Origin of the sequence: Bacteroides sp. ET336 (assembly GCF_024733815.1) — a bacterium.
Taxonomy (GTDB): Bacteria; Bacteroidota; Bacteroidia; order Bacteroidales; family Bacteroidaceae; genus Phocaeicola; species Phocaeicola cellulolyticus.
In genome coordinates this window covers 115,343-165,278 of record NZ_JANRHK010000006.1, presented here as the reverse complement: position 1 = coordinate 165,278, position 49,936 = coordinate 115,343, and the positions used below count along the sequence as shown (strand labels likewise).

40 protein-coding genes, 1 tRNA gene and 1 pseudogene (1 of these 42 only partly in view) are annotated in these 49,936 nt (G+C 40.9%); 26 read left to right on the top strand and 16 right to left on the bottom strand.

Annotated elements, in window-relative coordinates; translation table 11 throughout:
- Positions 1-703: 703 nt before the first annotated feature.
- Entirely contained in the window at positions 704-1,369 is a 666-nt protein-coding gene (locus NW213_RS08245; RefSeq protein ID WP_235329282.1) for a hypothetical protein, read from the bottom strand.
- 389 nt (positions 1,370-1,758) lie between these two features.
- Between NW213_RS08245 and NW213_RS08240 the strand changes: the two genes are divergently transcribed.
- From NW213_RS08240 to NW213_RS08230, 3 genes are read left to right on the top strand one after another with little or no spacing between them, the layout of a single operon-like run.
- On the top strand, positions 1,759-3,033 hold the full coding sequence (locus tag NW213_RS08240) for a DNA adenine methylase (protein WP_235329280.1): 1,275 nt from the start codon (positions 1,759-1,761) through the stop codon (positions 3,031-3,033).
- A gap of 1 nt (position 3,034) precedes the next feature.
- On the top strand, positions 3,035-5,317 hold the full coding sequence (locus tag NW213_RS08235; RefSeq protein WP_235329278.1) for an ATP-binding protein: 2,283 nt from the start codon (positions 3,035-3,037) through the stop codon (positions 5,315-5,317).
- The gene (locus NW213_RS08230) at positions 5,307-6,572 is read left to right on the top strand and encodes a hypothetical protein (protein WP_235329276.1); all 1,266 of its coding nucleotides are present in this window, start codon (positions 5,307-5,309) and stop codon (positions 6,570-6,572) included. Before NW213_RS08235 ends, NW213_RS08230 begins: the two co-directional genes overlap by 11 nt.
- A gap of 228 nt (positions 6,573-6,800) precedes the next feature.
- On the opposite strand, the gene NW213_RS08225 is transcribed toward NW213_RS08230, so the two are convergent.
- The 6 genes from NW213_RS08225 to NW213_RS08200 all read right to left on the bottom strand — a co-directional run bounded on the left by NW213_RS08225 (position 6,801) and on the right by NW213_RS08200 (position 15,043).
- Positions 6,801-10,787, bottom strand: a complete 3,987-nt coding sequence (locus NW213_RS08225; RefSeq protein WP_258322446.1) for an Eco57I restriction-modification methylase domain-containing protein — start codon at positions 10,785-10,787, stop codon at positions 6,801-6,803.
- A complete protein-coding gene (locus NW213_RS08220; RefSeq protein WP_258322445.1) occupies positions 10,784-11,818 on the bottom strand; it encodes a restriction endonuclease subunit M in 1,035 nt (344 codons plus the stop codon). The genes NW213_RS08225 and NW213_RS08220 overlap by 4 nt, the downstream gene beginning before the upstream one ends.
- Positions 11,819-12,073: 255 nt before the next feature.
- Positions 12,074-13,276 (bottom strand): site-specific integrase, encoded by a 1,203-nt coding sequence (locus NW213_RS08215; RefSeq protein ID WP_235328969.1) that lies wholly within the window; start codon positions 13,274-13,276, stop codon positions 12,074-12,076.
- 1 nt (position 13,277) lies between these two features.
- Entirely contained in the window at positions 13,278-13,757 is a 480-nt protein-coding gene (locus NW213_RS08210; protein ID WP_258322444.1) for a hypothetical protein, read from the bottom strand.
- A gap of 3 nt (positions 13,758-13,760) precedes the next feature.
- Positions 13,761-14,681, bottom strand: coding sequence for a relaxase/mobilization nuclease domain-containing protein (locus NW213_RS08205; protein WP_258322453.1), 921 nt, complete (start codon positions 14,679-14,681; stop codon positions 13,761-13,763).
- Positions 14,678-15,043, bottom strand: a complete 366-nt coding sequence (locus NW213_RS08200) for a MobC family plasmid mobilization relaxosome protein (protein WP_009319097.1) — start codon at positions 15,041-15,043, stop codon at positions 14,678-14,680. The genes NW213_RS08205 and NW213_RS08200 overlap by 4 nt, the downstream gene beginning before the upstream one ends.
- A gap of 45 nt (positions 15,044-15,088) precedes the next feature.
- On the opposite strand from NW213_RS08200, the gene NW213_RS08195 reads away from it, so the two are divergent.
- The 3 genes from NW213_RS08195 (at position 15,089) to NW213_RS08185 (ending at position 16,549) form a co-directional block, all read left to right on the top strand.
- Complete coding sequence (locus tag NW213_RS08195) at positions 15,089-15,460, top strand: hypothetical protein (protein WP_258322443.1); 372 nt, start codon at positions 15,089-15,091, stop codon at positions 15,458-15,460.
- Between the two features lie 441 nt (positions 15,461-15,901).
- Positions 15,902-16,213: a helix-turn-helix domain-containing protein gene (locus NW213_RS08190; RefSeq protein ID WP_235328972.1), complete on the top strand. Its 312-nt coding sequence runs from the start codon at positions 15,902-15,904 to the stop codon at positions 16,211-16,213.
- Between the two features lie 33 nt (positions 16,214-16,246).
- Positions 16,247-16,549 (top strand): helix-turn-helix domain-containing protein, encoded by a 303-nt coding sequence (locus NW213_RS08185; RefSeq protein WP_258322442.1) that lies wholly within the window; start codon positions 16,247-16,249, stop codon positions 16,547-16,549.
- A 68-nt stretch (positions 16,550-16,617) separates the two neighbouring features.
- On the opposite strand, the gene NW213_RS08180 is transcribed toward NW213_RS08185, so the two are convergent.
- The 4 genes from NW213_RS08180 to NW213_RS08165 form a co-directional block, all read right to left on the bottom strand.
- Positions 16,618-17,742, bottom strand: coding sequence for a Fic family protein (locus NW213_RS08180; RefSeq protein WP_258322441.1), 1,125 nt, complete (start codon positions 17,740-17,742; stop codon positions 16,618-16,620).
- Between the two features lie 96 nt (positions 17,743-17,838).
- Positions 17,839-18,213, bottom strand: a complete 375-nt coding sequence (locus NW213_RS08175; protein ID WP_258322440.1) for a hypothetical protein — start codon at positions 18,211-18,213, stop codon at positions 17,839-17,841.
- A gap of 3 nt (positions 18,214-18,216) precedes the next feature.
- On the bottom strand, positions 18,217-19,449 hold the full coding sequence (locus NW213_RS08170) for a site-specific integrase (RefSeq protein ID WP_258322439.1): 1,233 nt from the start codon (positions 19,447-19,449) through the stop codon (positions 18,217-18,219).
- 244 nt (positions 19,450-19,693) lie between these two features.
- Positions 19,694-19,766 (bottom strand) — tRNA-Phe (locus NW213_RS08165).
- 315 nt (positions 19,767-20,081) lie between these two features.
- Here NW213_RS08165 and rimP point away from each other — a divergent pair.
- The 8 genes from rimP to NW213_RS08125 all read left to right on the top strand — a co-directional run bounded on the left by rimP (position 20,082) and on the right by NW213_RS08125 (position 30,447).
- Positions 20,082-20,549, top strand: a complete 468-nt coding sequence (gene rimP / locus NW213_RS08160) for a ribosome assembly cofactor RimP (protein WP_258322438.1) — start codon at positions 20,082-20,084, stop codon at positions 20,547-20,549.
- A gap of 4 nt (positions 20,550-20,553) precedes the next feature.
- Positions 20,554-21,807 carry a transcription termination factor NusA gene (nusA, locus tag NW213_RS08155; RefSeq protein WP_154045126.1) on the top strand — a complete coding sequence of 418 codons (1,254 nt, stop codon included), beginning with the start codon at positions 20,554-20,556 and terminating at the stop codon, positions 21,805-21,807.
- Between the two features lie 107 nt (positions 21,808-21,914).
- Positions 21,915-24,836 (top strand): translation initiation factor IF-2, encoded by a 2,922-nt coding sequence (gene infB, locus NW213_RS08150; RefSeq protein ID WP_204393233.1) that lies wholly within the window; start codon positions 21,915-21,917, stop codon positions 24,834-24,836.
- Positions 24,837-24,958: 122 nt separating this feature from the next.
- Positions 24,959-25,498 (top strand): CvpA family protein, encoded by a 540-nt coding sequence (locus NW213_RS08145; protein WP_258322452.1) that lies wholly within the window; start codon positions 24,959-24,961, stop codon positions 25,496-25,498.
- A gap of 6 nt (positions 25,499-25,504) precedes the next feature.
- The gene (sufB, locus tag NW213_RS08140; protein WP_258322437.1) at positions 25,505-26,956 is read left to right on the top strand and encodes a Fe-S cluster assembly protein SufB; all 1,452 of its coding nucleotides are present in this window, start codon (positions 25,505-25,507) and stop codon (positions 26,954-26,956) included.
- A 52-nt stretch (positions 26,957-27,008) separates the two neighbouring features.
- Positions 27,009-27,761 carry a Fe-S cluster assembly ATPase SufC gene (sufC, locus tag NW213_RS08135; RefSeq protein ID WP_154045122.1) on the top strand — a complete coding sequence of 251 codons (753 nt, stop codon included), beginning with the start codon at positions 27,009-27,011 and terminating at the stop codon, positions 27,759-27,761.
- 15 nt (positions 27,762-27,776) lie between these two features.
- A complete protein-coding gene (gene sufD / locus NW213_RS08130) occupies positions 27,777-29,132 on the top strand; it encodes a Fe-S cluster assembly protein SufD (protein WP_258322436.1) in 1,356 nt (451 codons plus the stop codon).
- A gap of 97 nt (positions 29,133-29,229) precedes the next feature.
- Positions 29,230-30,447: an aminotransferase class V-fold PLP-dependent enzyme gene (locus NW213_RS08125; RefSeq protein ID WP_258322435.1), complete on the top strand. Its 1,218-nt coding sequence runs from the start codon at positions 29,230-29,232 to the stop codon at positions 30,445-30,447.
- Positions 30,448-30,531: 84 nt separating this feature from the next.
- Here the strand turns inward: NW213_RS08125 and NW213_RS08120 are convergent, their stop codons facing one another.
- On the bottom strand, positions 30,532-31,029 hold the full coding sequence (locus NW213_RS08120; protein ID WP_258322434.1) for an NUDIX domain-containing protein: 498 nt from the start codon (positions 31,027-31,029) through the stop codon (positions 30,532-30,534).
- A 44-nt stretch (positions 31,030-31,073) separates the two neighbouring features.
- Positions 31,074-32,291 (bottom strand): S-adenosylmethionine:tRNA ribosyltransferase-isomerase, encoded by a 1,218-nt coding sequence (locus NW213_RS08115; RefSeq protein WP_258322433.1) that lies wholly within the window; start codon positions 32,289-32,291, stop codon positions 31,074-31,076.
- Positions 32,292-32,388: 97 nt separating this feature from the next.
- Between NW213_RS08115 and NW213_RS08110 the strand changes: the two genes are divergently transcribed.
- Genes NW213_RS08110 through NW213_RS08100 form a run of 3 tightly spaced genes read left to right on the top strand, consistent with a single transcriptional unit; the run spans position 32,389 to position 35,268 of the window.
- Positions 32,389-33,450, top strand: coding sequence for a DUF2027 domain-containing protein (locus tag NW213_RS08110; protein WP_154045117.1), 1,062 nt, complete (start codon positions 32,389-32,391; stop codon positions 33,448-33,450).
- A 52-nt stretch (positions 33,451-33,502) separates the two neighbouring features.
- Entirely contained in the window at positions 33,503-33,913 is a 411-nt protein-coding gene (locus NW213_RS08105) for a PaaI family thioesterase (RefSeq protein ID WP_258322432.1), read from the top strand.
- Positions 33,913-35,268, top strand: coding sequence for an MATE family efflux transporter (locus NW213_RS08100; RefSeq protein WP_258322431.1), 1,356 nt, complete (start codon positions 33,913-33,915; stop codon positions 35,266-35,268). Before NW213_RS08105 ends, NW213_RS08100 begins: the two co-directional genes overlap by 1 nt.
- Before the next feature lie 77 nt (positions 35,269-35,345).
- On the opposite strand, the gene NW213_RS08095 is transcribed toward NW213_RS08100, so the two are convergent.
- Together NW213_RS08095 and NW213_RS08090 are read right to left on the bottom strand one after the other, a co-directional pair.
- Complete coding sequence (locus tag NW213_RS08095; RefSeq protein WP_258322430.1) at positions 35,346-36,341, bottom strand: DUF4435 domain-containing protein; 996 nt, start codon at positions 36,339-36,341, stop codon at positions 35,346-35,348.
- Between the two features lie 13 nt (positions 36,342-36,354).
- Positions 36,355-37,179 (bottom strand): ATP-binding protein, encoded by an 825-nt coding sequence (locus NW213_RS08090; protein ID WP_258322429.1) that lies wholly within the window; start codon positions 37,177-37,179, stop codon positions 36,355-36,357.
- Between the two features lie 128 nt (positions 37,180-37,307).
- Here NW213_RS08090 and NW213_RS08085 point away from each other — a divergent pair, with 128 nt between their 5' ends.
- The 3 genes from NW213_RS08085 (at position 37,308) to NW213_RS08075 (ending at position 41,868) form a co-directional block, all read left to right on the top strand.
- Positions 37,308-38,228, top strand: a complete 921-nt coding sequence (locus NW213_RS08085) for a DMT family transporter (RefSeq protein ID WP_235340797.1) — start codon at positions 37,308-37,310, stop codon at positions 38,226-38,228.
- Between the two features lie 13 nt (positions 38,229-38,241).
- Positions 38,242-40,128 carry an AAA domain-containing protein gene (locus NW213_RS08080; protein ID WP_258322428.1) on the top strand — a complete coding sequence of 629 codons (1,887 nt, stop codon included), beginning with the start codon at positions 38,242-38,244 and terminating at the stop codon, positions 40,126-40,128.
- A 141-nt stretch (positions 40,129-40,269) separates the two neighbouring features.
- Complete coding sequence (locus tag NW213_RS08075; protein ID WP_154044150.1) at positions 40,270-41,868, top strand: aspartate:alanine exchanger family transporter; 1,599 nt, start codon at positions 40,270-40,272, stop codon at positions 41,866-41,868.
- A gap of 66 nt (positions 41,869-41,934) precedes the next feature.
- On the opposite strand, the gene NW213_RS08070 is transcribed toward NW213_RS08075, so the two are convergent.
- Positions 41,935-43,119 (bottom strand): mechanosensitive ion channel family protein, encoded by a 1,185-nt coding sequence (locus NW213_RS08070; RefSeq protein ID WP_258322427.1) that lies wholly within the window; start codon positions 43,117-43,119, stop codon positions 41,935-41,937.
- Between the two features lie 357 nt (positions 43,120-43,476).
- On the opposite strand from NW213_RS08070, the gene NW213_RS08065 reads away from it, so the two are divergent.
- From NW213_RS08065 to NW213_RS08040, 6 genes and pseudogenes are all read left to right on the top strand, one after another.
- Positions 43,477-44,463, top strand: coding sequence for a GntR family transcriptional regulator (locus tag NW213_RS08065; RefSeq protein ID WP_258322451.1), 987 nt, complete (start codon positions 43,477-43,479; stop codon positions 44,461-44,463).
- Between the two features lie 129 nt (positions 44,464-44,592).
- Entirely contained in the window at positions 44,593-46,365 is a 1,773-nt protein-coding gene (gene fucI / locus NW213_RS08060) for an L-fucose isomerase (RefSeq protein WP_204393208.1), read from the top strand.
- 107 nt (positions 46,366-46,472) lie between these two features.
- A pseudogene (fucO, locus tag NW213_RS08055) lies at positions 46,473-47,627 on the top strand (lactaldehyde reductase).
- Complete coding sequence (locus NW213_RS08050) at positions 47,624-48,262, top strand: class II aldolase/adducin family protein (protein ID WP_258322426.1); 639 nt, start codon at positions 47,624-47,626, stop codon at positions 48,260-48,262. The pseudogene fucO and the gene NW213_RS08050 overlap by 4 nt, the downstream one beginning before the upstream one ends.
- Positions 48,259-49,608, top strand: a complete 1,350-nt coding sequence (locus tag NW213_RS08045; protein ID WP_258322425.1) for a rhamnulokinase family protein — start codon at positions 48,259-48,261, stop codon at positions 49,606-49,608. Before NW213_RS08050 ends, NW213_RS08045 begins: the two co-directional genes overlap by 4 nt.
- 12 nt (positions 49,609-49,620) lie before the next feature.
- Positions 49,621-49,936, top strand: the 5' portion of a protein-coding gene (locus NW213_RS08040; protein ID WP_375338127.1) for an L-rhamnose mutarotase. The gene runs 71 nt beyond the window's last position; only the first 316 of its 387 coding nucleotides appear in the window; it begins with the start codon at positions 49,621-49,623; its stop codon lies beyond the right edge, outside the window.

Below are 49,936 nucleotides of genomic sequence, written 5' to 3'. Positions count from 1 at the left end.
TATGAGAGATCCTCGAGGTAGAGATACTTCGGGGGTTTTTTGCGTTTATACACTTTAGACTTTCTCTGCACGAAGGTTGCGGATGAACAACGGAAAAAACGATAGATGTCATTACGGTAAAAAAATTACGAGAATACATAATAAGCAGACTGTTCCAATCTAAAAATTTAATATGCGTCTGTATGATGTGGTAATAATAAATCATATATAGAATACTGAGAAATACTGATTTCGCAGTTTCATACGGATAATAAGCCGCAAAACCGTATATTTGCAAAAAACAGTGATGCTTATGTAATGATGTATGGTCTTCCGTTTTTACGTAGATCCCCTATTTTGAATCGAAACAATATTTTTTTGCTTGTCTGGGGAAAACAAAAAATCCCGATTTCGCTTGGAAATCAGGATTTTAATGTTTTTAGCTTTCTTCGAAGTGGTGCCACCAGGAATCGTAATCTAACGATAAGTGGCTGAATATCTTTGATGTATCTTTTAGCTAAAGAAGTAATCTCCCGCTATTGCTCCACCGGAGGCTTGCAGTATTTTGCAGTGTCTTGCGGAGTCGATTTCCTATTATAGAACAAAGGTAGCGTTTTATTTTGAAATACAAGAAGATGATTTGTGTTTTTGCTCCACCTAATAGGAAACTTCAATTAAAGTGGAGAAAATTGCAGAATATACCTGTTAAATGATATTCCGATTTTTACAAATAATCACCAATCTTTAATGATTTAGAATAGCTATCAACTTCTTTATCTGAAGCTAATTTTTCCACATGCTCAATAGATATACCTTTCCACCCTCTTAGATTTGAAAACATAGGCCACATTGTACATTCTCCTATTTCGGGCTCATATTCATAATCTATATCCTCAAGTTCCTGCAAAGAGCATAAACTTCTTACTTCATCGTCTGTTTTAGCTATTATAATTATATCTTCTGGTGATATTGAGGAAAAATCAAATTCATATCTTATTCTCCATTCTCTCAACCAGGTGAAATCGTGTGTCAGAACATTTAGTTCCTCAAATCTCCAACCCATATCTATTTTCTTAAGGTTTGCTTCGTCCATTTTATCACCATAAATTACAGATTTGGCTCCAAAGTCTTTAATCAACAAATCTCTTCTAAAACCTATACCGTAAAAAGATAACATAGGTTTATAGAAACTGTTCATATATAAAAGATTTTCTCTAAAGTGCGTTATTGGAGTCTCTGTAAAACAAATATAATCATGAGTACTAGAAGTTAATTTTAATTGATTCAAAATGTTTGTCAATTTATCATACGCATCTTCCCCTTTTGTAAAATGAAAGAGATAGGGTGAAAGATCGTTTCTGTTTTTAACTAAATTTTCAGATGGATTCATAATTATATATTAATATAATATGCAGATATTTTAATTGCTAAGAATTACCATTATTTTATATAATTGCTTGAGTAAAAATACTTATTGTATTTCAAAGTCTCCTTCAAAGACCAAGCTTTTGCCGCAAGAAGATATTTTACAATTTGCTTTGCTCATTGTTAGGTAAGGTAAACTCTATTATAGTATAGTCTAAGATATTACATATAAAGATAATGATTTTCAACCTACAATAGTACATTGGAGAGTTATTTTTTATGCAATCTTATCATTTGAGTCAAATAAACATTGTGGAATGAAGGATTTTCCGTATATTTGTTCGTATTTTAGGTATATTGTATATGTATGCTTGATTGCGTTAATATTGCTAAGGAATAATATAAAGATTTGTCATGAATGTCACAATTGATAATTATCGTACACTTAATTTTGATACGATAGATATACAGGAAGAATGGAATATGCCAGCCGAACGGGAAAGGCGTATGCATAATATCCATGCATATCCTGCTAAATTTCCTGCATTTATAACAACAAAAGCTATTCATAAAGCTGAGGAAAACAACATCTCTGTTAAGACTGTAGCTGACATATTTTGTGGGTGTGGTACTGTCGCATTTGAAACGGTAAGGAGCGGTAAACACTTTTGGGGATGTGATATAAATCCTGTAGCTACATTAATTGCAGAAACCAAAAGCAATGTATATCAAGATGAACAATTGCAAGATTTTTTTGACAAAATAATTGCTGCTTACAACACTTGTAATGTAGATAAAAGTAATCGCATTTATTCAAATGAACGAATACAATATTGGTTCGACGAAGAGCATATAGATAATCTATTAAAACTTCGATCTTCAATATATTTGGTTGTGGACGATGAATTATATCGCAATTTCTTTCTGTGTGCTTTTTCTAATATATTAAAATCTTGTTCTCGATGGCTTACAAAATCAATTAAGCCACAAATTGACCCAAAGAAACAGCCTAAGGATGTCCTTTCTTCATATATATATCAAGTAAATATGATGCGAAAGGCAAATATGGAAAATATAAATGAAAAATACGGGAAGGCAGATATTAAAAGAGCTAATATTCTAGACGTTAATATTGATAAACCATTTGTTGACTTAATTGTGACTAGTCCTCCATATGTAACTTCATATGAGTATGCTGATTTACATCAATTATCAACGCTTTGGCTTGAATATACTGATGATTTCAGATTACTTCGTGAAGGCACAATAGGAAGTCTATATCATTCAGAAGAGTTCGATAAAAACCTGAAAAGACTAAATAATGTGGGCCAAGATATCGTATTTAAGATGTATTCAATAGATAAAAGGAAGACACGTTCTATTGCGCAATATTACATAGACATGCAGTCAACCGTCCATAAAGTTGTTGAAATGTTGAATCCCGGCGGTGCCTGCCTTTTTGTTATAGGTAATACAGAATATAAAGGAGTAAAAATTGATAATGCAAAGCATCTGACTGAATGTTTGTTAGCTGAAGGAATGGTAAACATAGAAGTTGATAGACGTAAAATATCTAATAAAATACTTACTCCATATAGAGACACTAATGGAAAGTTTGCCAGTGTTAAAGGCAGTTGTAGGAAAGTTTATTCAGAAGAGTTCGTCATTTTTGCTAGAAAATGTAATTAATATGGCTAAGAATTTAACAATAAGACCATTCGCTCGATTACTAACTATGTTGGGTGATCAACTAATTAAGAATGAGCAGATAGCAGTTATTGAATTGATAAAGAATGCCTATGATGCAGATGCTGACTGGGTTAAAATTTCTTTTGATGGATTCACGGAGTCTTTAAATATCACTCCAGAATCTCGAATTATTATTGAAGATAATGGATGTGGCATGACAGCAGAAATAATAGAAAAATCCTGGATGAGTCCGGCTACTCCTAATAAATTCTCTAAAGATGGTTCTGAACGGAGAACTCCTAAATATAACCGTATTATTCAGGGTGAGAAAGGTATCGGCAGATACGCCATGCTAAAATTAGGCAAAACAGTAAATTTAACAACAAGACCCGCTAACTGGATCTTAAATTCAAAAGGAGAATCCGAAAGTAGTAAAGAATATACTTTGTGTTTTGATTTAAACTCATATGATAGTGATTTTATAGATGGTGCTAAAGACGGTAATGAAGGACTCTATTTAGACGAATTAAATTTTAAATTAGAGAATCAATCTCCTAATGTATTTGTAGAGCATGATGTTACCATAAATAATTTAAAATTCGATAAACGTGAGAACATTCATGGAACTCGTATTGAGATTTCAAATCTATCTGGTTCATGGTCTTTGGCAAAGCTTAAACCAATCAAAGATAGTTTTTTGAGGTTTGGAGATTTATTTAATGAGGTTATTAGCCCCAATGAGAAACAGAATAATTTCACAATTGGATTATATATAAATAATAATCCATGGACTCAAGAAGAGAAGTCTAATGATATTACATTGCGTAATTTAATTGAGACTCAAAGTGTATTACAAATAACAAATGGTCATTATTCCTCGAATAATGGATTGTTTACATATAAGCAAAATGGCCACACTAAGTCTGTGAGCATAAAAGAAGATGGACTTAGAGGTATGAGTGTTTTTAGAAATCATTTCCAAAATAAGGTAACTAAGGCTTTTCGTGAAGTTACTGATTTTGGAGACTTTGAGTTTGACTTTTATGTTTTTGATTTAAATTCAAAAGATGAGTCATCTAAATATTATTTGCCTAAGGAAGCAAAGTCTATTATCAAAGAGCATAGAATTTATTTACTACGCGATAATATACGTGTCCTTCCCTATGGTGATCCAGACGATGATTGGTTGCAAATAGAGGTGCGTCGTGGTACAGTTAGAGCAGGAGATTTTTTAAGTAATGACCAAATTGTAGGAAGGATTAAGATAACTAAATTTGGCAATCCTCATCTGAAAGATAAAACGAATCGAGAGGGACTTATTGAGGAGGGGAATTATACCACCGATTTTATTTGTATAATACAAAGTTTCTTATCATACATACGTAATGGGGCTTATGCTGCATATTTAGCAGATAAAGAAAAAAAATCACAACTTGATAAGATACGTAAAGATGCGGTAAGTAAAGAAATATCTAATCTTCGTAATCAACTGAAGGATGACAAGCATGCGTTATCTCTATTAACTCAGTTAGAGAATGCTTATAAATCTGAAAATAAATATTTAAGCTGTAGAGTTGAACGTACGGAATCTTTAGCGGCTGTTGGTATTTCGGTAGAAACAGCGAGTCATGATATTATGATGATGTTAAATAAGGGTATTGATGAATTAAGATCCTTATACGAGGATTCTTTACATTCAAATTTTGACCACTCTTTTTTAACATCAGAACTTCAAAAGCTTTATGGTATATTTTCATATATTCAAAATCAGATGAAAGATTTACAGATGTTGTTCACTTCATCTAAGCAAAGACGTCGTCAAATAAGGGTTAAAGATATTTTAGATAAAGTTATAACCATATACAAGCGAACTTTAGCTGAGCATAAGATTGAATATAGAATAAATACTATTGGTTCTCCCTTAGTGGCAAAATGTACAGATGCAGATCTCTTACAATTATTGATAAATCTTTTGGATAATGCTATTTATTGGTTGGAAGAAAAAAATAATAAAACCATTATTATTACATTGGATGGCAATAATTGTAAATTAATTTTTTCAGATAATGGTCCAGGTATTCGTGATGAAGATAAACCTTATATTTTTGATGCTTTTTATTCAGGGAAAGGTCAAGAAGGGCGAGGTTTAGGTTTATATATATCACGGAAACTAATGGAGCGCAACGACTATTCAATTGAATTAGCAGACTTGCAAGAAGACAAAATTTTAAGTGGGGCAAACTTTATTGTTAATTTCATAAAACAAGAACGCAATGAATATTGAGGAACTTTTTTCTGGTATCGGAATGGTAATTGACGATCAGGTTTTCAATATGGAAAGCAGTGATAAAATTATTCGTATTGTTGAGAATATTGAATCTAAAGGATTTCCTTTAGTGAAATATAATGAAATACCCAACGTAAGTGGTGCTAATATTGCCAAATTTAGCTTTGTTTTGTTAGATTGGGAACTAGTTAGTGTATCTGATGAAGATGGGAATCCTATACCTCTTGCCTCTGAATTAGAGAAAAGCACCAGAGCATCTCTCCTCCAGTTCATAAAAAATATCTTAAAGGATTGTTACTTGCCCATTTTTATCTTTAGCAATAGCGAAGTCGAAGATATTAAAAACCAACTTAAAAAGAATGGTATAGATGTTGATAATGCTCCTATTTTTATTAAAAGTAAATCTGATATCATTAGTGACGGGAATGTAAAAGTGATGGAAGTGATAAGTGCATGGATAGATAAAATGCCATCTATATATGTACTAAAAGTTTGGGATAATGCAGTAGAAAAAGCGAAGATACATACATTCCAGCAGTTGGGAAACACAAAATATTGGCCGTTGGCAATATGGAAAACGGCAGAAGATGATTCAGTCAATCCTAATGATGAACTTTTAGATGTTTTGACACAAAACATCTTTGAGCGAATGCAGCCAATATCTGTTGAAAAAGAGCAATTGTTCAAAATAGGTGAGATAAAATCTACAAGAGATGAAGTGTTGAATGTTCTTCGAGCTCAACGATTAGAGGCTAATCCGAGTAAAGAGTCTTCTATGACTGGTGATATTTATAAAATAAAAGGGAAGTATTATTTGAATATTCGACCAACATGCGATTGTGTAGGTCGAAAAGAGCAAGAATGTACAGATTGTAAAAAACAGAATTGTATTGAATGTTCAAATGCCAACAAGGTTTATCTAATTAAATTTGAAGCATTAAGACAAAATGAGGAAAATGTATTATTCGAGCACAAATATGGCGTTTTTAAGGAGCGAAATAATGAAGCGATCTTAGGCCCCCTTATTGATAATAAATTTTACCGTTTTAAATTTCAAGAAATAACTGTAAAACTTTATTCTGAAGTTAAAGACAAGAAGAAAGCGCGTATTTTACAACCGTTCATAAGACACATAACAGAACGCTATGCACTATACATACAGCGCCAAGCCTTACCACGCATTCCAAGTCTGGCGATATCCGATGAACATTCCGATCTTACTTCAGATGAATGTAAGAAAGAACCGGGGTAGTTCAATATAATGGATTGAAATACATCTCGCCATTTAGGTGGATAATAAAATATGTATCAATAGAAATAAATCGACTATTTGCAAGAATTAAGTAAAGAGGTTGATTCAGAAGATTTGGCATCTCTCTGAGAATTGAATATTCGAAAGAGGAATCTAGGTTGACCTTGCGGAAAAACAAAGAAAGAGGGGGACTTCACTTTTAAGTTCCCCTATGTACAAATTGCCATATCACTCTTTTGAGGCAAGTATCTCTCGTATATGCTGTTGATTCTTTTTGTCAATGCGAAACAATTCATATAGTAGAGTATTTATATCATTATTATAATCAATAATCCCATTTTCGTCTGAATAAGTTAATAGGTCCGGAACTTTCTTAGCTAATGAAGTAAGTGATTCGTCTGTAAGCAAAAATGCAAAACGGATTATTTCACTTGTGGCATATTTGAAAAAATTTATAGCTTCTTTTTCTGTCGCAAATGTTTTTAACGCCACACGTGAACGTCCAAAGGCGCTATGATTATCAACAATAGCTATCTGGTTACTACGCTTTTGTCCTCCAGCATTAGCACTGGAAACAATTACTTTCCATTTATTCAAATATTCACTTCCCGATGTTATAACATTTTTATTAGCAATATACCAACGAGCTCTTCCGCTTTTACCAGCTTTATCATTAGTAAAAAGTTTAATCTCTGTCTCCGGATTATAATAATCACCATCATTGTATTCTTTTACGAGAGAAGGATTTTTCTCAACAAAATCACTTTCAATAGAGAATAAATTACGAGGAAGTATGGAGTCATGTAAACATCCGAATGATTTGATTGCATTATCTAATCTTTTTATAATTTCATTATCTTGTGGATTAAGAGAAAACATATCATTTCCTGGATTGTTAGCTTGGATAGTAATCACTTTACCATCTACAGAATATTTATATGTAAATCCACATTCTTTCTTTTCCATGTTTTTTAGTACAATGGAAAGTCCATCAGCAATAGCTACATCTTTAAATATATCTTTAGAACAAGGGAAAAATTCAAGTAGAGCTAAATGAGGATCATTCATTTGGGCCAAACCAAATTTTTCAAGTCCTTTTCCTGAACGATGGATCCACCTAGAGCCTGGATATATTAAAGCTGTATATTTCCCTACCTTTTCACTGATAGTTTGGAAATATTGAAAGATACTTATGCTAACCTTTTGTCCGTTTGTACTTTCTTTCTGATCAACAACCTCTTGATATGGTGGATTTCCCACTATCGCATTAAATTTCATATTGTTATTGTCTATGGCTTTCCAGTAAGAATGACCTTTGGCAACTTTGGCTATAAAGTTTTCCGGCTTGTTCTTAATCTGGTTGATTAAATCTTCAAAATATCTTGTATTTACTCTAGCTTTACGGAATCCGGCAAGCGTACGTTTTGTAATACTCTTAGCCATTGGAGTCTTACAGATGACAAAGATGTTTTCAGCTATGACCTTGTCCCATACAGCCTGCTGCTCTTCTACTGTTTCTACAGCGAAAAGAGAAGCCTTCACCCTTGCCCGGTAAATGCCGTATGCCATATAAAGCGGATAAAGTCCGGATTTGGAATTGATTTCCAGAATACGGGATTCAGGGGAGAAAACTTCTGCGGTAACTTCTCCTTTGTCTATAAACCGTGGTTCAGAAATCACATTCTGATACTCTGCGTCATAGAAGTTATAGCCTCCCAGACAGTCGCCGAGGTGCATGTTTACCACACGCCACGGAGTAAGCACCGTTTCCTTGTCCGGATTACGGAAAGTGCTGAAAATGTCCGTAATACGTTCGATTCGTTCCTCAATACTCAGTTTGTCCGCGGCACGGGCCATCGCACGGATTCGTTTTCCGGCAGCACAGAATATTTCCGGATCATAGTATTTTTTGAAGCTGTTGAATTTCTGCTTGGTCACTCCCTTGGGCATGAACTCTTCCCATGACTGCGGGTCAATGAGTGAGGCGAAATTATCAATCGTGATTTCCTGATTCTCATCGCTCAGTTCTGCACCATAAATCAACAGAGGCATACGGATTGAGATGCCACGGAGTATGGAAATGGCCGCTTCCCTGTTCTTGGTCTTCTTTTTCAGTTCTTCCAGCCGTTTCCGTTCTTCCTCCGTAAGTTCCTTCTTGGGTTTCTTTTCCAGCTTCTCCTTTTCCTCGTATTCCTCATTGTTCAGGCCTTGACTGTTGATGTCCACCTGGTTGGTCTTGGGCATGGCCTTGGTCTGACCGATAATCTTTTTCAGGTCATCGAATTCCTGTAGTTCCAAATCATCCAGTTTCATCAGCTCATCGTTATACAGACTGTTGTCTTCAAACCCGTTACGGACGACACGTTCCACATATACCCGTTTCAACTGTTCCAACATACGGGGTACATCAAAGCAGTTCATCTGTGAGCCTTCAACGGATATGATGGGACAGAAATTGATAAACTCACCCATAGCCTTACGGTCACTTTGTGAAGTCTTTCCGGCTTTGGCCGATATTTTGGCTGTTTCGGCAATCACTTTCAGGGTACGGTCAGGAGCAAAATCAAAAACATAGCACTGCTCCTTCATCCGTCCGTTGATGGTGGCCGGTGTCTGTACGCGGAAGATGGTCTGCATATAACTGGATGCAGCTGTATTATAGGAACCGGACAACATGAATACGGCAGTCCATGCCTTTACACCTACTCCGGTCGTCAGTCGTCCGCAAGAAAGGGTAATGGTCCGTGTAGCATCCGGATCTTTTCCGATAGCCTGTTCCACGGCTTCCAGGGCATCACGGCTCTCCTCGTCCTGATCACCGTCACCGGCTACATTGACCACCTTGAAATGCTGGAACACCGGATGTGTCTGTAGCATGGCACTCAGTGCCCGTGCTTCCTTCACGCCGGGCACCATCCAGAGGGTATGGCGGAAAATATTTCGATATTCCTCGTTGGCATATGGATAAAGGCTGGCCTTGTCCTCCTTGGTAAGAAGATTCAGAAAAGCCAGCACATCTTTTTCATGACAGAAACCGCCAGATTCATTGACCCGAAAAAATTCCCTGAAGTTAAAGGCGACATCCTCATCTACAAATTCATGGAGCAGCCGTCCCAGATCGTAGGTATAGATATTGAGTGTAGGCAATGAGGCATACGGATTGGGATCACCAAAATGTAGTTCGTCCCAGCTCATCTTGGCCCGCTGTTCCATCACATAGTCCCATGTATAAATTTCATCTTCCTTGAAATCATCCAACAGATTGAATGGAGTACCTGACAGACGCAATACTTTGGTCTGTTCCTTGACCAGCTCTCCCATAACTGCTTTACCTAGTTCGGTCTGGGTGCCTTCGTGCGCTTCATCCACGATAATCAGGTCCCAATCGGTAGCAAACACTTCGTTGTTTTTGTCGAAGTTACCACCAACAAGTTCAGAACCACGCAAATCCTGCATGGAGGCAAAATAGACATAATGCAATCCGTTACTTTCTGCCTGCCGTTCAAGACTGTCGTAACTTTCCCCGTTGTTCTTGGAACCGTATGCAAAATCCTTGCGGTCGTAAAATATCTTACCGAAATCCTCAAACCATCCGGCATCCACCACAGGACGATGAGTCAGAATCAGAGTACGCTGAAACTCCATATCCTTGACAACCTGCAGGGCAGAAAGGGTCTTTCCAAAACGCATCTTTGCGTTCCAGAGCATCTGGTTACCTTTTCTGAACTGTTTTTTAGTCTTGTTGATGGCTTCTTGTTGTTCCGGCCGGAATACAATCGGGGAATATTCACGGGTAACTTCCGCTGATGAAAGGGAGCTCCGGCCTTCCTTGACAGCCGCAATGGCACGCTTGACGGTTTCCAGATCGGTGATGAACCATTCATTGGCTTTGTTGACTGTATCGAAGACTTTCTTTTTGATACCGGAGCGTTCCAAGACATTGTGTACCTCTTTGTCGTTGAATGAACGGAGTCCGCCACGGTTATAAACGGTCAGTTCCGTATATAGCAGATCGTATGCGATGCCTGCCGTCTGTGTATATTGGTTGATACGCTTTCTTGCCGCTTCATTGAGCGCCTTGCTGTTAGGAGACAGACCGAACACGTTTTCATCCTCACAGGTTGCCTCGCCAATCTTCAGGCATCCACGGTGCGCCGCATCATTGATACGGAACACATAGATCAGTTTTAGTTTCAGGGACGATGTGAATCTCATGCTTTTTCATTTATGAGGTCGATAAATCGGATTCGTTTCCCCTTTTTTCCTGTTGCCTTGTCCGTTGCCCGCCAGTCCTTGATAATGCAGTAAATTCCGTTGTGCTTGGTCAGGTCATTTTTCAGACAGCCCTCGCACGGCTCCCGTCTTTCAATCGTACCGAACAGGCTTGGTTCCATCCGCACACGTTCTCCGCAACTGTCCGGAACAACACCTTTCAGTCCGTCCATCTGCCATACATTCCAGGAGATGATATAGGCTATATGGTTGATGGATTTAATTTGCGGATCTTTACTGAACTTGTTCCGGTAATATTCGATGAAGGATAAGAGAAGGGCTTCACGGGCAAGAAGAAGACTGTCACCCTGCCATTCATAGGCATAGATGCTTCTGTAAGCATCCTTGGCTGCTTCCAGCCATTCACGCGTTGTCGCAGTATTCTCACTGACAATACGGAGTTTACGGTCAAGCAAACCGATACGTTTCTCCACAGGAATGAATGTTCCGGTAGTCGTATCATACCTGCTTACCAGATAAGGAGCTTCTCCACAAGTGATTTCCAGCCGGTTTTCCCGTACATAGTCTTTCCATGTCCTGCCTTCAGGAAAAGCAATTCTATCAGGATTGATTTCCCATGAATGTGTACCGTCTTTGGATGTCACTTCATGGTTGAATACATCCTTTCTGCCAAACCAGGCTTCATCGATAAGGTTGTTCTGGGCATTACATATCCAGGACGGAGTAAATACCTCCGCCATTTCCCGGGAACGTGTGCTTTGGGTATCCCTGTGTTTCAGAACACGGGGCATGACCACATGCCCGTTCTCTCCGGTTATCAGCTCCGGAAGAATCTGTGACCCGTATTCATAACCTTTGCCGAGCGGTTCATAATCGGAAGTAGCCCAGAATATATTACACTGTTTTCCTTCCTTACTCGTTGTATGATCTTTGAGCAAGGTATTCAGTAAGTCGGGTGAAAGTTCTTTCAGCTTGTTCTCCTGTATGTCGGCTTCTCCGGTCGTTTTCTCCATCTTCTTTCTGTGCGTAAAGGGGATGAGAAAGTCCTGGTGTCTGCGTCTTTCTTAGACAGAGGGAGATTTCGGGCTATAAGGCTGATTTGCTGATGAATTATATGTAGAGTTGCTAAACAACAGTTGAAATTCAATGACTTCCGGATGAAAATCCAACGGCCGGAATTGCAGGATTTTCAATAAAATGTATAACTTTGCGCAAGAGTGAGTCCCTCTGTCTAAGAAATGAATGCTTTTGCTAAACGTTCTCCAATCCTACAGACTTTTCAGAATTTGTGCGTTGGCTTTGTCCACTACGGAGTTATCCAATGAGGCCAGATAAATTTGTGTAGTCGCCTCGGAATCATGTCCCATTCCTTCACTGATAACCGAAATCGGAATGTTCTTGCCTTTGGCTGCGCTTGCCCATGAATGACGGGCACAGTACATGCTCAGAGGAACGGATATATCGGCCAGTCTGGCTATTTCTTTAAGGTATCTGTTTATTCCGGACATGACATTCCTATAATGCTTGTGCATATCCTTAAAAGGATATTTCAATATCGGCAAAAGATAAGGACTGAGGCTGTCTTCCGGGTATTTGCCGACAATCTCCTGCATACATTTTTCCCACCTGATGATCAGCTGCTGCCCGGTCTTTCGTCTGCGATACGATAAAAATCCGTTCTGAAGATCTTTCTTTTTCAGGTGAGCCATATCTATGAACGACATGCCACGGGTATAGAAGCTGAACAGGAACATGTCCCTTGCAAATTCCAGATTAGGCTGTAAGGACAGATCCAGATTCTTCATACGCTTGATGGCGGATAAGGGAACGGCACGCTTGACGGTCTTGTCCACTCCCGTATAGACATGCCTGAAAGGATTGCGCTGTTCCATCAGTCCCTTTTCCAAGGCACGGTTATATACCGCCCGAAGGATACGCATGTAGAATGAACTGGTATTCCGTACGGCCCCTTTCCCATGAAGGTAGGCTTCATAAAGCTGCATCAAATCCGAATCAATTTCAGACAATAGAATATCCTTGTCTCCTCTGAACTGCATGAAACTTTTCAGAGTACAGGAATAATTTTCAGCTGTGCGTATCTTGCCCATCTGTTTGAGACGGGCTATGATGCCCTGCATGAAGTTGAAAAGCGACTGTCCCTCTGTATTGCTTTGAAAAGAAGCGACAATATCATCTGCCGTATATCCGGCTTTCCGGTTATCCAGTTGGCGGATAATCATGTCCAGCCGTTTCAGGTCCCACTCCATGCGTTCCTGCAAGGAAAGGAGCAGATTGCTTCGTTCCGAACTACCGACAATGATACAGCTTCCAGCTTCGTTCCATTCATCCGTAAATATCCGGTAATCCGTCTTTAACTGACGGATTACACGGCTTTGGATAATCTGATAATAGACGGTGCCTTCCTTTTCCTCTATGGTGGAAGGTCTGAATTTTACTTTCACACTGGCCATATCAATCGGATTCAGATTCTACCTGTAATTTAAGTTTCTCCTGCATCAGGCTGTCGGAAACAGCTTTCAGCTCGTTCTCGTACCCGTCGGCCTGTTTTCTGACCCATTCGATGGCCTTCTCGTCACGATGGATGTCAAAAACCTTGTTCAACCAGAGAATATCTTCCGGAGTACACCCGCTCCAGGAACGGATGGCACGGAACTTCAGGGCATCGTCTGCATATTGCCGGTTGGACTGCCAAAGTCTGATATTTCCCCATAAGGACAGGCTGCATACCACGCCCATTCCGACTAAAAGAGAAAATACTTTGCTTGACCTGACGTCAAAATTATGCCGGTGAATATGCCTTACGCATGTCGGGATTACTTCTTCTGCCTGTCTGCCAGTTGGTGTTCCGGTATTCTGTTCCAGCTTCCCGTTTATCATCTCAATCTTGTTCTTGATTTCTTCAAACAAAACATATACATTGTCTTTTTCCATACTTTACCATCTTATTTTACGTTGTTTTTTCTTTTTCTTCTTTCTCAAATAATCGTCCGGATAACCTTCTGGTTGTTCCGGTTGCAGGTTCGGTGTGAACAGACCTAAAGAACCGCTGTACAATTCACTGCCATGCGATTCTTGTTGCCATATCGGTTCACTTTGAACAACTACCTGTCTTTCTGTTTCCGAATGTGACGGTGTCTTTAATGCGGCATCTATCTTGGAATAGCTGAACTGCCTGTCAATTTTGGAACCGCTGAAGGAATAGCCGTTCATGATGAACACGATACCCTGTACTTCATCGGATTTCCCCTTGTATTTGAACCGTACATCCACTCCCTTTTCGCTTAATCCGGCAATCAGCTCCTTCCAGTTTCTGGCCTTTCTGACTTCCGTTTTAAGCAGATTGTAAAGTTCATATTTTGTCTTGTCCGGTTCCCTTAAGCGTTCAGTCTTGACATGATCCTTACCTTTGGCCATATGCAGACTATATTTCAAGGTCAGTTCCTTGCAGATGCGTGCACTCCGTAACCGCTCGTTTTTGTCGGATATGGTCCTGCCATCATTGTCTATCCGGTTGTAGGCGATATGTATATGGGGATGCTCCTTGTCGAAATGTCTGACTATAAAGAACTGTGTGTTCCTTATGCCCATCCGTCCCATGTATTCCAGAGCAATTTCTGCCATAATCCGGCTGGTCAGCCTGCTTTCATCCTCTTTGGAAAAACCCAGTGCAATGTGTCCGACCGGTCTGGATACTTTCGGATTAATACCGGCCTGTGCTTCGAAAGACTTTGTAATTGTGGCAACATCCTCAATGAACAAGCCGGCATGTGCGATAATCCTGGCATTCTTTTTACTGTCAATGATATAGCCGGTAACCTCACGGAATCCGCTTCCCTTTACAATCTTCGCAATCATAGCAGGATATGGTTCAGCAGTTCTTCGATTCTTGCCACCTGTACACGGCATTCCAGCTTTGCCGTATCGAATCCTCCGGCATTTGCCTTATGAGCCAGCTGGTTCAGATTGTTCGCCATACCGCATAGTTTACGGATATAGTCGGAATGTTCCGCTGTAAGTCTTTGCCGGACATATCCCTTACGGAAACATTCCCTCAGGTATTCGCTTGCCGATATGCCTGCGCTTCTTGCCCTGCTTTTCAGTGTATAGTAATCCGGTGTCGCCAGTTTCACGGTAACACGGTATTTCAATTTGTCGGTCGTACTCTTTGGAGGACGGCCGCCCTTGTTGTTTCGTTCTGTATTCTGTTTCTTTTCCATCTGTTGACTATTGTATAAAATGAATGTACTGATTAGACCAGCGGGATGAACCTCTCACTGCGTCCAATAGTGGGAGCAAGCGGTTTCGGTCTGCCCGAAACACAAACTTGCTCCACTAAAAACCAGATTCCCGCTATTTTGAGCATCTCTGAATATCCTCCTTATAAATCCGGGAGAAATAATACCGTTGTCTGTATCATCTTATGGAGGGGACAGACCTGTTTTTCCGTTTCTATTCATCATGTATTTTCTCATTTTGTTTGCCATGTTCCGATATATCTCGGAATGAATTGTCTGGCAAAAAAAGAATATAAGTTTTCAATAGTCAAACAGTTGGTTGGGATGTGGCAACAATGTACCCTGTTGCAGTTTGCATGCAGGGCAATCGGTGTGGAATGCGGTATTTTTCCTGTTTGATGAAACAATGAACCGGGGATTCAAACAGTTACTGATTTATTGACTTGAATATTTACTGACTTAATGTCGTATTGTCGTACTGTAGTAAATATTCATATCTGTGAATTATTGAAGGAACACTTCTTTGCTTCCTTATCTAATCAATGGCTTGGAAAAGTGATGAAGTAAGGTTACATGGAAATAAACCATTCCTTATCCATTGCAATGGACATTTATTGAATCAGGTTCATAGATCTTTTATTCTGTAATTCATTGTTGGATGGAGTCCCTGAATGTAGGGATATTTGCAGAAAATGATATGAATGTGACCTCATAACTAGGATAATCAGCGCCACATGCTGCCAGTTAAGCGGAAACCATTGCCTTTCAGAATATATGGCTTTTCTTTGTCGCAAACAACGAAAAAAGAATAAACATCAATCAACAAAAAAAGGAAACGATATGGAATTTGTAGGAATAGAAAAACAACTGTTTGAGGAATTGGTACGTAAGTTTGAATACTTTGAGCATCGGGTCATGGAAATTTGCAACCGGGAGAACGATAGGGCGCTGCACAAGTGGATGGATAATCAGGACGTATGCCGGTATCTGAACATTTCACCCCGTACCCTGCAGACACTCCGTGATAACGGTACCCTGCCTTTTTCTCAAATCAATCACAAGATATTCTATAAGCCGGAAGATGTGCAGGGTATCATCAAGAAAGTTGAGGACAGAAGAAAAGAGGCTCTTTACAGAGGCCGTAATATATAACAGTTAAACAATAACCACTAAATCCATAATAACATGAGTGAACTGAGAACAGACAGCAGAGAATGGGTACACCGTATCATGGGAAGTCTTGACCGTATGCTGGTCGGGATTGAGAATCTGGCGGTCAGAAACCGTCCCGTACTGGGTGGCGAACGCTATCTAACCGATAAGGAAGTGTCGGCACAATTAAAACTGAGCAGACGTACGCTTCAGGATTATCGTAATGAAGGGAGAATATCCTATTACCAGTTGGGAGGTAAAATCCTTTATCGGGAGAGTGACATAGAGAAAATGCTTCAGGAGAATTATCGGGAAGCATATATGGGTAGTAAATAAAAGAAAGAAATAAAGGCTGTGTACCGGTAACCCATGTCACACAGCCTTTATGCTTGTATGATGAACAATTATACATCTTCCGGCATGGGGATGACAAGGATAGACTCACTGCACCGGATTCCGTAGAATATGTCACGAACCCGCCCCTGCTGAGGTATCAGAATACCCTTTTCTACCAGATCTTTTATATCGCGTGCTGCTGTATCTGATGATACCTTTACACGTTTTGCCCAATTCTTAGCCGTCAGTTTACCGGGATAACCGTCCAAATATAAATTCAAGACTTCGCGTTGTCGTTTGGACAGTACTGTTTCGGCTTGGGTTTGCCAGAATATAGCCTTGTTAAGAACCTTCGACAATGTTTCGTCGGATTGCTCGACAGAACGGAGCAGGCAGTCAAGATACCAGATGATCCATTCAGTAATCTCGCAATCTCCCTTCTGTGTTTTCTCCAACATGTCGTAATACTGTTTTTTATCCTTGTTTATCTGATGGGAGATACTGAAGAAACGCATCTTTGAGTTTTCGGCCTGTGAAAGTGCCATATCAGCAATGGCTCGTCCGATTCGTCCGTTTCCGTCATCGAAAGGATGGATGCAGACAAACCACAAATGGGCTATCGCCGATTTTACATAGCCGTTATGTGAATCTGAATTGAACCAGTCCAAAAACCGATTCATTTCTTCGTCTATTCTTTCAGGAGCAGGAGCTACATAATGTACCTTTTCCCGGCCGAACATTCCAGAAATAACTTTCATATCTCCACTGCGGTATCGGGCTACATCTATTTTCGTCGGACCGCTCCATCCGGTAGGAAACAGGCAGTTGTGCCAGCCGAAGAGTCTTTCATGGGTAAGCGGACTGTTGAAATTGACGGTTGCGTCAAGTGCCATTTCCACTACTCCGTCTATATATCGTGAGGATTCGGTCGGATTCGGTAGTTGTACTCCGAGTTTGCGGGCTACAGATGAACGTACCTGCTCATTGTTCAATTCCACTCCTTCAATTTCTGATGATGCAATGATGTCATGAGAGATGGATTCAACTACGGCAGACATCTTGTCGTTAAAACCGATTACACTAAGGCGTCCCATCAGATAACCGACAGCCTTGTTTACCTTGTTCAGTTTCTCACCGACAAGTTCCTTGTTCCACGAAAAGAAAGGCCATTCTTTATGTTCATGTATATACATAGGCATCACTGTTTTCTGCAAATATACGGTTTTGCGGATAATTAACCGCAAATTTTGCGGCTTATTATCCGCATGAAATAGTGAAATCAATATTTATCAGCATTTTAGATATGACTTATGATTACCATTCATCATGCAGATAATCATTGACTTTTCTGATTGAAACAGTCTGCTTATTATATACTCACGTAATTGTTGGGCCGGATAAGTATTAATCTGAAAGGCAAGCGCAAATATCATTTCCAGGTTATAGACTACCTGATACCCCTCTTTTAACGGAATACGTTGTTCTGCGGTGAATGTTTGCAATATCCCAAGTTTATATATTCTTTTTTTCGCAGCCCTTAAAGTCGGTGCAACTACATTGAACAAGCCGACAAGTTCGGCTTCGTCCATACGAATCTTATCAGGATGGACAGCAGGAATAACAATCCTGCCGTCCTCCATTATATGGATAATGTCTCTTTTCATAGGCTATAGGCAATTTGAAAGTATATCCCTTACATTATTCATATCTTTCAGAATGGAACTGTCGAGTACCCTTGCATAGTGTTGCGTCATCTTGATATTGGAGTGACCAAGCATTTTGGCTACATTCTCAATGCTTACCCCATTGGCCAAACAGACAGATGTGGCGTACGAGTGGCGGGCGGTGTGTGTAGTCAGGTTCTTCTTTATCAGACACAGGTCGGCAATTTCTTTCAGGTAACTGTTCATCTTCTGATTGCAGGGAACAGGCAGTAATACTCCTTTCTTTTTGCAGGCAGGATAATCTGCATATTTTCTCAGGATTTCCAAAGGAATATCCAGTAGCGGAATGTTACACATGTTCTTTGTTTTCTGACGTGGCTTCCTGATCCACAGGTTTCCGTTATTGTCTTTTACGATATGCTCAGGGGAAAGCTGTTGTACGTCAATGAAAGCCAGGCCGGTAAAGGCCGCAAAAATAAAAACATCACGGACTACGGTGATTCGCTCCAAAGGAAACTCCTTGTGGTAGATAGTCAGCAGTTCGTCCATGGTAAGAAACTCACGGATTACTTCTTTTTCGTGGAACTTGATACCGATAAACGGGTCTTTGGCTATCCATTCATTGGCCAGTGCCAGATTGGTAATTTTCTTCAGACATTTCATATAACGGATAACAGTATTCTGCTGACATTCCTTTTCAGTCTTCAAATAAAATTCAAAGGCACGTACCAACTCACCGTTGACTTCCACCAGCGGCAGATCATCCTTTCCGTATTTCTGTCTGATAAGTTCGGCAAGATAGCGCTTGCAGCTTTCATAACGGCGAACGGTAATCAGGGCGTAGTCTTTACCGACCAAGGCACGGCATTGATCATTGTGCTCCTGCATGGTACCGATGAGAGTGCGTACCGCTTCCGGTTCTTTGTCCTGTCCGAAAAATATTTCCTGCAACAGACGCGCTGTTATAGGCTGGTTCTGTTCTTCCAGCTCACAAAAAATCTGATGTAACTTGATTCTTGCATTTTCGATATAGGCATTCAGATCACATGATTTGCGGCTTTTGCCTCTGGCGGATTCCTTAGCCTGACTCCAGAGAGACGGGTCAATGCTTTTGCGGATGTTGTTTTCAACTCGCGTACCATCTACAGTGATACGCATACAAACGGATGCTTCTCCGTTTTTCAGCAGCTTGGTCTTCTTCAAGAAGAAAAGCACATTGAATGAACTTCTTTTCATTTTTCCTACAGTTTTTAGTTTGGACAAAAGTAGGAAACCGACCACGTTTTCTTGATACGCAAAACATTGCAAATCAGTGAGAAAGACTCTAATTCGGTGGAGATTTTTGCTCCACCTTTTATCTCCACCTTTTGCTCCACCTCAAACGGTAATATTTTGCCGTTTTTTGTGTGTCGGGTGAAAACAAAAAATCCCGATTTCGCTTGGAAATCAGGATTTTACTGTCTTTTGCTTTTCTTCGAAGTGGTGCCACCAGGAATCGAACCGGGGACACAAGGATTTTCAGTCCTTTGCTCTACCAACTGAGCTATGGCACCGTTATTTCTCGTTTGCGGTTGCAAAGGTACGCATTTTATTTTAATATGCAAACATTTTGCGTAAAAAAATACTTTATAATTTCATTTATATAAAATAATAGGTGGGATATGGGCTTTATAAGGTTTACAAATCTATGGTAAGTACCATATTTATAAGTGAAATATTTGTGAATATAAAAGATTATGAACTAGTAAATGAATAAAAAAAGTATTAATATTTTGTAGTGCAATATAATATTTATATCTTTGCGTGCGATATGGATGAAAGGTGGAGGGGCAATAAAGCTCCTCTTTTTTGTTCTTAAAATATTACCAATGATAGATAAAAACGTAGTAACCGGTATTGTATTACAGTGGCTGGAAGGTAAGGATTATTTTCTGGTGGACGTAGCTGTCAGTCCTGATGACAAGATAGTAGTTGAAATAGACCATGCTGAAGGAGTTTGGATTGACGATTGTGTTGAATTGAGCAGATACATAGAATCAAATCTCAACAGGGATGAGGAAGACTATGAGTTGGAGGTAGGATCGGCTGGCATTGGGCAGCCTTTTAAAGTTCTCCAGCAATATGTCATTCATAAAGGAAAAGAAGTTGAGGTGTTGACAAATGATGGTAAAAAGTACAAGGGAGTACTTACAGATGTCGATGACTCAAAATTCACTCTTACAGTACAGACTAAAATTAAACCGGAAGGAAGTAAGCGCCCAAAATTGGTGGATCAGTTGATTACATTCACTTATGACGAAATAAAGTACACAAAATATTTAATTAGCTTCAAATAATATTATGGCCAAGAAAGAGGAAACTGTAAGCTTGATTGACACGTTTTCGGAGTTCAAGGAGCTGAAGAACATTGACCGCACCACGATGGTGGGAGTTTTGGAAGAATCGTTCCGTAGTGTTATTGCCAAAATGTTCGGTTCGGATGAGAATTATGATGTTATAGTTAATCCTGACAAGGGTGATTTTGAAATTTGGCGTAACCGTGAGGTAGTGGCTGACGAAGATTTCAATAACCCAAACAGACAAATTTCGCTTACAGAAGCAAGAAAAATAGATGCTTCTTATGAAGTGGGAGAAGAAGTTACGGATGAAGTCATTTTTGAAAAGTTCGGACGTAGAGCTATTTTGAATCTTAGACAGACCTTAGCTTCAAAAATACTTGAATTGGAAAAGGATAGTCTGTATAATAAATATATAGAACAGGTAGGAAAAGTAGTCAGTGCAGAAGTATATCAGATCTGGAAGAAAGAAATCCTAATGCTTGATGACGAAGGCAACGAGCTGCTTTTGCCAAAGACTGAACAGATACCTGGAGATTTCTATAGAAAAGGTGAAACAGCCCGTGCCGTTGTAGCAAGAGTTGATAATAGAAATAATAATCCAAAGATTATTTTGAGCCGTACTTCTCCAGTCTTCTTGCAGAGATTGTTCGAACAGGAAGTTCCTGAAATCAATGATGGTATCATTACTATCAAGAAGATTGCCCGAATTCCTGGTGAAAGAGCAAAAATTGCAGTGGAATCATATGATGAAAGAATAGATCCGGTTGGCGCATGTGTAGGAGTAAAAGGTTCCAGAATACACGGTATAGTACGTGAATTGCGTAATGAGAATATAGACGTTATTAACTATACATCAAATATACAGTTGTTTATTCAGCGTGCTTTAAGCCCTGCAAAGATATCTTCTATCGTAATGCATGAAGATGAAAAACGAGCAGAGGTTTATTTGAAGCCTGAAGAAGTATCTTTGGCCATAGGTAAGGGCGGTATGAATATTAAACTTGCCAGTATGCTTACTGAATATACCATTGATGTCTATCGTGAACTTGATGAAAATGCAATGGAGGATGATATTTATCTTGATGAATTTAAAGATGAAATTGACGAATGGGTTATCAATGCTATTAAGAGCATAGGTATCGATACAGCCAAAGGTGTATTGAACGCTCCGAGGGAAATGCTTATTGAAAAAGCTGACCTTGAGGAGAATACTGTAGATGATGTGTTGCGTATTTTGAAGGCGGAGTTTGAATAATAATGAACTTATAATAAAGAATGTGCAGGTTTTGCTTGTTCATTCTTTATTTTATTGAATGCCTGTTCTGCCTTAATTATTTTTTTTTAATCCTTAATTTAACTGATATGACGATAAGACTTAATAAAGTAGCAAGAGATTTGAATGTAGGGATAGCAACAGCTGTTGACTTCTTGCAGAAAAAAGGATACAGTGTAGAAGCTAATCCTAATACAAAAATTACAGAAGAACAGTATGCAGAACTGGTAAAAGAGTTCAATAAAGACAAGGATTTGAAGATTAAATCTGAGAAGATTATTCAAGAACGCCAGAATAAAGAGAAAAATAAGGCTTCGGTTTCTATCGACGACATCGCAGATGATGTAGTCAAAGCGGAGACTGTAGCAGCCGAAGAGGTGCGTCAAAAATTCAAACCGATAGGTAAGATTGATTTGGACAGCCTCAATAAAAGGAAAAGTAAGCCATCTATGCCGGAACCTACCAAGAACGAAGCTGGCAATAGTGTAGAGACTGAAAATATAGTTAAGGAGGAAGTGAAGGCGGAACCTGTAGTTGAAACTGTAAAGAAAGAAGAACCGCAAGAACAGAAACCTGTAGTAATTGAAGAAAAAGAAACCAAACAGAAGGATGCTAATGCAGACGAAGTGACTAATAAGCCGATGGAAGAAAAAAAAGAAGAAGCTGAAAAATTAGTGAATGACCTGAAAAATGATGACGAGGTCTTTAAAATACGTCCTACAGAGTTTAAATCAAAGATTAATGTTGTCGGCCAGATAGACTTGGCTGCACTTAACCAGTCAACACGCCCTAAAAAGAAATCGAAAGAAGAAAAGCGTAAGGAAAGGGAAGAAAAGGATAAGATGCGTCAGGAACAGCGTAAGCAGATGAAAGACGCTATTATCAAGGAAATACGCAAGAGTGATGAGAAATCAGAAAAAGGCGGACAGGATGACGGGTCTAAGAAAAAGAAACGTAACAGAATAAATAAAGAACGTGTAGATATTTACAGCACTCAGGCCGCTCAGCCTCACGGAGCTAATCCTAAAGGTGAAAAATCAGGAAAGAACCAGGGGGGAGGCAAGAATGCTGGTAAGGATAAATTCAAGAAACCTGTTGTTAAACAAGAAGTTAGTGATGAAGATGTTGCTAAACAGGTGAAGGAAACTCTTGCACGTCTTACAAATAAAGGTAAAAATAAAGCTGCTAAATACCGTAAGGAGAAACGTGAAAGTATCCAGAACCGTCAGATGGAGCAGGAAGAACTTGAAATGGAAGAAAGCAAAGTGCTTAAACTTACAGAGTTCGTTACTGCAAATGAGCTTGCCAACATGATGGATATATCTGTTACTCAGGTTATCTCTACATGTATGAGCGTTGGTATTATGGTTTCCATTAACCAGCGTCTTGATGCTGAGACTATTAATCTGGTGGCTGAAGAGTTCGGATACAAAACAGAATATGTAAGTGCAGAAGTAGCACAGGCTATTGAAGAAGAAGCCGATGCTGAAGAAGATCTGCAGCCACGTGCTCCAATCGTTACTGTGATGGGACATGTTGACCACGGTAAGACATCTTTGCTTGACTATATACGTAAGGCTAATGTAATTGCCGGTGAAGCAGGTGGTATCACTCAGCACATTGGTGCTTATAATGTGAAGTTGGATGACGGACGTCGTATCACATTCCTTGATACTCCGGGACATGAGGCATTTACTGCGATGCGTGCCCGTGGTGCTAAGGTTACTGACGTTGTAATCATTATCGTTGCTGCCGATGATAACGTGATGCCTCAGACTAAGGAAGCAATCAATCACGCTATGGCTGCCGGAGTACCTATCGTATTTGCAATCAATAAGGTGGATAAGCCTAATGCTAATCCAGACAAGATAAAAGAAGAACTTGCCAATATGAACTTCCTTGTTGAAGAATGGGGAGGAAAATACCAGTCGCAGGATATCTCTGCAAAGACAGGTCTTGGTGTTAAAGATTTGTTGGAAAAAGTATTGCTTGAAGCTGAAATGCTTGACCTTAAAGCAAATCCTAACCGTAAGGCAACAGGTTCTATCATTGAATCTTCTTTGGATAAGGGACGTGGATATGTAGCTACGGTTCTTGTGTCTAACGGTACATTGCATGTGGGTGATATCGTATTGGCAGGTACATCATACGGTAAGGTTAAGGCTATGTTCAACGAACGTAACCAGCGTATGAAAGAAGCAGGTCCTGCAGAACCAGTATTGATACTTGGTCTTAACGGTGCTCCTGCTGCAGGTGATACATTCCACGTATTTGATACAGACCAGGAAGCTCGTGAAATTGCTAACAAGCGTGAACAGCTGGCACGTGAACAGGGATTGCGTACACAGAAGATGCTTACTCTTGATGAAGTTGGACGTCGTCTTGCATTGGGAGACTTCCATGAACTTAATATCATCGTTAAGGGTGACGTTGACGGTTCTGTAGAAGCATTGAGCGACTCACTTATCAAGTTGTCAACAGAACAGATACAGGTTAATGTTATACATAAGGGAGTTGGTCAGATCTCAGAATCAGACGTTTCATTGGCTGCTGCTTCCGATGCTATCATCGTTGGTTTCCAGGTACGTCCTTCAAGCAATGCTGCCAAACTTGCAGAACAGGAAGGTGTGGATATACGTAAGTATTCTATCATTTATGACGCTATCGAAGAAGTCAAGGCCGCAATGGAAGGTATGCTTGCTCCTACATTGAAAGAACAGGTTACTGCAACTATCGAAGTTCGCGAAGTATTCAATATCAGCAAGGTTGGACAGGTTGCCGGAGCTATGGTCAAGACAGGTAAGGTTAAACGTACTGACAAGGCTCGCCTTATCCGCGATGGTATTGTAGTATTTACAGGTTCTATCAATGCCTTGAAACGCTTCAAGGATGATGTCAAGGAAGTAGGTACAAACTTCGAATGTGGTATCAGCCTCACTAACTGTAATGATATTAAAGTGGGTGACATTATCGAAACTTACGAAGAAGTAGAAGTAAAACAGACACTATAATAACAGTTTTTCAGAGTGAAAAGTGAGGAATGAAAAAGGCACTTCTGTCAGGTTCATTCTTCATTTTTCATTCTTTGTTTATAAACTCTCCATCTTTATTGTTTCAAAAAACATCTAAAGTAATGATTCTTGAAGCTTTGCCTTTTAATTTAAGCGTTTTGGATTGGATAATTATAGCCATTATAGCCCTTGGGGTGGTGTTTGGATTTATGAAGGGAGCGGTAAAACAGGCTGCTACCATAGTTGGACTCATAGCTGGATTACTTCTGGCACGCGCTTTGTTCTCGCAATTGGGAGAGAAGTTGGCTGTAGAACTGGGGACAACGGTTTCAATGGCACAAGTAATAGCTTTTTTTATGATCTGGATACTGGTTCCCGTAGTGTTTCTCATATTGGCTTCCATGCTTACCAAGGCTTTGGAGATAGTCCATCTCGGGATAGTAAACAGATTGTTGGGGGCGTTGCTCGGAGCGTTGAAATATGCCTTCATCGTAAGCCTTGCCATAAGCTTTTTAGAATATATTGACAGTAAAGATGAACTTATAAATCGAACAGTTAAGCAGTCTTCTTTGTTATATTATCCGGTAAAGGAACTTTCAGGTCTCTTTATACCGACATTAAAAAATGTGACAAATGAGATTATTCAAACAGATATAATATAATTACATATGCAAGAAGAACCTAATAAATATGTAAAGGAACTGACGCAGGAGAAATATAAATATGGTTTCACTACCGATGTTCATACAGATATAATAGAAAAAGGACTTAATGAGGATGTCGTTCGTCTGATTTCTGAAAAGAAGGGTGAACCTGAGTGGCTTCTTGAATTCCGCCTTAAGGCATACCGTCACTGGCTGACACTTGAGATGCCTACATGGGCACATCTTGACATTCCTGAGATTGATTATCAGGCAATATCATATTATGCCGATCCTACAAAGAAGAAAGAAGGACCAAAATCTATGGAAGAAGTCGATCCGGAACTCTTGAAAACATTCAATAAGCTTGGTATTCCATTGGAAGAGCAGATGGCATTGAGTGGTATGGCTGTAGATGCCGTAATGGACTCGGTGTCTGTCAAGACCACTTTCAAGGAAACACTTATGGAGAAGGGTATTATCTTCTGTTCCATGAGTGAGGCTGTAAGAGAGCATCCTGACTTGGTGAAGAAATATCTTGGCTCGGTTGTTGGCTATCGTGATAATTTCTTTGCCGCACTTAATTCAGCTGTTTTCAGCGACGGGTCGTTCGTATATATTCCTAAGGGAGTACGTTGCCCTATGGAACTTTCAACATATTTCCGTATCAATGCTGCCAATACAGGTCAGTTTGAAAGGACACTGATTGTTGCCGATGATGACAGTTATGTTTCATACCTTGAAGGATGTACTGCTCCTATGCGCGATGAAAACCAGTTGCATGCTGCAATTGTTGAAATCGTAGTAATGGATCGTGCTGAAGTGAAATACTCTACCGTACAGAACTGGTATCCGGGAGATGCCGAAGGAAAGGGTGGTGTCTATAACTTCGTAACAAAACGTGCTATCTGTAAAGGTAATGACAGCAAGCTTTCATGGACACAGGTTGAAACAGGTTCTGCCATCACATGGAAATATCCAAGCTGTATTCTTGCCGGTGATAATTCAACTGCCGAGTTCTATTCTGTAGCTGTAACAAACAATTACCAGCAGGCCGATACGGGAACTAAGATGATACACCTTGGAAAGAACACTCGTTCAACTATCGTAAGTAAGGGTATAAGTGCAGGTAAGAGCCAGAACTCATACCGTGGACTTGTACGTGTGGCAGAAAGAGCTGATAATGCGCGTAACTATAGCCAGTGTGACTCTTTGCTGCTTGGCAGCAAGTGCGGTGCACATACATTCCCATATATGGATGTACATAATGAAACTGCTATAGTAGAGCACGAAGCCACTACATCAAAGATTTCTGAAGACCAGTTGTTCTATTGTAACCAGCGAGGTATAACTACCGAGGATGCCATAGGACTTATTGTGAACGGATATGCAAAAGAAGTTATAAATAAGCTTCCTATGGAGTTTGCTGTTGAGGCTCAGAAGCTTCTGTCAGTATCGCTCGAAGGAAGTGTGGGATAATTTATTAGTTTTTAATATGACTAAAAACTAACAACTCAAAACTTATATACATATGTTAGAGATAAAAGACTTACATGCCAATATTAACGGCAAAGAGATATTGAAAGGTATTAACCTTACTGTAAAGCCGGGTGAAGTTCATGCCATAATGGGACCTAACGGCTCTGGTAAAAGTACATTGAGTAATGTGCTTGTCGGACATCCTGCATACGAAGTAACAAAAGGTTCTGTTACATTCCTTGGCAAAGACCTGCTTAGTCTTAAGCCTGAAGACCGCAGCCACGAAGGATTGTTCCTATCATTCCAGTATCCTGTAGAGATTCCTGGAGTAAGCATGGTAAACTTTATGCGTGCCGCAGTTAACGAGCAGCGTAAATACAAAGGTCTGCCTGCACTTACTGCAAGTGAATTCTTGAAACTGATGAGACAGAAACGTGAAATCGTTGAGCTTGACAGCAAGCTTGCCAACCGTTCTGTAAACGAAGGATTCTCTGGCGGTGAAAAGAAACGTAACGAAATCTTCCAGATGGCAATGCTCGAACCAAAATTGAGCATCCTTGACGAAACAGACTCAGGTCTTGACATCGACGCTTTGCGTATCGTGGCAGAAGGTGTGAACAAACTCAAGACTCCTGAAACAAGCTGTATCGTTATTACCCACTACCAGCGTCTGTTGGACTATATCAAACCAGACATCGTACACGTTCTTTACAAAGGACGTATCGTGAAGACTGCAGGTCCTGAACTTGCACTCGAACTCGAAGAGAAGGGTTATGACTGGATTAAGAAAGAATTGGGAGAGTAAAGAGACGAAAAAAACATGAAAGCAGAACAACAATATATAGACCTTTTCACCCAATGTGAAGCCATGATATGCCGCCACAGCTCAGATGTGCTTAACGCTCCGCGTGCCAAGGCATTTGCCGATTTTGAGGCAGCAGGATTTCCTTCACAGAAGGTTGAAAAGTACAAATATACGGATGTCGCAAAGTTTTTTGCACCGGACTACGGATTGAACCTTAACCGCCTGGAGATACCGGTAAATCCGTATGAAGTGTTCAAGTGCGATGTTCCGAATATGAGCACTTCGCTTTATTTCGTGGTTAACGATACATTCGATACACACGACAATCCTGCCGCACAGCTTCCAGCCGGAGTTATCTTCGGAAGCCTGAAAGATGTGGCAAAGGAAAATCCTGAACTGGTGAAGAAATACTATTCACAGTTGGCTGACACATCTAAAGACAGTGTTACTGCATTCAACACAATGTTTGCACAGGATGGTGTGTTCATGTATGTTCCTAAGAATGTAGTATTGGATAGACCTATACAGTTGGTCAATATTCTTCGTGCTGATGTAAACTTCATGGTAAACCGCCGTGTAGTTATAGTCCTTGAAGACGGTGCACAGGCCAAACTGTTGGTTTGCGACCATGCAATGGACGATGTGAATTTCCTTTCAACACAGGTTGTGGAAATCTTTGTAGGCGAGAATGCCTATTTCGATTTGTACGAACTCGAGGAAACTCATAACTCTACTGTACGTTTCAGCAATCTGTATGTACATCAGGAAGCGAACAGCAATGTATTGCTTAACGGTATGACACTTCATAACGGAACGACACGTAATACATCAGAAGTAACCCTTGCAGGTAAGGGTGCGGAAATCACCCTTTGCGGAATGGCAATTGCCGACAAGAACGAGCAGGTAGATAACAATACATTCATCGATCATAAGGCTTCTGACTGTACAAGTACTGAACTCTTCAAGTATGTACTTGACGATCAGGCTGTAGGTGCATTTGCAGGTAAAGTGCTTGTTCGTGAAGGTGCCCAGCGTACAAATTCACAGCAGACAAACAGTAATATATGTGCAACCCGCGAAGCACGTATGTTTACACAGCCACAGCTTGAGATTTATGCTGACGACGTGAAATGTTCTCACGGGGCTACCGTAGGACAGCTTGACGAAAACGCATTGTTCTATATGCAGCAGCGTGGTATCAGCCTAAAGGAAGCACGTCTGTTGTTGATGTTTGCATTCGTAAATGAAGTTATCGACAAGATTCGTATGGAGGCACTAAAAGACCGTTTGCATCTTCTTGTTGAGAAACGATTCCGTGGCGAACTGAACAAGTGTCAGGGATGTGCGATATGTAGTTCAAATAAAAATTAATAATTAAGAATTAATATCGAGTTGATGATTTCATCCTTTTGTTGTCAGTTGGCTCCTAATTATTAATTTTTCATTGTTAATTCTTAATTAGCAAAAAATGTACGATATTCAGAAAATAAGAGAAGACTTCCCGATACTGTTAAGAACAGTATATGGCAAGCCGTTGATATACTTGGACAATGGTGCTACCACACAGAAACCAAAGTGTGTGGTAGATGCAATTGTCGATGAGTATTATTCTGTAAATGCCAATGTACACCGCGGTGTTCATTTCCTTTCACAGCAGGCAACAAATTTACATGAGGCATCGCGCGAAACTGTGCGTAAATTTATAAATGCGCGCAGCACGTCGGAGATAATCTTTACTCGCGGAACAACCGAGAGTATAAATCTCGTAGCTTCATCTTTCACTGATGCCTTCATGAAAGAAGGAGATGAAGTGATAGTTTCGGTGATGGAGCATCACAGCAACATTGTTTCATGGCAGATTCAGGCACTCCGTAAGGGGATTGTTCTGAAAGTTATTCCTATGAACGACCGTGGCGAATTGCTGATTGATGAGTACGAAAAACTGTTTACTCCACGTACAAAGCTTGTTTCCGTGGCTCATGTATCAAATGTTCTCGGAACAATAAATCCGGTGAAGCAGATTGCAGCAATAGCTCATGCCCACAATGTTCCGCTGCTGATAGACGGAGCACAGGGTATTCCGCATATGAAGGTGGATGTACAGGATATTGATGCCGATTTCTATGTGTTCAGTGCACATAAGATTTATGGTCCTACCGGTATTGGAGTACTTTATGGCAAGGAAGATCTTCTTGATAAGATGCCTCCTTATCAGGGTGGCGGAGAGATGATAAAGAATGTAAGTTTCGAAGGAACAACATTCAACGAACTGCCTTTCAAGTTCGAAGCCGGAACGCCAGATTATGTAGGTTCTACTGCAATGGCAAAAGCATTGGATTATGTCTCTGCCATAGGAATTGATAATATTGCAGCTCATGAACATGAACTTACTGTGTATGCCATGCAGCGTATGAAAGAAATCCCTGGTATGCGTATCTTTGGTGAGGCGGAACATAAGGGAGGAGTTATTTCATTCCTTGTTGGAGATATCCATCATTTCGATATGGGAACATTGCTCGACCGTCTCGGAATAGCAGTCCGCACCGGACATCATTGTGCCGAACCTCTTATGCGTCGTTTGGGAATAGAGGGAACAGTGCGAGCTTCATTCGGATTATACAACACTAAAGAAGAAGTCGATGCTCTTGTTGCCGGAATAGAAAGGGTAAGCAAGATGTTTGGATAAATGTATTAGTCATAATATGTCAAATGGCGTTTAAACAGCTTTTAAATACTGTTTAAACGCCATTTAAATTATATGGATATTGGATTAAAATCCAAGTCTCTTGAATTCACTTTCGAAATTAGGAGTGAAAACCTCTTTTCCCATGTTTGCCTTAATTTCCTCAATACTCCAGAAACGGCCTCCGTCCAGTTCTTCGGATGGATGTATTTCTCCGTCATATACAGTCTTGTGTGCAAAAACAAGCTCTTTCTCACGTGATGATTCAAATACGTAATGTGTTATGAGTTCAGAAGTGAAATCTTCAATACCGAGTTCTTCCTTTACTTCACGTTTTAGGGCCATTTCCACACTTTCTCCCAAATCAATATGTCCTCCCACTGCTGTATCCCATTTCCCCGGCTGTATGTCCTTCCATTCCGGACGTTTCTGGAGATACAGTTCTCCACGGCTGTTGAAAACATGCAGATGTACCACCGGGTGCAGCAGTTTACTACCGCTATGACACTCACCCCTTGTAGCTGCAGACAGGATGTTCCCGTCTTCATCTACTACAGGGAACATTTCTTCGCTATTATCTTTCATATATCTAATATCTAAAAACTAACAACTAAGAATTAACAACACTATCACGGAATCAGTAGCGACGAATCGCCGTAACTCAGGAACCGGAAGTCGTGCGACAACGCATAGTCGTAAATCTTTCTCCAGTCGCCTTTCACAAATGCCGAAACTAAAAGCAACAGAGTGCTTTGCGGCTGATGGAAGTTAGTTACCATACGTTTCACTATCTTATATTCATACCCGGGAGCTATGATGATCTGAGTACTTGTATGTAGCGCATCTATGTGGTTTCTGTCCATATAGTCAAGAATATTCTGTAGAGCCTGTATTGGAGTGAGATTAGTCTCATTCTCATATGGCATCCATTGTTTAACGTGCAGTTCCTCTTGCGATGCTTCAGGTTTTGACTCTAAGATTACTCCTATATAATACAGACTTTCTATTGTTCTTACTGATGTAGTTCCTACAGCTGTGGTTTCACCGCCATGTCTCAGAAGTTTCTCAATAGTCTGTCTGTTTACAGAGATATATTCCGTGTGCATATCGTGTCCTGCTATTTCCTCACTTTTTACCGGTCGGAAAGTACCGGCTCCCACGTGCAGAGTAACTTCTTCCAAATCAACACCCTTGTTCCTTAGTGTGTCGAGCACTCTCTCTGTGAAATGCAGTCCGGCTGTAGGTGCTGCGACAGAACCTTTTATCTTTGAATACACAGTCTGGTAAGTTTCCTTGTCGCTTTCCTGTGTCTCGCGGTTCAGGTATGGAGGGATAGGAAGTTCTCCGAACACTTCAAGGATATCAGCAAAAGTCACTTCGCTGTTATCCCAACTGAAGTCTATCCAGTGGCTTGTTCCGTGACATTCACCGCGAGTGGCAGTCAGTGTCAGAGGTTTGCCCTTCACTGTCATTTCTCTGTGCAGCGGACCTTCTTTCCACTTCTTCAGATTACCCACCATGCAGAGCCATGCCGAGTGTTCTGTTTGCTGGAAGTTCAGCACGTAATCGTTTGGCTTTATTGGTTCAAGACAGAATATTTCTATCAGTGCGCCTGTCTCTTTTCTGAAGTGCAGTCTTGCCTGAATAACCTTTGTATTGTTGAAAATCATCAGTGAGCCCGGTTCGATATATTCCGGCAGTGAAGTGAAGACTCTTTCCTCAATTTCGCCGTGATTGTAAACCAGTAGTTTGGAACTGTCGCGTTCTTTCAGCGGGAATTTTGCTATTCTTTCGTCCGGAAGTGGATAGTTGTAATCGCTTATCTTTATGTGTTTTGTTTCTTCCATCTGTGTAGTTTGTTCAATATTTTCTGCAAAAGTATAAAAAACTTTCGTATCTGCTTAAAAGTAACTACTTTTGCTTGAACTATAATACTGAAAGAATATGAAAATAGGAGATAAAGTGCGTTTCCTCAGCGAAGTGGGAGGCGGCATCGTAAGAGGTTTTCAAGGCAAGGATATAGCCTTGGTAGAAGGAGAAGACGGTTTCGAAATTCCTATGTTGATTAAGGAATGTGTTGTTATTCAAACCGATGATTATAATATTCCAATGAAGTCAGTTTCAAAACCTCAGCAGGCGCCTGTAGAGGATGAAGAAGAGGAAGAAGATGACAGACCGATCACGTATCGTGCGCCTGAAATTAGAGGAAACGATGTGCTTAATGTATATCTGGCTTTTGTTCCGCATGATATAAAGGCTATTACAACTACAGGTTTCGATGCATACCTTGTGAACGACAGTAACTATTTCATCGATTATATTTATCTTTCTGCCGAAGGAAAGAGCTGGACATTGAGAAGTCGCGGTACTGTCAAGCCTAATATGAAACAGGCGCTTGAGGAATTCGACAAGAAAGATCTTAACGAGATGGAGCACGTCGCTGTACAGATTATTGCATATAAAGACGACCGTACTTTCCTGCTCAAAAATGCGGTTTCTACAGAAATAAGAATTGATACTGTGAAGTTCTATAAGCTGCATACATTCCAGGAAAACGAGTTCTTCAACGAACCGGCATTGATTTATGATGTAGTTAAAGATGACGAAGAAGCAAAACAGGTATATGTTAATGCTGATGATATAAAGAATGCCATCCTGTCAAAAGGAGAAGAAAACAACGTCCCAAAGAAAGTATTGCGCAAGGAAGAGAAGAAAATCAAAAATGGAATTATTGAAATAGATCTTCATATAGATGCACTTCTAGATGATACAACAGGTATGGGCAATGCGGAAATGCTGAATTACCAGCTTGATGTATTCCGCAAGACGATGGAGGAATACAAGAGAAATACCGGACAGAAGATAGTGTTCATCCACGGAAAGGGCGACGGCGTTCTGCGCAAGGCGTTGCTTGAAGAGCTTAAACGTAAGTACAGAACATGTCTTAGTCAGGATGCTTCGTTCCGCGAATATGGTTATGGCGCTACGATGGTGATAATTAAATAATAGTTGTTAGTTCTTAGTTGTTAGTATTTTAAGAGCTTGTAAACTCAAACTTATGAAAACTCTAAAAGATATGCTTTCGCACGACCGCTTCGCTGCTGAGACGGGAGTGGAACTGCTTGAAGTGCGCGAAGGTTATGCCAAGGCACGCATGCTAGTGACGGATAAACATCTTAATGGCGGAGGAGTGTGTCAGGGAGGAGCCTTGTTCACACTTGCCGACTTGGCTTTTGCGGCAGTGGCAAACAGTCGCAATCTGCTTACTCTTTCGCTTAATGCCAACATTACTTTCCTGCGTGCAGTAAGCAGCGGATATGTATATGCCGAGGCTGTGGAGACATTCAATCATGCAAAGGTACCTTTCATCGAAGTGCGTATCACCGATGAGGAAGGTTGTCCGGTCGCTGTATTCACAAGCTCCGGCTACAGGAAAAAGACTGAACTAAATCTGGAAAGTTTGATGTAATGAACAATCGTTATGAAGAAAGACTGGGCACGGACAAAATGCTGCCTTTGGTGTTCCGTATGGCACTGCCTGCCGTAGCTGCCCAGTTTGTCAATCTGCTTTATAATATAGTTGACAGAATTTATATAGGACACATCCCCGGTATAGGAACAGAGGCTCTTGCCGGGGTAGGCGTCACTACCTCTATAGTAATACTCATATCATCGTTTTCGTCGATAGTGGGAGCCGGTGGAGCTCCGCTTGCAGCCATGGCTTTAGGTCAGGGCGACCGCGAGAGAGCCGGACGCATATTGGGAAACGGTTTTGTGATGCTTATTCTTTTCACTATCATCACCTCGCTGATAGCATACATCTTTATGGAGCCTATTCTTCTGCTCACCGGAGCATCTGAAAGGACACTGCCGTTTGCCGAAGATTATCTTTCTGTATATCTGCTTGGTACGCTATTCGTAGAGATATCCACAGGGCTTAACACATTCATAAACTCACAGGGAAGGCCTGCCATAGCCATGTGGTCGGTGGTGATAGGTGCATTGCTGAATATCATTCTAGACCCTATATTCATTTTCACTTTTGATATGGGGGTAAAGGGAGCCGCAATAGCGACAGTCCTTTCGCAAGCCGTGAGTGCCATCTGTGTATTGCGTTTCCTTACTTCCCGTTCGGCATCCCTTCCGCTTGAACGAAGGTACATGAGACTTCAGAAGAATATAGTTCTTTCTGTTGTAGCTCTTGGTGTATCACCGTTTATTATGGCTAGTACTGAAAGCCTTGTAGGTTTTGTACTTAATGGAAGTCTGAAACATTTTGGCGACATATATGTCAGTGCCCTTGCTATAATGCAGAGTGCCATGCAGTTTGCCAGTGTGCCGCTCGTCGGTTTTGCCCAGGGATTTATCCCGGTGGTGAGCTATAACTACGGTCATGCCAACAAGGACCGTGTGAAGCAATGTTTCAGGATAGTTGTAACATTCATGTTCGGTTTCAACTTTCTGCTGATACTCTTTATGATACTATGTCCTCACCTGGTGGCATCGGTATTTACAGAAGATGAGGTTCTGATAGAAACAGTGTCGCATGTCATGCCTCTGTTCCTTGCCGGAATGTCTATTTTCGGTCTGCAGCGTGCATGTCAGAACATGTTCGTAGCTTTGGGGCAGGCTAAGATTTCCATTTTCATAGCCTTGTTGAGAAAGGTTATCCTTCTCGTTCCTTTAGCCTTGATATTGCCTCATTTCTGGGGAGTGGAAGGAATATTCGCTGCCGAAGCGATTTCGGATGCGACGGCTGCTGTGTGCTGTACTGCCTTGTTTGCATGGCAGTTCCCAAAGATATTATCTCGTATAAAAGGATAATTGTAGAAGTTCTTAAAGATAATTGGCGTAACACGTATGTGTTATACCAATTGAAACGATTTTTTTATAAAGTCTTTTCAAATCCTTTTCAAAAGCTTTTCAACATCGGCACGAATTTTGGCATATAGCGGTGAATTCTTGTAGTTGACATTTTTGTGTATCACCACTTCCACACCAATTTGTGAACGTTGATAGTTCGTCAGTTCGTTATGAAGCTGTAGGCTATGTAGGGCAAGGTCATGGATTTGTTGTTCACGCTCTCTCCTTAGTACTGTACATACAGGAATAAGAAGGCGGAGGACAACGTTGTCCATTATATGATGTCCCTGTATAAACATATATGTGCTGTCGGAAGTTACTCCAAGTGTGGGTAACTCTCTTTTTAAATCTTCTATTTCCTGTCTGGCTTCAGGATGCCTGCGCTCAAGATCATGAAGCTTTTTCTCTACTTTTTTTGCCATATGTTCAAGGCTGCGTTCAGGATAGCGTGTACTTACCTGATCCAGTTTTACGTACGAACAGAAATCAAGTAGTGAGAATTCGGCAAGAATATGTCTTCTGTAAAACCATACCGACCATATAAAAAGAGGCCATGCTATCTCAGAGTATGCCTTCATGAATGCAGGAAAATCTATCAGCTTATGGTCGTTCAGTGTAGCTGTAACGCATACATCATGCAGACCTTCGGCATAGCAGTGGAAATTCTCTATGGCATAGGCATATGTCTGCAGTATATACGGACATTCTATCATGTAGCGCGATGTGTTGGTACGTCCTTGCAGAAGGTAGTCGTAGTCACTATCTACGCACGCTATCATGTTTTCACCAAGTTGTTTTCCCAACTGGTTCATGAGTACGGTCTTTTTCCCCTTGGCAAGCGAGCTTTGTGATGGAAGCATGACTTCGAAATAAACCTTGTCGTTTTCATACTCAGAGAGTAGGGCACGCCAGAACGATATGTCGTCATAGCTCTCCACATACGCCACAATCTTCCTTTTTGCATGTTTCGGCTTCAGATTGTTGGCCGCACCTATATATAATGATGAAAGGTTTTCCGTAAGTCGTTTTCCCATAGTCCCTGTTTTTTTAATTAGTAGTAATGTCGCTCACTTCGGTCACTGCATCTACCCATCCGTTCATGATGAGTGCCGGAGAATGTGTTGTCAGGATAATCTGTACGTTAGGATTAAGACTTCTGATGAGTGTTATGAGCCTTTGTTGCCATTCTATGTGGAGTGAAATCTCAGGCTCGTCCATAAACAGCGCACAGTGGGCATTGTCCTGTACAAGTACTGTCAGCAGAATGACCAGCATCTGTTTTTCTCCCGACGAAAGTTTGTAAGGAGTGAGAATGTCTCCATCCTGTTCGATGAGAATTTCATTGCTTTTGCGGTTTATCTTCTTTCCTGTTTCGGCAAACAGTTCGTCTATCAGATCCTGGAATTTTGTTTTGGGCTTAGATATTTCGGCTGCCATCATCTGTTTCTCGGGATCTCCGCTTGTCAGCAGTTCAATTATCCTGTTGCCTATATTTACCTGATAGTCCAGATAGCGTCGCTGCAGTTGGTAAAGTTGCCAGTCCAGTTCCGTACGTACATCCTGATCACCGATCTTTTTCAGCAGTCCGAAGTCTATAAGCGGACGGTCGAAACTGCGGATAACGTCGAAAGGTATAAAATCTGCATCCTCCGGACTGAATGTGAATGTCACTATATCCTTTATCCCGTTTGTGAGCTGTACTTCATTGTTCTCGTTCAGTCTTCTCACGGAACTGTTTAGTATGGAACTTTTTCCAATACCGTTCACTCCACTAAGGATATTGACATCTTTTCTCAAATCCCATGCAATGTCTTTTCTGCCCCAGAGGCCTTTTATGACAATACGCTTTATGAACTCGGCTTGTTTCTTCATTTCTTTGTCTTTTATCGTTCTTATCCAACAAATTTAATCAATCTCTTTGAATTAATCAACCGTCATCTGCCAATTTTTCAAATATCTTGTAACTTTGCACAACAAAATAATTTTAAGGTATAAAAGATATGAAGAGTTCTAATCTTAAAGCCCATCTGGCCCTTTTGTTCGCTGCCAGTATGTGGGGACTTATGGCACCTATAGGTAAGGCTGCTATGGAGGCCGGTATTTCCGGACTGGCACTTGCCAATATGCGTATGATAGGTGGTGCGGTATGTTTCTGGATAACATCATTGTTTGTCAGGAAAGAAGAAGTTCCGCCCCGCGATCTTATGTTATTGTTTTTTGCGTCAATGCTTGGTATCGTATGCAATCAGGGATGTTACACTTTCGGTTTGTCGCTAACCTCTCCGGTGGATGCTTCCATCATGACTACCACCATGCCTATCGTGACAATGATACTGGCTGCCATCTTCCTTAAAGAGCCTGTAACTCCGCTTAAAGTCGGTGGCATTCTTTTAGGATCTGTCGGTGCTTTGGCTCTTATCCTCAGTAATGCCGGTGGCAGCGAGACGGAGGGAAGTGTGTTGGGCGATGTATTGTGTGTAACTGCACAGATAAGCTTTGCTTGCTATCTTACAATATTCAAGAAACTTATATCCAAATACAGTGTGTTTACTCTGATGAAATGGATGTTCAGCTATGCAGCAATATGTTTTATTCCTTTTTCGTACAGGGATTTCTCGGAGATGCAGTTTGCCGAGATACCAATGGAGGTATGGATGCAGGTAGGATATGTGATACTTTTCGGAACATATTTTGCATATATTCTTATGCTTGTAGGCCAGAAGACACTTCGTCCTACTGTGGTCAGCATGTATAACTATATGCAGCCGGTAGTAGGCTCTAGCGTGGCAATACTGATGGGTATGTCATCGTTCGGATGGGTAAAGGCAATTGCTGCAATATCAATTTTTGCAGGTGTATATCTTGTCACTCAGAGTAAGTCGCGCGCTGAAATGCTAAAGGAAGAATCTTCATCTAAATAATAAGAATCGGTTAATGAAGGAAAAGTCGAATATAGTGTCTCCGGTGCTTTATCTTCAGCATCATTATGAATTGCTTAAGGCGGAATATGAGTATGAAAAAGAACAGTTCCGTCAGCAGACGGAAGTGATGGGTATAGGGCGTAAGGTGAAGCGTGGTATGTGCTGGTATCCTATATCTGTGGGAAGAAGTTACTATAATGCTCTCAATCAGTTTGTGGTGGAGATATTCCGTACTGAGGACAAGGAGATAGAGCACCTTTTTGAGTATGGCCGTCCTGTATGTTTCTTTACTCAGGATGCCAGCGGGCGACTGACATATATGAATTTCGTTGCAACGGTGAATTATGTGGACGAAGACCGTATGGTAGTGATACTTCCCGGACCGGATGCCATGATCGCCTTGCAGAGATATGACGTGCTTGGAGTGCAGCTGTATTTTGACGAAACTTCCTATCGGCTGATGTTTGAAGCATTGAACCGCGTGATAGGTGCAAAGAACAACCGTCTTGCCGAGTTGCGTGATATCTTCCACGGACAGCAGCCTGTATCGGAGTTCTCTTTCAGTCCTATTAGATTTCCATGGCTTAACCGCACTCAGGAAGAGGCAGTCAACAAGGTACTTCATGCCAAGGATGTGGCTATTGTACACGGGCCTCCGGGAACAGGAAAAACTACTACTCTTGTAGAAGCTATATACGAAACGCTTCACCGTGAAAACCAGGTGATGGTATGTGCGCAGAGTAATATGGCTGTCGATTGGATAAGCGAAAAGCTTGTCGATAGGGGTGTAAGTGTATTGAGAATAGGAAATCCTTCGCGTGTGAATGATAAGATGCTTTCGTTTACATACGAAAGGAAATTTGAGTCGCATCCGGATTATTCACAGCTGTGGAGCATAAGAAAGGCTATCCGCGAATTGTATTCAGCAAACCGTAAAGGTGCCGACAGGGAGAGCATCAGACTGAAGATTAATTCTCTGAAAGACCGTGCCACTGAGTTGGAGATAAGGATAAACGAATCTTTGTTTGCCGAGGCGAGAGTCATATCCTGTACATTGGTGAGCAGTGCGAACCGTGTACTAATAGGTCATAAGTTCGGTACATTGTTTATTGATGAGGCTGCCCAGGCATTGGAGGCAGCATGCTGGATTCCTATTGCCAAGGCTGACCGTGTGATATTGGCTGGCGATCATTGCCAGCTTCCTCCTACAGTGAAAAGCCCTGTGGCATTACGTGGAGGATTGGGACATACACTGATGCAAAGCATAGTGGCAAATAAGCCGCAGGCTGTCTCTCTTCTGAAGGTGCAGTACAGAATGAACAATGAGATAATGCGTTTCTCTTCCGACTGGTTCTATGGCGGAATGTTGCAGTCGGCTCCCGAAGTGAAATATCGCAGTATCCTTGATTTCGATACCCCGATAGAATGGGTAAATACAGAGGGAATGGACTGCAACGAAGAGTTTATAGGCGAGAATTATGGCCGTATAAACAAGCAGGAAGCTGAACTCTCCGTGGGAAAACTGAAGGAATATATAGAGAAGATAGGGCGCGAACGTTTCCTTGACGAGCGTATAGATGTGGGAGTGATTTCTCCATACAAGGCACAGGTGCAGTATCTCCGTCAGCTGATACGCAAGGATGCATGGTTCAAGCCGTATCGTCAGTTTATTACTGTCAATACCGTAGATGGTTTTCAGGGACAGGAGCGTGATGTAATACTCATAAGTCTTGTAAGAGCCAATGAGGAAGGACAGATTGGCTTCCTCAATGACTTGCGACGAATGAATGTGGCGATAACACGTGCAAGGATGAAACTAATCATTTTGGGAGATGTTGCAACACTGACGAAACATCCTTTCTATAAGAAACTTAACGAGTATATAGAGAGTTTAGTTTGACATATAGTATAAGTCGTTAATTATTAACTTGATATAATATTTGCAGAACCTAATGGTTATAAGTCGAAAACGGTGTTTTCACTTTGTAAGTCATTAGGTTTTGTTTATATTTGCGTACTTATTAATCACAATTTAATTTTTATGTTTAACGACTTATTACAATCGTCTTATTTCTCTGTATTCCTGATTGTTGCCCTAGGCTTTATGCTTGGACGCATCAAGATAAAGGGATTATCTCTGGATGTATCAGCCGTGATCTTTATTGCCCTGGCTTTCGGCCATTGGGGAGTTTCAATTCCAAAGGAACTTGGAAACTTCGGGTTAGTGTTGTTTATCTTTACAATCGGTATTCAGGCCGGTCCAGGATTCTTTGATTCTTTCCGTACCAAGGGCAAGACTCTAATTCTTATTACAGTGCTTATCATTGCGTCGGCATGTCTCACGGCCATAGGGCTGAAATATGCTTTCGGAATAGATACGCCAAGCGTTGTTGGACTTGTGGCAGGAGCTCTTACCAGTACACCAGGTCTAGCAGTTGCTATTGACAGCACTCAGTCACCATTGGCCTCAATTGCATACGGTATAGCATATCCGTTTGGAGTTATTGGTGTGATTCTTTTTGTGAAACTTTTACCAAAGCTTCTTCGTGTGGATTTGGATGAGGAAGCAAAGCGTCTTGAGAAGGAGCGTCGCGGACAGTTCCCTGAACTTAAAACATGTATATTCCATGTGACAAACGAAGCTATATGCGGGCATACTCTGGCACAACTTAATATCCGTGCCATTACAGGTGCCGTAGTTTCGCGTCTGAAAATTGGTGATGAGATAGTGATTCCTACTGCTTCTGTTGTTGTAAACAAAGGTGACATAGTCCAGGCTGTAGGTAGCGAGGAATCTTTGAGTAATCTTGGGATAATGCTTGGCGAACGTGAGGAAGGTGAGTTGCCATTGATAAATACTCAGGTGATAGAATCTTTGTTGCTGACAAAGAAGGATATGATAAACAAGCAGCTGGGCGACCTCAATCTTCAGAAAAACTTCGGATGTACTGTTACACGTATCCGCCGAAGCGGTATCGACCTTTCACCTTCGCCTGAACTGGCATTGAAGTTTGGTGACAAACTGATGGTGGTAGGCGAGCAGGATGGTGTCCAGGCTGTAGGTCGTCTGTTGGGTAATGATGAGAAACGTTTGTCGGACACAGATTTCTTCCCTATAGCTATGGGTATTGTTCTTGGTGTATTGTTCGGTAAACTCAATATCTCGTTCGGAAGCGGAATGTCGTTCTCTCCGGGACTTACAGGAGGGGTATTGATGATGGCTCTTTTCCTTAGTGCAATAGGAAAGACTGGGCCTATTCTTTGGTCTATGTCCGGTCCGGCAAACCAGCTTTTACGCCAGTTGGGATTGTTGTTGTTCCTTGCTGAGGTTGGTACATCGGCAGGAAAGAATCTTGTCTCTACATTCCAGGAAAGCGGATTCCTGCTTTTCGGTGTAGGTGCTTTGATTACTATTGTTCCTATGCTGGTAGCGGCGATAGTAGGCCGTCTGGTCTTCAAGATTAGTATGCTTGATCTGCTTGGAACCATCACCGGTGGTATGACCAGTACGCCTGGTCTTGCTGCAGCCGATTCTATGACGGATAGTAATATTCCTGGAGTAGCATATGCAACGGTTTACCCTATAGCGATGGTGTTCCTGATATTATTCATACAGTTTATTGCACTTGTAGTGGTATAATAAAAACATTAATCCCCGGCAGTCTGTTTTCGTCAAACTGTCGGGGATTAATGTTTCTGTACCTTATTATGACTTGAAGTCTGTACCGGCCGGGCGCTGGAATATACGCAGGTTGAATTCCTGAACCATAGCCATTACATGTTCGAAAATTTCCGATTGCAGAGCTTCGTAAGGAATCCAGTCAGGTGTATCTGAGAAGCAGTATATCTCCAGAGGCATACCTTCGGATGTCGGTTGCATCTGGCGTACCATTATCATCAGGTCTTTGTTCACTTTAGGATGATTGTTCAGATAGTTCAGAATATAATTTCTGAAGATTGCAAGATTTACGGTTTTCTCATTTATGTCAGTCTTCTTGTCCACCAATCCTTTATCTATGAAACTTTGAATCTCGTCAGGCGTACAGAAATGTACGGTGTTCATATCTATGTTAACGGAACGTTTTATTCTTCTTCCTCCTGTTTCGCGCATTCCCCTCCAGTTCTGGAATGAATCGCTCACCAGTGCGTATGGTGGAATGGTGGTTATTGTCTTGTCGAAGTTTTGCACCTTGACAGTAGTAAGCGAAACTTCTATCACGTATCCGTCGGCTCCATATTTGGTCATAGTAATCCAGTCACCCGGACGCAGCATGTCGTTTGCCGAGAGTTGCACGCCAGCCACAAGCCCCAGGATACTGTCTTTGAATATCAACATAAGTACAGCGGCCGATGCACCAAGTCCGGCAAGTATGCTCGTAGGGTCCTGATCCATGAGGATACTTATCAGTATTATTATACCAATGGTGATGGTGATTAGTTTTATCATCTGGTATATACCCTTCAGAGGACGGTTTCTCAGTTTTTCGTGCTCGCTGGATATATTGTAAAGAGAGTTCAGGAATGTTCCAATAAGAAGGATACTTACTATATCCAGGTATATAAGGCATACCTTAAGCGAGAAATTGAGTAATTGAGGCGATTTGCCGAAAGCAAATGGAAGAAGCACATAAAGAATTATAGGCGGGATCATTCGGCTGAATGCCTTCATCATTTCGGTGTTGAACAGATAGTCGTCCCATTTAGCTTTTGTGCGTGCTGTAATTTTTTGTATCAATGGTATTATAATATGTCTGAACAGTTTTGTGCAGGCATAAGTTATAATGATTATTGCGGCAAATATTGTTAGCTGTGTCCCCCAATTAATGTCATTTTTTTCTACCCCGATGTTTTGAAGCAGCAATGCAATTTCTTTGTTTATATCGTTATTCATTTTGTCTGATATTAAAAAACTAATGCAATATAAATGATTTTTTCCGAGTTGTGCAAATTTGACTTTTCATTAAATATGTGTTGTCTGTTCAATGTTGAAAATTTCATTACATATTTATGAATTTTGGAAGTAAATATCTGTTAAAAAAACGTGCGCACATTTAAGGGAAAATGTGCGCACGCTTAGATTCGAATGGACGCACGCTTTAAGTGGAACGTGCGCACGCTTGAAAAATAAGCTTTTTGTTTGGTGAAAAATGTATTATGGTGTTTTTAAACATATAGTATTCTTTTGGTTGTGAAGAATAAAATTCATTTCTTTGCGTCAGAACAGTTCAGCACAGTTAATGCTTTGCATATGAAAGATAAAGTAAGTTTCGGACAACAGTCCACAAAGGTTAAGCAACTGTCTGATATCATAGAACAGGATATCATGATGGGGAAATACAAGACAGACACCAGTCTGCCTTCCATAAATTATCTTAGCAAGGCTTACAATGTGTCGCGCGATACTGTTTTTAAGGCGTTTTCTGATTTACGTGAGAGGAAACTTATCGATTCTACTCCCGGTAAGGGATATTATGTGACCAATCGCCAGGAGAAAATATTTCTTCTTCTTGATGAGTATTCACCTTTTAAAAATACGCTGTATAATAGTTTCGTAAGAAAACTTTCTACGTCATATAAGGTAGATTTGTGGTTTCATCAATATAATGAACACATATTCAATACTATATTGCATGAAGCTATAGGTCGTTACAATTATTATGTGGTGATGAATTTTGACAATGAGAAATTCTCACCTTTGTTCAATAAGATAAACCCTTCACGTCTGTTGCTTCTTGACTTCGGAAAATTCGAGAAGGAGAATTATTCCTATATATGCCAGAATTTTGATGATGAGTTCTATAATGCTCTTACCAAACTTACTGACAGGCTGAAGAAATACCGTAAGATAGTATTCCAGTTTCCGGCTGATTCAAAACATCCTAGAGTCTCGGCTGACAGCTTCAGGCAGTACTGTCATGATAATGACATGGTTTCTGAAATATCCGAACAGGAGGACATCACATATGTGGAGAATGGCGTGGCTTATATAGTTATTCGTCAGACAGATGTTGTGAATATAATAAAGAGAAGTAGGGAAAAAGGGATGAAGTGCGGACGCGACTTTGGTATTATTGCATATAATGATACGCCCGCATACGAAGTTATAGATGACGGAATCACTGCTTTGAGTGTAAACTGGGATGAGATGGGAAAGCAGGCTGCAAAATTTATACTTACGGGTGAGGCAGTCAGGACTTATCTCCATACTGAGGTGCATTTACGTAATTCGGTATGATTTCAGTTTTATTCATTTACAGTAGTTCCTTTATTAATACAGATAAATCAGCATAGTTCAGCATAGTTGTGACATGCCGGAATATGTAAGTAAAAATATTAAATACAAACTTTATAAACTATCGAAACAATGAAAAATTATCCGAAAATCGGGATTCGTCCCACAATCGATGGACGTCAGGGTGGTGTCCGCGAAAGCCTTGAAGAAAAGACTATGAATCTTGCCAAAGCAGTGGCAGAACTTATTTCTTCTAATCTGAAAAATGGAGACGGAAGTCCTGTTGAATGTGTAATTGCTGATTCTACTATAGGACGTGTGGCTGAAAGTGCAGCTTGCGCAGAAAAATTCGAACGTGAAGGTGTAGGTGCCACTATCACCGTGACTTCTTGCTGGTGTTATGGAGCTGAAACAATGGATATGAATCCTTATTATCCAAAGGCTGTTTGGGGATTTAACGGAACTGAAAGACCGGGAGCCGTTTATCTGGCTGCTGTACTTGCTGGTCATGCACAGAAAGGTTTGCCTGCATTCGGTATCTATGGTCACGATGTACAGGATATTGAAGATAATACAATCCCTGCTGATGTAGCGGAAAAGATACTTCGTTTTGCTCGTGCGGCACAGGCTGTGGCTACAATGCGCGGCAAGTCATATCTTTCTATGGGTAGTGTGTCAATGGGTATTGCAGGTTCTATCGTAAATCCGGATTTCTTCCAGGAATACCTTGGAATGCGTAATGAGTCTGTTGACTTGACTGAAATTATCCGTCGTATGACTGAAGGCATATATGATAAGGAAGAATTTGCCAAGGCTATGGCATGGACAGAAAAATATTGCAAGAAGAACGAAGGCAATGATTTCAATGTAGATGCAAAGAAAAAGACTCGTGAAGAAAAGGATGCTGATTGGGAATTTATCGTCAAGATGACTATCATCATGCGCGATCTTATGACAGGTAATCCTAAACTGAAGGAAATGGGATTCAAGGAAGAAGCCCTAGGACATAATGCAATAGCTGCAGGTTTCCAGGGACAGCGTCAGTGGACTGACTTCTATCCAAACGGTGACTATTCAGAAGCATTGCTTAATACATCATTCGACTGGAACGGTATTCGTGAGGCATTTGTTGTGGCAACAGAAAACGATGCATGCAACGGTGTAGCTATGCTATTCGGTCACTTGTTGACAAACCGTGCACAGATCTTCTCTGATGTTCGTACATACTGGAGTCCTGAAGCAGTTAAGCGTGTGACAGGAAAAGAACTTACAGGTTTGGCAAAGAACGGTATCATACACCTTATCAATTCAGGTGCAACTACTCTTGACGGAACTGGCCAGCAGACAGATGCTGAAGGAAATCCTACAATGAAACCGGCTTGGGAAATTACAGATGCTGAAGTTGAAAAATGTCTTGAAGCTACTACATGGTATCCTGCTAACAGAGATTATTTCCGTGGCGGCGGTTTCTCTTCAAACTTCCTTTCAAAAGGCGGTATGCCTGTCACTATGAGCCGTCTTAACTTGGTGAAAGGTCTTGGCCCTGTGCTTCAGATTGCCGAAGGTTGGACTGTGGAAATTGATCCTGAAATACATAAACTTCTTGACGAACGTACTGACCGCACATGGCCTACTACATGGTTCGTGCCACGCTTGTGCGACAAACCTGCTTTCAAGGATGTATATTCTGTAATGAATAACTGGGGAGCAAACCATGGAGCCATCAGTTATGGTCATATCGGTCAGGATCTGATTACTTTGGCTTCAATTCTCCGTATCCCTGTATGTATGCATAATGTCGATGATGATAAGATTTTCCGTCCTGCTGCATGGAATGCATTCGGAATGGATAAGGAAGGTGCAGACTATAGAGCTTGCCAGAATTATGGTCCTATTTACAAGTAATTGATGATTTGTTGTTGGTGATTATAAGATTATAGTTAATTTTGAGGATTATAAACAGGCAGTGAAAATAACACTGTCTGTTTGTAACTTCATAAAATCAGATTATTATGATAAACCGATTTGTATTGAACGAAGTATCTTACTTCGGACCCGGAGCCAGAGAAGTGCTTCCAAAAGAAATATCACGTCTTGGCTTGAAAAAGGCTTTTGTAGCTACAGACAAGGATTTGATAAAGTTCGGTGTTGCCGATAAAGTATTGTCAGTTTTGCGTAATGCCAATATACCATACGAAGTATTCAGCGAAATCAAGCCTAACCCGACAGTCTCTAATGTTAAAGCTGGTCTTGCAGCATATGCAGCTTCAGGAGCTGATTTCATTATTGCCATAGGTGGCGGTTCATCAATGGACACAGCCAAGGCTATTGGTATCATAACAAATAATCCTGAATTCTCTGATGTAGTATCTCTTGAAGGAGTTGCCGATACAAAGAAGAAGTCAGTGCCTATCATAGCCCTTCCAACTACAGCCGGAACAGCTGCAGAGGTTACTATCAATTATGTTATCACCGATGAGGAAAACCACAAGAAGATGGTTTGTGTCGATCCTAATGATATCCCTGCCATTGCCATAGTCGATGCCGAACTTATGTACACTCTTCCGAAGAGTCTGACAGCTGCAACAGGTTTGGACGCATTGACTCATGCCATCGAAGGTCTTATCACCAAAGGTGCCTGGGAGATGAGTGACATGTTCGAAATCAAGGCAATCGAGATGATAGCACGCTATCTTGAAACAGCAGTGAACGAACCAAACAATGCCGAAGCCCGTAACGGAATGGCAGTAGCATAGTACATAGCCGGTATGGCATTCTCTAACGTAGGTTTGGGAGTAGTGCATGGTATGGCTCATCCATTGGGAGCAATCTTCGATATTCCTCACGGTGTGGCAAATGCTCTTCTATTGCCTACAATTATGGAATTCAATGCTCCAGCAGCGCTTGACAAGTATGTTGACATAGCTAAGGCAATGAATGTCTATTCAGCAGGAATGACAAAAGAGGAGGCTGCGGACGCTGCTGTTAAGGCTGTTAAGGAACTGTCTGTACGTGTAGGAATACCTCAGCATCTTTCAGAGTTGGGAATCAAGGCGGAAGACCTTCCTCGTCTTGCCAAGGCTGCTTATGCAGATGTATGTACACCTGGAAATCCTCGTGAAGTGACAGAAGAAATTATTTTGGATTTATATAAGAAAGTATTATGATAACTAACGAACAGATAGAAAAATTTATTTCGGAAGCTCACCGTGTAGGTGATGCAGGTTTGACAATATGCAGCAGCGGTAACATCTCTTGGAGAATAGGTGATGAAGTTCTCCTTTCAGGTACAGGTTCATGGGTACCGTCATTGCCGAAAGAAAAGGTCGCAATATGTAAACTTGAAACAGGTGAAGTTCTTAACGGTGTAAAACCATCAATGGAACACGGCTTTCACCTTGGAGTATTGAGAGAAAGACCTGATGTAAATGTTGTTCTTCATTTCCAGTCACCTTACGCAACAGCTGTTGCATGTATGAAGGAATTGCCTAAGGACTATAATGTTACAGCGGAAGTTCCATGTCATGTAGGTTCAGAAATTCCGGTAGTTCCATATTACAGACCGGGGTCAAAAGAGTTGGCAGAAGGAGTGATAGCAGCATTGAAAGACCATAACTCTGTTCTTCTGAAAAAACACGGTCAAGTGGTTTGTGGAAAAGATTTTGACGAGGCTTTTGAAAGAGCGATGTTCTTCGAAATGGCTTGCCGAATCATAATCCTTACAGGTGGAAAGTATGAGACACTGACAAATGCCGAGATAGACGACTTGGAAACATACGTTTTAGGTAAGAAGACAAAATGAGAGAAGTAAGACTAGCAATAGACTTCGGAGGAGGTAGCGGGCGAGTGATTGCCGGCTACGTCTCCGATGGTAAAACTTGTCTGGATACGATATATCGTTTTCAGAACAGGCAGGTAAGGATGGGCGGCCATATATATTGGGATTTCCTTTCTCTTTTTGAAGATATGAAGAGAGGAATACGTATGGCTGTTGAAAAAGGATATAGAATAAAAAGTATCGGCATAGATACATGGGGTGTTGATTTCGGACTTATTGATAAGAATGGAAATCTCATAGGTAATCCGGTCTGTTACCGTGACAGTCGTACGGACGGTATGCCTGAAAAGGTTTTTAAGATTATTGATCCAAGCGAACACTACTCTGTCAGTGGCACACAGGTGATGGCAATAAACACGCTGTTTCAGCTTTATGCGATGAAAGAAGAAAACAGTCCGTTGCTTTCTGTGGCAGACAAGTTGTTGTTCATGCCTGATTTGTTCAGTTATTTCCTTACCGGTGTTGCAAATAATGAATATAGCATAGCATCTACTTCGGAGCTAATGGATATCAAGGCGCGTAAGTGGAATTATGAACTTATACGCCAATTGGGATTGCCTGAACATATCTTCTGCGAAATCGTAATGCCTGGGCAGGAAAGAGGAGTGCTGAAACCTGAGATAAAGGAAGAACTTGGGCTGGATTATGATGTTAAGGTTATAGCAGTGGCATCGCATGACACGGCGAGTGCGGTATATGCTGTTCCTGCTGATGAAAACGAAAAAGTGACAGCATTTTTAAGTTCGGGAACATGGTCTTTGCTTGGAGTAGTGACAGACGAGCCGATTCTTTCTGAAGAAGCCAGAGTTAACGGATTTACAAACGAAGGTGGTGTGGATGGTAAAATATGTTTCCTCCAGAATATCACCGGACTGTGGATTCTTCAGAAACTTATGTCCGAATGGGCTGAAGAAGGTAAATGTACTGAATACGATATTCTGATTCCTGAAGCAGAGAAAGCGGATATATCATCAATGGTAGATGTTGACAATAATGTCTTTACCAGTCCGCTGAATATGGCAGAAACAATAATCTCTTACTGTAAGGAAAGCGGACAGCAGGTTCCGCAGACACAGGGAGAATTTGTGAAATGCGTATTGTTGTCATTGGCAGACAGATACAGAAAAGGAATAGAGGGATTGAACAAATTATTGCCACGTTCTGTTGAAAAATTACATATAATTGGTGGAGGTTCGCAAAACAAATATCTGAACCGACTGACGGCTTTGGCTACAGGACTTGATGTAGATGCCGGTCCGGTTGAGGCTACTGCCATAGGAAATATTTTAGTACAGAATTTAGATAAATAATATATTAAGGTAATACATATGGAAAATACTGGATATGCGGCAAAGAATCATGGCTGTAATGTGAAGAGATACTGTAGAACAATGGATTTGAGAAATAATCCGGAGTTGATAGCCGAATACAAATTGCGTCACAGCAAAGAAAAAATATGGCCTGAGATACTTGAAGGCATACGCAGCGTTGGCATATTGGAAATGGAGATTTATATTCTGGGGACAAGGCTTTTTATGATTGTGGAAACTCCATTGGATTTTGATTGGGATTCGGCAATGGAAAAACTGGCAGTATTGCCAAGACAGCAGGAGTGGGAAGATTATATGTCTATATTCC

Excerpts from the sequence above, each read along its gene's own strand:
- NW213_RS08245 (WP_235329282.1), bottom strand. The coding sequence starts at position 1,369 with ATGAATCCATCTGAAAATTTAGTTAAAAACAGAAACGATCTTTCACCC.
- NW213_RS08240 (WP_235329280.1), top strand. The coding sequence starts at position 1,759 with ATGAATGTCACAATTGATAATTATCGTACACTTAATTTTGATACGATA.
- NW213_RS08235 (WP_235329278.1), top strand. The coding sequence starts at position 3,035 with ATGGCTAAGAATTTAACAATAAGACCATTCGCTCGATTACTAACTATG.
- NW213_RS08230 (WP_235329276.1), top strand. The coding sequence starts at position 5,307 with ATGAATATTGAGGAACTTTTTTCTGGTATCGGAATGGTAATTGACGAT.
- NW213_RS08225 (WP_258322446.1), bottom strand. The coding sequence starts at position 10,787 with ATGAGATTCACATCGTCCCTGAAACTAAAACTGATCTATGTGTTCCGT.
- NW213_RS08220 (WP_258322445.1), bottom strand. The coding sequence starts at position 11,818 with ATGGAGAAAACGACCGGAGAAGCCGACATACAGGAGAACAAGCTGAAA.
- NW213_RS08215 (WP_235328969.1), bottom strand. The coding sequence starts at position 13,276 with ATGGCCAGTGTGAAAGTAAAATTCAGACCTTCCACCATAGAGGAAAAG.
- NW213_RS08210 (WP_258322444.1), bottom strand. The coding sequence starts at position 13,757 with ATGGAAAAAGACAATGTATATGTTTTGTTTGAAGAAATCAAGAACAAG.
- NW213_RS08205 (WP_258322453.1), bottom strand. The coding sequence starts at position 14,681 with ATGATTGCGAAGATTGTAAAGGGAAGCGGATTCCGTGAGGTTACCGGC.
- NW213_RS08200 (WP_009319097.1), bottom strand. The coding sequence starts at position 15,043 with ATGGAAAAGAAACAGAATACAGAACGAAACAACAAGGGCGGCCGTCCT.
- NW213_RS08195 (WP_258322443.1), top strand. The coding sequence starts at position 15,089 with ATGAACCTCTCACTGCGTCCAATAGTGGGAGCAAGCGGTTTCGGTCTG.
- NW213_RS08190 (WP_235328972.1), top strand. The coding sequence starts at position 15,902 with ATGGAATTTGTAGGAATAGAAAAACAACTGTTTGAGGAATTGGTACGT.
- NW213_RS08185 (WP_258322442.1), top strand. The coding sequence starts at position 16,247 with ATGAGTGAACTGAGAACAGACAGCAGAGAATGGGTACACCGTATCATG.
- NW213_RS08180 (WP_258322441.1), bottom strand. The coding sequence starts at position 17,742 with ATGTATATACATGAACATAAAGAATGGCCTTTCTTTTCGTGGAACAAG.
- NW213_RS08175 (WP_258322440.1), bottom strand. The coding sequence starts at position 18,213 with ATGAAAAGAGACATTATCCATATAATGGAGGACGGCAGGATTGTTATT.
- NW213_RS08170 (WP_258322439.1), bottom strand. The coding sequence starts at position 19,449 with ATGAAAAGAAGTTCATTCAATGTGCTTTTCTTCTTGAAGAAGACCAAG.
- rimP (WP_258322438.1), top strand. The coding sequence starts at position 20,082 with ATGATAGATAAAAACGTAGTAACCGGTATTGTATTACAGTGGCTGGAA.
- nusA (WP_154045126.1), top strand. The coding sequence starts at position 20,554 with ATGGCCAAGAAAGAGGAAACTGTAAGCTTGATTGACACGTTTTCGGAG.
- infB (WP_204393233.1), top strand. The coding sequence starts at position 21,915 with ATGACGATAAGACTTAATAAAGTAGCAAGAGATTTGAATGTAGGGATA.
- NW213_RS08145 (WP_258322452.1), top strand. The coding sequence starts at position 24,959 with ATGATTCTTGAAGCTTTGCCTTTTAATTTAAGCGTTTTGGATTGGATA.
- sufB (WP_258322437.1), top strand. The coding sequence starts at position 25,505 with ATGCAAGAAGAACCTAATAAATATGTAAAGGAACTGACGCAGGAGAAA.
- sufC (WP_154045122.1), top strand. The coding sequence starts at position 27,009 with ATGTTAGAGATAAAAGACTTACATGCCAATATTAACGGCAAAGAGATA.
- sufD (WP_258322436.1), top strand. The coding sequence starts at position 27,777 with ATGAAAGCAGAACAACAATATATAGACCTTTTCACCCAATGTGAAGCC.
- NW213_RS08125 (WP_258322435.1), top strand. The coding sequence starts at position 29,230 with ATGTACGATATTCAGAAAATAAGAGAAGACTTCCCGATACTGTTAAGA.
- NW213_RS08120 (WP_258322434.1), bottom strand. The coding sequence starts at position 31,029 with ATGAAAGATAATAGCGAAGAAATGTTCCCTGTAGTAGATGAAGACGGG.
- NW213_RS08115 (WP_258322433.1), bottom strand. The coding sequence starts at position 32,291 with ATGGAAGAAACAAAACACATAAAGATAAGCGATTACAACTATCCACTT.
- NW213_RS08110 (WP_154045117.1), top strand. The coding sequence starts at position 32,389 with ATGAAAATAGGAGATAAAGTGCGTTTCCTCAGCGAAGTGGGAGGCGGC.
- NW213_RS08105 (WP_258322432.1), top strand. The coding sequence starts at position 33,503 with ATGAAAACTCTAAAAGATATGCTTTCGCACGACCGCTTCGCTGCTGAG.
- NW213_RS08100 (WP_258322431.1), top strand. The coding sequence starts at position 33,913 with ATGAACAATCGTTATGAAGAAAGACTGGGCACGGACAAAATGCTGCCT.
- NW213_RS08095 (WP_258322430.1), bottom strand. The coding sequence starts at position 36,341 with ATGGGAAAACGACTTACGGAAAACCTTTCATCATTATATATAGGTGCG.
- NW213_RS08090 (WP_258322429.1), bottom strand. The coding sequence starts at position 37,179 with ATGAAGAAACAAGCCGAGTTCATAAAGCGTATTGTCATAAAAGGCCTC.
- NW213_RS08085 (WP_235340797.1), top strand. The coding sequence starts at position 37,308 with ATGAAGAGTTCTAATCTTAAAGCCCATCTGGCCCTTTTGTTCGCTGCC.
- NW213_RS08080 (WP_258322428.1), top strand. The coding sequence starts at position 38,242 with ATGAAGGAAAAGTCGAATATAGTGTCTCCGGTGCTTTATCTTCAGCAT.
- NW213_RS08075 (WP_154044150.1), top strand. The coding sequence starts at position 40,270 with ATGTTTAACGACTTATTACAATCGTCTTATTTCTCTGTATTCCTGATT.
- NW213_RS08070 (WP_258322427.1), bottom strand. The coding sequence starts at position 43,119 with ATGAATAACGATATAAACAAAGAAATTGCATTGCTGCTTCAAAACATC.
- NW213_RS08065 (WP_258322451.1), top strand. The coding sequence starts at position 43,477 with ATGAAAGATAAAGTAAGTTTCGGACAACAGTCCACAAAGGTTAAGCAA.
- fucI (WP_204393208.1), top strand. The coding sequence starts at position 44,593 with ATGAAAAATTATCCGAAAATCGGGATTCGTCCCACAATCGATGGACGT.
- NW213_RS08050 (WP_258322426.1), top strand. The coding sequence starts at position 47,624 with ATGATAACTAACGAACAGATAGAAAAATTTATTTCGGAAGCTCACCGT.
- NW213_RS08045 (WP_258322425.1), top strand. The coding sequence starts at position 48,259 with ATGAGAGAAGTAAGACTAGCAATAGACTTCGGAGGAGGTAGCGGGCGA.